The sequence below is a fragment of the Ruminiclostridium papyrosolvens C7 genome, from assembly GCF_000421965.1.
Taxonomy (GTDB): Bacteria; Bacillota; Clostridia; order Acetivibrionales; family DSM-1351; genus Ruminiclostridium; species Ruminiclostridium papyrosolvens_A.
This window is the reverse complement of the sequence record NZ_ATAY01000033.1, coordinates 1-57671: the sequence shown is the minus strand read 5'-3', so window position 1 is coordinate 57671 and position 57671 is coordinate 1. Positions and strand designations below refer to the sequence as shown.

Here is a 57671-nt window from a genome sequence, read left to right as displayed (position 1 = left end):
TATGAGCGACAGTGTACGATATGGAAATGCAGCTATATGCATTTCAGTTATCTCAGCCGTTATACTTCTGATAGTAAGGCAGGTAGATGACTCCAGAAGCTTTGGAAAAGCCACCATGGACATAAGCAGAACCCAACGAAAGAATAACCGGATATTTGGTGGAGTAATACTTTTGGTACTTATATTAATGGGTACTTTGGGACGTGTATCTGAAATTTATAAATTTGTATTGAGCTTAATCGGAAAAATATTTAAGTTTTTAGGTATGCTGCTAAGTCCCGGAGCAACTCACGCAGAAGAAAGCCAAATGCAACAATTCCCCGGAGTAAAACCAACCTCAAGCCTGTTTGAACAAATACTAAAGGTAGTCCTTGATGTATTAGCTATAATACTGATAGCAGCTTTTACGGTTTATCTTCTGTACACTATAACAAAATTGATAATCAAGCTTATACGTAATATCGCTAGATGGCTTGCAAACAGAGAAGCAGCAGCCATAATAGTAAACGAGAACGGACTCATTGATGAAAAGCAGAGTCTTTACGGTAAAAATATAAAGAAAATCACTGACAAATTCCTTAACAGGGCAAGGGGACTATTCAGCAGGGAAGTACCTTATAACAAATTACCTGATGGGAAAGCTAAACTAAGAAGACTGTTCAGAAACTTTGTTGATAAATCAATGCAAATTGGAATTACCATAAAAAAATCTTCAACCGCAGACGAGATATCAAGAGGTGCTTCCGCCGAAGTACCTTCTGAAAGGTCGCTTAATAGTTTAATGTCTGACAACTATAATGCTGTACGTTATGGTGATATAGAGCCGTCTCCAGAGGATTTAGAGATTCTGGAAGAAAAGTTTAATATATAGGTATCCGTTGACAAAAAACTAGAAATAATATATAGTGGTTTTATATAGAACCACTATTTTTTATGAAGAGAGATGTTGAAGGTGGATATTATAGACGCTTTAATGCAGGCGGGTTTCACCAGACATGAGTCTGTTTTGTATGTTACTCTCTGCAGGGAAGGTGAGCTCACAGGATATGAAGCATCCAAGCTCACAGGGATTCCACGGTCAAATGCGTATCTTGGCCTTGCCGGCTTGTGCGACAAGGGCGGTGCTTACAAAATAAGCAGTGAAACGGCTCAATATGGTGCGGTACCTGTTAATGAGCTTGTAGAAAATCTCAAAAGAAGGTTTTCACAGATTATAAAGGTAATAGAGGAGATTCCAAAGGTCAATATTCCTAGGGATACCTTTGTAACCATTAACGGAACCCAGCAGATAGTTAATAAGATGAAAAACCTGATAAATGAAGCTCAATACAGAATATATATATCTATAGCCAGAAACCAGCTGGAGCTTGTTCACAATGAACTTATCTGTGCAAAGGAGAGAGGACTCAAAGTAGTTCTGATAACCTCTGATTGTACCGGTATGGAAGGCTTTACGTGTTATATGTCCCCCAAGAAGCCCGGAAGTGTCAGGCTTATTACAGATTCCTCAAATGTACTGACAGGCCATTTAAGTGAATTTGATGCTACAGGATTATTTTCAATGAATCAAAATATGGTTGATGTTATTAAAGATTCTTTAACTAACGAAATCAAACTGATAAATATTGAAAATAATCAGAATTGAAATAGAACCTATATAACAAAAGAGGTTTATAAATATTACAAATTAAATTAAGAGAGGTGTACATTATGACAGAATACTATTCAACCAAAACAAATTTTTTCGGAAACTCAAATCCAGAAAAACTAATAAAGGAATATGGGAGTCCCTTGTATGTCTACAATGAAAAAATATTGAGACAAAAATGCAGAGATATGAAGAATCTTGTGGATTACAAAAACTTTATTCCAAACTACTCCATAAAAGCAAATTCAAACCTTACTATTCTGAAAATCGTCAAGGAAGAAGGACTCAGAGCTGACGCCATGTCTGCAGGAGAAATCCAGCTTTTGCTTCACGCAGGGTTTAAGCCTGAAAATCTGTTTTTTGTGCCTAACAACGTATCGGAATCAGAATTAAAGTATGCAGTTGACAATGGTGTGCTGGTAAGTGTGGATTCACTTTCACAGCTTGAAATGCTCGGTAAAATCAATCCGGGAGGAAAGGCTGCTGTAAGGTTTAATCCGGGAGTTGGAGCAGGACACCACGAAAAGGTTGTAACAGCCGGAAAGAAAACAAAGTTCGGAGTAAACATTGACTGTGTAGATAAGGTAAAGGCAATTGCCCAAAAGTACAATATGAAAATATGTGGTGTAAACCAGCACATAGGTTCATTATTTATGGAAGGCGATTCCTACATTGAAGGTGTAAAATCCTTACTTACTGTAGCAGAACAATTTGAAGACATAGATTTCGTTGATATGGGCGGAGGTTTCGGAATTCCGTATAAAAAGCAGGAAGGCCAGGAACCACTTGATTTGGCAAGCTTTAAGGAAAAACTTACACAGGTTCTTGAGCAATGGACTGACAAATATGGAAAGAAAATATTATTTAAAACTGAGCCTGGCCGTTATATTGTTGCTGAAAGCGGAGTGATTCTGGGTAATGTTTATGCCACAAAGGCCAATTATGGAAACAAGTATGTTGGTACTGACATTGGATTCAATGTACTGGCAAGACCTGTTATGTACGATTCACACCATGATATAGAAGTGTATAGAAACGGAAAACCTTTAAATGATAGTGAAGTGGAAAAGGTAACCGTAGTAGGTAATATCTGCGAGAGCGGTGACATTATTGCAAAAAATAGAGAACTTCCTGATATAAAAGAAGGAGATATACTTGGAATAATGGATGCGGGTGCCTATGGTTTTGCAATGAGTTCAAACTACAATATGAGGCTAAGACCTGCAGAAGTACTTATCAAGGAAGACGGTGAGCCTGTGCTGATAAGACGCAGGGATACTTTTGAAGACCTTATAGCAAACTTCAATATATAATAAAAATTACAAACCATAACGGAAAAGAGGATAATAATGAACAAGGTAAGAATAGGTATTGTAGGATATGGAAATATTGGAAAGGGCGTTGAGGCAGCAATCAGACAGAATAGTGATACTGAACTTGTTGCCGTATTCACCAGAAGAAATCCTGAAAGTGTAGTTTTAAAGACTCCCGGAGTCAAGGTAGTAGAGATAAAAGACGCTGAAAAGTATAAAAATGATATAGATGTAATGATTCTTTGCGGAGGTTCTGCAACAGACCTTCCTGAACAAGGGCCTGAATTTGCTGCTATGTTCAATATTGTTGACAGCTTTGATACACATGCAAAAATTCCTGAGTATTTTGAAAAAGTAAATAAAGCTGCTGCGGCTGCAAATAAAACCGCTGTTATATCCGTAGGATGGGATCCCGGGCTGTTCTCAATGATAAGAATGTTGTCAGGTGCAATTCTACCCGAAGGCAACGATTACACATTCTGGGGCAAAGGAGTAAGTCAGGGACATTCTGATGCTATCAGAAGGGTAACCGGAGTAAAGAATGCAATTCAGTATACTATTCCTATAGATGATGCGGTTGAAAGTGTAAGAAACGGAAAAAATCCTGAACTGTCCACAAGACAGAAGCATTTGAGAGAGTGTTTTGTTGTAGCAGTGGAAGGTGTGGATAAGGCAAAAATCGAAGCTGATATAAAGAATATGCCAAATTATTTCGCAGATTATGATACAATAGTTCATTTTGTAAGTGAAGAGGAACTGAAAAGTAACCATTCCAGAATGCCACACGGCGGATTTGTATTCAGAAGCGGTAAGACCGGTATAGATACCGTTAACAATCACATTATAGAATTTTCACTCAAACTGGACAGTAATCCTGAATTTACTGCAAATGTGTTGGTTGCATATGCGAGGGCTGCTGCACGCATGAACGGTGAAGGCAGCTACGGAGCAAAAACAGTATTCGACGTACCATTGTCATATTTGTCTGCAAAGAGCCATGCTGAGCTTATAAAGGGACTTTTATAAGCTGATTTAGAACCAAAACTCATTATCTGCCATAGTATATAGTATTATTTTTATGGCTGCAGCTATGCGGGTAGGAGGTAGTAATGAGTGGTTCAGCATTAGACAATGTTACTTGGAAGGGTAACAGCAGAAAAATGTATAAAGCAGTAATGTCTTCAGTTCCTTCAATTTTCAGATCCACCATAAGACGTGAGATTGAGAGTTGGGTTGTGGAGCACAAAGTCAAAGTTGTTACTGAAGATTTACTTTTGAAAATGTTTTATGAAAAAGCTCCAAAGGGTTATAAACAAAAGCTTGGCCCGAAACTGGAGGCAATGAAAACAACCCGCGGAGAAACACGCGGAGTATCAGAAGAAGAAAATACTGATTCTGAAGATGAAGAATAATTTTATTAATTAAATGGTAGGTACAGCGCACCGATGAGTGTAAGCTGTATCTGCCATTTTTTTTTCCCGTGCTTGTCCACAAGCAACCGGTTGTAAATAGTGTCACCAATTTGCCTTATTTTTTAGAAAGCAAATAAGGACATTGTTAAAATGGGAGGGAATTCTTAATGATAGAATTTTTCACTGATTACTGGTTTGTTGTATTAATTGCCATAGGGTTTACAGGGTACGTCATTTATCTGATTACAAAACACCGTTGGAAAAAGTTAAGAGAATTGGCATATAAAATGATTGTACAGGCTGAACAAGTTATTACGGGTACTAAAAAAGGACAGGAAAGGTTCAATGCCGTACTTAGCCAGCTTTATAATGTTATGCCTCTGTGGCTAAGGATTTTTATTCCAAAAAAACCTTCTTGAGAAAAAACTTCAGCAATGGTATGAGCTTATAAAGGATACGCTGGATGACGGAGAAATAAACCACTCCACAGAACATAAAGAAAGTACGGATATAGATAATTTATAGTTCTTATGCAGGCTTATTGATTAACTTGTAAAAGCTTGATATTATACCATTACATGGCAAAAAAGAAAAGGAGATGGTATGCTAATGAAAATCAAGGGCCTTTTTATTGTTTTTACACTGCTTTTAACAGTGGTGCTCAATTCAGGTATCGCTTCAGCTGACAGTACGGTGCCGGATACTTCCCTGATCTATGGTGACTACAACAATGACGGTAGCATTAATGCATTGGACTTGGTAGGGTTTAAACAATACCTGATGGATTCGGAACGAACATACAATAGTTGTATGGATCTCAATCTCGATAATAACGCAGATTCAGTGGATTATGCTATTTTGAAACAGTATTTGCTGGGCATAGTAACTACACTGCCTATAAATGCTCCGGCAAGTAACATTAAGACAGGTGTTAATTACAAGATAATCAACCGTAACAGCGGCAAGCTTCTGGACGTGTCCGGCGCATCTGTTGCTGATGGCGGAAATGTCATTCAGTGGGGGCTTACAGGTGGGGCAAACCAGCAATGGAGTTTTACTGATGCAGGGGGAGGATACTATAAGATAATTAACCGTAATAGTGGAAAGCTTCTGGGAATACTTAACTCGTCAGTTGACAATGGCGGTGATGCTATTCAGGAAACAGACAATGGAAGTAACTCACAAAAATGGAGAATGGTTGATATCGGCGGGGGATATTATAAAATAGTTAACATGGGAAGCGGAAAGCTTCTGGAGGTGTTAAGTACATCTACAGCCAATGGCGGTGATGTTGCCCAATGGACTGACAATGGAGGTAAAAATCAGCAGTGGTACCTCGTTGCTCAAACAACAGGTAATATTACATATACACTGGTTAGAGAACAAAATCCAACAGCCGACCAATCCGATGCGTATGCAAAAATAAAGGCCGCTATGGATTCGGCAGTTATGTATTATAATAATCTCACTAATATCAGCAAGCAGTTAACCGTATATTACAACACATCAGTTTCCACAGCGGATGGAAATATCAACGGAACTATAAGGTTCGGCTCATCAAGAAGTTATATGGACACCTGTACCGCAATGCATGAAATTGCTCATACTGTAGGTGTAGGACAGAGTTCAGGTTGGTTCTCTTTAGTTAAAAACGGCATTTATACAGGAACATCTGCCACAGATGAATTAAGAAATATCACAGGTGTTTCAGCAGATGTTTTGCATGGCGACAGCCAGCATTTTTGGCCCTATGGATTGAACTATTCCAGTGAGGTAAAGACTGACGCAGATTACATAAATCACTGTAGAATTGTAAACCAGTTTAAAAAAGACGGAGTATAAGTATAAGTTATGTATGGGAGGTATGGAATTGAGAATGAAAATTAATTTGGTCAAACGTATTTGTTTAATGATTCTCATTGTAGCAATTTTAAGCCTGTGCTTGCAGGTAAATCTATATGCTGAAGGTGATCCCGGAAATGATGGCACATTAAGTACTGCGTCAACAGTAAAAGGGGTTACAATAGCAGACTTGGGAATTCCATCAGGGTCACTGGAGGGTTCTGTTACACCCGGAAAAGTGCTGCTAAATGGGATTCAGGCAGCCGACACATCAAATGCTGGAGCGTTCATCACACTATTTGCTCAGAATGCTCCCGGGGCAAAGGTAAAGGCAGTCAAGTATAAAGATGGAACATGGACACACTACTTTGAAACGGATGCAGCATACGCAAATGAGCCTATATCAAACAATGACTTTTTTATAGTAAAGGTAACATCATCTTACAATACACAAATAAGATACTACAAAATAATAGTGACAGTTGACGCACAGGCACCCCAACTGGGGTATTATCCCAAGGAAGGCCAGATACAAGCCGCTGGAACAAAGAAAGTGGAAGTACTTGTGAAGGCTGACGATTCGGGGACGATATACTATATAGTTAGTAAATACGCTCCAAACCCTACCGTCGGACAGATAATGGCAGGAAAAGACGGATATGGTGACCCGGCTTATGCCTCGGGCAGTACAACTATAACAGCCAACCAAGAAAAGAGTATTATAATAGATAACCTCCCGGATTATTCTACCACATATGACATCTGGTTAGTGGCGGTCGATTCAATTGGAAATATAACTGTACCGTACAGGACGGATATCAGAACACCCGGAGAAACTGCCGGAAGCGAAGCAAAATTGGACTACATGTCTACAATAAAAGGTAACCCAATCGGTTATTATAATACTGGAACACCCGCTTCCACTATAGGAAAAATAGTGCCAGGATCTGCAGAATTAACTTTAGCTCAGGCAATTAATGAGACCAATATCTGGCCTTATATAACATCTCTGAGAGCAACCTATGCTCAAGCTGATGTTAAGGCAGTTAAGTATGCAAACGGAGCATCAACGGCAAATTTTGAAACGGACCCTGCCTACGCAAATGAACCTATAACTAACAACGATTTTTTTATAATTAAGGTGACATCAGAGGATGGTTCTACAGCAAGTTTTTATAAAATTATCGTAAAATCAACACTCTTGACATACAAACTGCCACAGGTGACAAATGTAACATTAGATGAGACAGGTACAGCCAAATGGGATGATCTTGCAAATGAATCAGGATATGTTGTACAACTATTTAGTGATTGCGGGGAAGTAGGCTCACCGATAAATTTGCCAGCAGGAACAACCTCTTACAACTTTTTAGCAGCTATGAGAGCAGCAGGGGAAGGCAACTATAACGTAACTGTAATGGGAAAAGGAGACGGTATATCGTATACAGACGGACCATGGTCAACTCACTCTGTAGCTCAGACGGTGATTCAACTCTCCACAGTATCTGAGGGCCTCAATTGGGACGGGGACGTGGCAAAGTGGACCCAAGTACCCTATGCCGTTAGCTATACCGTACAGGCATACAGAGACGGAAAGGCATGGATAGTTCCTGTAACTGTGACTGCTGAAAAAGCGGCGGCGGGATTTGATTTCGGGCCATCAATAAGTTCGGCTGGAGCAGGTAAATATACTTATAAAGTAACGGCAAAGGGAAACAACACACTTATTTTGGATGCGCCTGCCCCATCACCATTATCCAATGAAAACATAAAGTTATCACCAATCAGCAGTACAATATTAAGTTCAGCATCGACTATAAAAGGTGCGACAATCAGCGACATGGGAATTCCCAATGCGGATCAAACCCTTGTTGCGCCGGGGAGGGTAACGATAAGTGCAACCAGGGCTGCTGATACTTCTAATGCAGGATTATATATAACCTTATTTAAACCAAACGACCCAAAATCAAAGGTTAAGGCAGTTAAGTATGTAAACGGAGCCTCAACGGCAAACTTTGAAAAGGATTCAGCATATACAAACCAGACTATAAAAAATAATGACTTCTTTTTAATTAAAGTAACAGCAGAGGATAATGTAACAATAAGTTACTACAAAGTTGCTGTAACTGTTGAGGGAACAGTACCCAGCATGGGGTACTATCCTGAAGCCGGGCCTATACAGGCTGCAGGCACAAAGAAAGTTGAGCTGATTGTAAAAGCCAATCAATCAGGAAGGGTATACTATGTAGTTACAGGAGACGTTAATTATTACGACCCGACTCCAACAAAGGAACAGGTATTGGCCGGTAAAAACGGAAAAGGCGGGTCTGGATTAGCTTCAGGCAGTGTACCGATAACAGCCAATGTAGAGGAGAGAATAATAATAGATAATCTTCCGGGGTATTCGACAACCTACAACGTATGGGCAGTGGCCGTTAATGAAGAAGGAAATATGTCAGCACCATACAGAACAGAGGTAACAACCCCCGGACTGGCAGCAGGCAGTGAGGCTAAATTAGACTACATGTCAACAATAAAAGGAAATGCCATAGGTTATTATAATGTTGGTACACCGGCATCGACGATAAACGGTGTTACAGCCGGGACAACAGTGCTGACTGGTACCACTGCCGCAAATGAAACAAATGCCGGATCATATATTACATTATTCAGAGGAACTTATGCTGAAGCGGAAATAAAAGCAGTTAAGTATGCAGAAGGAGCTTCCACACAAAACTTTGAAACAGATGAGGCATACGCAAACACTGCTATAGCAAACAATGACTTTTTTATATTAAAAGTAACCTCGGAGGACAAAAAATCAGTAAGCTACTATAAAATAATAGTAAAAGTAAATCCTTGATGATTTTTAACAAAAACAACAAAAGCCGCACATTGTGCGGCTTTTGTTGTTTAAAGCTTTATTCCTGTATTGTTTTCTTTTTATTTTTGAGCAGCAGGGCTGCAACCAGACCTATAAGAGCAATAACACCTGCGGTTATAAACATATTTCTGTAGCCTGCGCTTATTGCAGTCTGAAATGTATTTTCAATAGTGGCTCTTGCGCCTTCAATCTTATTTAGATAATCCAGCTTCCAATCACTGAAAACTTTATCCAGATTGATTTGTGAAGCAGCTCCTTTTGGTGCGGCAGACATTGCTCCAAGTATCTTATCCTTGATTGTTGGTATTACTTTATCAAGCATATTTGAGGAAAAATCTTTCAGAACATCCACAACATTAGTAACATCGGCTGATTTTAGTTTTTCTATGGCATTGCTTGAAATACCGCCTCCGCTTGTCATCTTGGACATGTCAAAGTACCCGGATACATACTGGGAACCTGGAAAAGTAGGTGCGGATGGTTCAGGCATTACTGCCATTACTTTACCTTGAACACTCTTACCTGCTTCAGCTATAAAGTTAATCATTATATTCGGAGAAACGGCAATTCCGATTGACCTTACCAAAGACAAGGTAGATAACGCCGAAGCGGATTCACTTTCACTGACAAATGACAGCATAAGGTAATTAAGGGGAGTACCCATGGTGAAACCCATGCCAAAACCTACAAAAACAAGGCCTATCATTATTGAGACAAAGCTTGGGTAAGCTGTAGTAAAAAATGCCAGGAATAAAGTTCCAAAGGCGGTACAAATCATACCCAGAACCGTTACCAGTTTTGCAGAGTACTTATCAATAAATTTCCCTCCAAGAGGTGCACTGATTCCTGCGAAAACCGACATCAATGTAACCAGATATCCTCCGTTTCCGGTCTTAATCTTTAGAATGTTTTCAGCGAATTGAGGGATGAAAACAACCCCCATAAGGCCAACACCTGTTATAAAACCCAGAATAAGAGTTAAAAGTATCTGACGCTCCTTAAAATATCTAAGGTTTAAAATAGGATCTTCTGCTTTAGTTTCTATAAAAATAAACAACGGTAAAGAGATGATAAACAAAATCAGGAAAGGATAAACATCCCAATCCCTTATACTTTGACTAAAGTGGAAGTAATCCAGGTTTGTAAGGGCATACATAAGGCTTAAAATCATAATACTCAGTACCAGACTGCCTTTTAAATCCATCTTCTTCCCGGTATCGCCCAGGTTCTCCTTAAGATTATAGCTTAATGCCAGAATCAACAAGCTTATAGGAAGGTTTATAAAGAATATCCATCCCCAATGATTAACTCCAGCAATATCCAGAATGGATGAACCCATAGTTGGGCCCAGAATTGTGGCAATGCCATAAACTCCTCCTACAAAACCCAATGCAGTTCCTCTTTTTTCAGGAGGGAAACTGTTTCCTATAAATGCATTTGCTATAGGCATTATTCCTCCTCCGCCGATAGCCTGAATAACTCTTGCTATAAGGAAAAATGTGAAATTCCCGTAAAAATTGGATAAACCGCAAAGTAATGAACCAAGCGCAAAAATAATTATGCTGGTCAGATAGACCTTCTTACGTCCGTATCTGTCTGAGAGCTTACTAACAATTGGCATAGCTACTGCATATGCCAAAGTGTAGATAGTTACCATCCAAACACTCAGTGACTCGCTGATACCGAAGCTGTTTCTAATTACAGTTCTGGCCGGGGACACAATACCGCTGTCTATAGCCCCCATAAAAATACCCAACAAAAAAATCGCCAGTACAACAATTCTTTTCTTATTGTCGTTCTTAGTACTCATTGTATTCATTTTTTTCTCCTTTCTGAACATTGTTCACTTAATATTAAAAAAATTTTAAATATTCATATGACTATACAATTCGTCAAATGATATATACTTGGTTTTACTCAGATACATCAGGTTCGAAACAATAAAATGAGACAAATTGTGCGGTGTCAGCATAGATTTTATTGTTCCGTTTGCCTTTTCAATATTTAAAATTCCTTCAACCATGATATAAAGATCTTTCATATCATCGTCCCTTTCAGGACTGTAGCCTTTGAGCATTGAAATTTCGTAGAAAATGGAAAGATATTTATCTACAAACCCATCCAAATAAATGTATATCTTTCGGATCTTATCCTTTAGGGGTTCCTTTAAAGATTTTAGGTTTTCAGACAATGCTATTATCTTTCTCCAGTCGTCCATGAAAATTTCATGGACAAACTTTTCTTTGTTTTCAAAGTAGTTGTAAAATGTACCTATACCAATACCGCAATTTTTAGCAATATCCCGTATGTTCAGTTCCTTGTAGCTCTTTTCAATAAGAGTTTTTCTGCCTTCCAATATTAAGTTTTCCTTTATATTCTCAATTATCTTTGGCACATAATCACCTTTTATATGAACGATGTTCATATTATAACACCCTGTAAAAAAAAATAAAAGTTAAAATTGCACAAAAATAATGTTTATTAACCGGGTATAACTATTCTATTGCAGGAAATTCATTTTAATACATAGAATATGTGTAGAAGAAAGGGGATGAGAACATAAGTGGAGCAAATAAACGAAACGTACCCGGAAAAGCCTTGGGAGCTTAAACCATGTAAATTTGAAGAATTGGAAAACAAGACAAGGCAAATGATGGGTAATGAATACTGGGAGAAAAACAAAGAAGATTTAATAGAAAAGTGGAAAGAATCCGTAAACATAGAAAACAAAAGGATAAAACTGCTGCGTTTTCTCTCTGAAAAGGATAAGGCTACCTTAAATGAAATTTATGAGGCTATGGTAGAAAAAGATAAAAACGAAGTTCTTAAAATACTGGCAGTCATGAAATTTCAAAAACTTATAGAAGGTATTGATAATCGGTTAATAATGATTAGTAACCTTGGTAAAGAATATTTAAAGAATTCCTAAAGAAGAGCCGAATGGTTCTTCTTTATTTTTTATGGTTAACGATAAATTTAGAATATATAGTTGAATAACTTGATTTTAATTTAAAAATCATTTACAATATAAACATTAAATGGCAAATAATTCATTAGTTTGGCAAATATATTATTTATTATAAACTTTTCAAAAAAATGTAATTAGAAATATCGAATAAATACTTTTTTTGTTTTATTATAGTACACAGAAGCCAAATGTCTTTATTTTTAGACATACCTTATAAGCATAACTTGTACAAGCTCGGATAGACATAGAAGAGATGTATCATCAGATAAGATTATTTAAATGCCTTATGTTCATAGCTTTTAAAGTACAACTTTATATTAATTGCAATATGATGTATTAAAATTTATAAAGTTTCAAAAGAACACCAAGGATAGGAGGTTTGGAATAATCTATTTAGGTAAGAGTTTTGAGTACGGTATTTTTAAACTTAATTAGGGGGGCGTGTACTAAAAAATGAAAATAAAATCAAAAATATACATTATATTTTCAGCACTAATCATATCTTATTTGTTCGTAGCAATTGTGTTTCTTAGAATATCAAACGGTGTACTAGACAACAATTTCAATAATCTCACATCAACTTTAAGTAAAGACGCAAATCAAAAGGTAAAGAGTCAATTAGAGAACATTACAAATCAGATAGGCTTAAGTATACAATCAATAGAGAACAGGGTAGACGAATCTATGTTAAATGCCGCTTACGTACTTCAAGAAATGGATTCAGCTAAAACACTTTCCGACAGTGATCTTGATGAAATATGTAATAAACTCGGGATGAGTGACCTGTATCTGACGGATCAGAATGGAGTTTTTATTGCTTCAACTGAAAAAGCTGCAAAAGGGTTATCATTGTTTTCCATATGGGAGGGGTATAAAGACCTTATTAACGGAAAAGCTCAGGTATTACCGTCTACTTTGAAAATTAAAGAAGAAACAGGACAAATATTCAAATTTACTGCAATACCAAGAAAAGGGAACAAGGGTATCATTGAGACTGCATTGGATTCAGGAGTGGTCGAACAGGCATTGGACATTTATGTTGATAATAGCAACAGCAACGGAATAACCTCAATTCAGATCGTTGATAATTCAGGTACTGCATTAACGCAAAACCTTAAGAAGGGAATCAGTGCTGAATGGAAAAAGGGTAAAAAAATAGAAAATGCAGTTGTGAAACAAGTATTTAAGGACGGAAAAGCTGTAATGAGCATAAATGACAAAAAGGGGGATATATTCGCACCTGTCAAATATGGAAACGAAATCAGATATGTGATGCATGTAAAGTTAGATACTGCAATATACTATAGCGAAGTAACAGTAGCGAAAAACAGTCTGGATTCCTCTCTAAACAATCTTAGCTTAAATCTGGTACTGTATACTTTGCTTTCATTCGCTATACTTTTAGTATCGCTCTTGATACTGTTGCTGTATCTGAAATTTGTTCTAAAATCATTGAACAAATTTGCAAATGTCCTGAAATCAATGGGTAAAGGGAATAATTCACTTGAAACAGTGAATGTAAAAGAGGCAGAGTTGAACGAAATCCAGGATGGCATAAATTTTGTCACAAAGAACTATGAAGAAATCATAAAAACAATTAAGACCAGTATCGGTAATGTATCCGGCCTACAGCAAGAGTACAGTAAAAACATGAACCATGCATTTTATACCATAAAACAGATTTCTCAGGCTTCCGGAGAAATGGCAGCCAATAACGAGAAGGAAATGCAACATGTAGATGAAATAACAAAGGTTATGGGTGCCATGATTAGCACTTTGAATAATGTAAACAGTGCTACACATTCTCTTAAAGATATGTCCAACAAGACTCATGAGTATGTAAATACAAGCGATGAAGGTCTGAGTAAAATAACAAATGCCATGGAAAGAGTAGAAACAGAAGTTATAAACAGTCACGAAAGTATCAGACAGCTCATTAACAGTTCAAACGAAATAAGCGGAATTGTTGAGTTTATAAACAGCGTGACTTCACAAACCAACCTTTTGGCACTTAATGCTGCAATAGAAGCAGCAAGAGCAGGAGAAGCAGGAAGGGGTTTTGCGGTAGTTGCCGAGCAGATAAGAAAGCTGGCTAATGACAGCTCCGAAGCAACCAGCAGGATAGTCGAAATATTAGGTAATATTAAGAAGGACATACAATCAACTACCGAGGGTAATGAAAAGCAGATTATTGTTATAAATGACAGCAAGTCTGAAATTGACTCGGCAAAGATTGCATTAAAAGGACTTATTGATTTCACTATCAAGTCAAGGGAGCAAGTTGAAGAGGTTACAAACAATGTGGAACTTCTCAGACAAAATGAGAAAACAGTAGAAGAGGTTGTAGAAGTAGTTAATCAGGCTATTGAGTCTAATGCTGCAAGCAGTGAAGAACTACAGGCTACAATAGAAAATCTTCTTGCTTCTATGGAATACCTGTCAACATCTCAAAACAGTATAACAACTGAGTTGAAAACACTGGATAAACTATAAAATAATATAAAAGTATACTTTAAGGCTGTGAGTGAACCGAGGTTCATACACAGCCTTCTTTCCGGCCTTTTCACTGCCGGAATATGTTTCAAATAAATAGGGTTTGATGTAAAATAGATATAAAATGCAAAATAATGATTGAGGAGGATATTTAATTTGGATAAATCAATATTAGCAGATTATCTTGATTCATTGGAAACAAAAGGTATTCCCGGCTGCGATTGCGTTATTTTTCACAATCACAAGCCGATTTTCCGCCATACTACCGGTTTCGCAGACGCAAGAAAAACAAAGCCCTTGACCTCTGCAAATACATACTGGTTATTCTCAGCAACAAAGCTTATAACATGTACTGCGGTTATGCAGCTTGTAGAAAAAGGGAAAATTTCACTGGATGCTCCCGTAGCTGATTACCTGCCGGAATACAAACATTTGAATGTAAAATGTGGCTCTGAAGTGGCGCCTGCTAAAAATACACTTACAATAAGGCATCTTCTTTCCATGCAAAGCGGACTGAACTACAACCTGCAGGCTCCATCCATATTGAAGGTGCTTAAGGACACAAAAAATGAGGCCACTACGAGAGAGGTTATACGGGAATTGGCAAAAGAACCTTTAGAATTTGAACCCGGTACCCATTTTCTGTACAGCCTTAGCCATGATGTACTTGGGGCTGTTATAGAAGCAGCATCCGGACAAAAGTTCGGGGAATATCTGTATGAACATATACTAAAACCTCTTGGGATGAAAAATACCGGCTTTGAAATAACATCTGACAGAGAAGCAAATATGTCTGAGCAGTTTGAATTCGATATGGATACTATGACATCAAAACCCATGTCCTTAGTCAACAGCTATAAGCTTTCCAATAGATATGAAAGCGGAGGAGCCGGTCTGATATCGACGGCAGATGATTATATTCTGTTTTTAGATGCAATGTGTAACGACGGTGTGAGCGCAGACGGATACAGAGTGCTTACAAGAGAATCTATTGATTTGATGCGTAAGGATCAGATGAACGACATTTCTAAAAAGGATTTTGATGAATTCGGAAGAATAGGATACAGTTATGGACTTGGTGTACGTACTCTTATTGAAAAGGAAAAGTCCGGAGTTAAAAGCCCCCTTGGAGAATTCGGGTGGGATGGCGCTGCAGGAGCCTATGCAGTTATCGACGTAGAAAACCATCTTGCTATTTTTTATGTACAGCATGTACGCAACTGCGGTTATGCATACTCAGATATTCATCCAAAGATCAGAGACCTTTCATACCAAATGTTAGGGTTATAAAATAAATTAGATATTAAGATAAGCATATTAGCCATAAAAACTACACGGAAGTGTAAGTGGTTAATATGCTTTTTTATTAATTCGAGAATTAATAAATTATGTTAATTATTAAGTTTAATCCGGCTAATATTACTAAAAAACAGGTAAACATAACTATTATCACCTTTTACATTGTAGGTATGGTAATATAAGTATATTACATTATAAGTATTTTGCCGACGATTTAAAAACTGAATACAGGGGGGATATATGTATGAGATTACAACCAGTAGAAGAAATACTAACATCTTGGAGGAGATGTATTAATTCTGGTTTGATTAATTCAGCTGCTGCTGCGAGTACGTATATTGGTGAAGATGCTTTACAAACTGCATTAAACGAAGGCAAGCCGTTAATATCATTATTTGATGAAATATGGAGGGAGTTGGAAAACCTTACGGTAAACAAGAATTTAGTTTTTTTATTAACCAGTACTGAAGGAGTCCTTTTAAAAAAAAGTGTTGCAGAGAATTGAACAAGAAAATTGAAAAAATAGGGTTAAAAATTGGAATGTCTTTTGCCGAAAGGTCAATAGGTACCAACGCAATAGCCTTGTCCATAAAAATGAAAAAACCTGTTTATACCACACCGCTGCACCATTATTGTGACCTTCTCAGAGAATTTTATTTTTATTCAGTACCGCTGGAAATCAAAAAAAGCGATATAGGCTATTTGGCTATATGCAGTCTAAATGAGCCTATTAAGGTTGAACTTGGCGTTATCGCTAACCTTACAGCCTACAAAATTATCAATGAGTTGAAATCAAGTAAAATAAGTTCAAACCTGCCAGACAAGAAGGATTGTTTGTTAAACAAGAAGCAGTTGGCGATTCTTAAGCTAATCGCCATGGGTGTACCTGATAAAACTATAGCACTTGAAGAAGGCATAACCATAAATACTGTTAAGTACCACAAAAAAAGCATTTTTAAAAAGCTTGAAGTAGAATGTTCGGCACAAGCCGTAATTAAATGTTTAAAGCTTAATATTATGTCTATAGACCAGATTGATTGTTAAAAAAAGTGTGAGGGATTGACTACCTTTTAAGGTAGTTTGTCCCTTTTTTTATATTTTACTACACTAAGACACAATAGTAAATTCAGAAAATATTATATAAAATGACAATTAATACATCATATTGAATAATATTCTGATTTTAGTTTAATTGCTAGTACGGTTCTAATTTGTTTCTTTTTGCATTTTATAGTAAAAAACGAGAGAAGGATGCCAAAAATGCCATTTATTGAAGTAAACAATCTGGTAAAGGATTACAAGCTCAATGTAAGGAAAAAAGGGTTATTAGGTTCACTTCAAAGTCTGCTTGTTCCTGAGTACAAAATGAAGCGTGCTGTTAATGATATCAGTTTTTCCATTAACAAAGGAGAAATGGTAGGTTTCATAGGCCCCAACGGTGCAGGTAAATCTACCACGGTAAAAATGTTAACGGGAATACTGGTACCCACTTCAGGCTCCATAACAATTGACGGTCTATGTCCCTATAAGGAAAGAAAAAGAAATGCTATGCGCCTCGGAGTTGTGTTTGGTCAAAGGACCCAACTATGGTGGGATTTGCCTGTAATTGATACCTTTGAACTCTTGAAATATATTTACAAAATACCTGAACCCAGATACAAAAAAAATATGGAATTATTTAATGAATTATTAGAAATCAATTCATTCATAAGTCAACCGGTAAGACAGCTTAGTCTTGGGCAAAGGATGAGGGCGGATATTGCAGCTGCATTGCTGCATGACCCTGAAATCATATTTTTTGATGAACCCACCATAGGACTTGACGTTATTGCCAAAGAAAAGGTACGAGAGTTTATCAGGTACATAAACAAAGAAAAAGGTACAACGATGCTCTTTACTACTCATGACATGCAGGATATCGAAAAGACCTGCCAGAGAATGATAATCATTGACCAGGGTGTGACAATATATGATGGCACGGTAGAAGAAATAAAAGAAAAGTACGGCACAAACAGAACCCTACAGGTAGATTTTTCTGAGAATGTTGAAAAAATAGATATACCCGGAATACAGGTAATTGAAGAGAAGGGAAGCAAAAAGAGATTTAAATTCCGAAAGGATGAAATCCAAATATCCAGTCTTATAAATGAATTAACTCAAAAATACTCTATTGTGGACCTGACAGTTCAAGAACCTGAAATTGAAGGAATAATCAGAGAAATCTATCAGGGGGGGATCAAGTTCGATGAGAGCCTATGTGGAGTTCGCTAAAAAAGCATTCCAGAATAATATTGCATACAGGGCGGATTGTGTAGCTGGTATTATTAATGCCATAATCATGATATTTGTCAATATATGTGTCTGGAAGGCAATATATGAGGATGAACAGGCTGTAGACGGTGTGCAGTTCAAAATGCTGATAACCTATGTGGTTCTTGCCTTCCTCATGCAGTGTATTTATGCTATGGATGAGTACCGCATTGAAAACAAGGTACGTTCGGGTTCTATAGGGTTGGATTTACTCAAACCTATTAATTTCAGCGGCTATATTTTTTCATATAATGTAGGTATCTTGATTTTTAGGGTTGTCCTGCAGCTCACACCTGCACTAATCATATCCATAATTCTTTTCAAAATGCTTCCGCCTTTTTCATTAACAATGTTCGCACTTTTTCTGGTCAGTATGATATTGGGTTATCTTGTATTGTACTGCTTGAATTTCATAGTATGGATAAGCTCATTCTGGTTTTATTGGACATTCAGCCTTGTAACAATCAAGGACGCAGCTGTAATGATATTGTCAGGGGCGCTGCTTCCTCTGTGGTTTATGCCTCAGGCAATGGTAGATTTTATAAATCTTACTCCCTTTGCTTCAATATATTATGTACCCATAACTATTTATCTGGGGCAAATGCCAATGGAGGAAATTGCTTTTGCACTTTTAAAACAGCTCATATGGGTTCTTGGTCTGTTTATAGTTGGCAGGCTCTTATGGAGATCAGCATTAAAAAAATTGGTTGTTCAGGGGGGATAGTCAATGAAAAAGAAACCATTATACAGTCCGATTGAAATATTTGTTTTGTTAATGAAGTATGCAAAACTCAGTATAAAGTCAATTCTGGAATATAAATTTGATAGAGTCTTTATCACAATAGCGATTTTTTGCAGAGAAATGATATCCGTTGTAGTCATGTTTCTCATACTTACAAGATTTGTACGGATAAAGGGCTGGGAGTATAACCAGATGTTCTTCCTGTACAGCTTTCTGTTTTTATCCTATAGCGTATTTGTGTTATTTTTTGCCGGTATGAGAGATTTTGACAATATGATTTATTCAGGGGAATTTGACAGGTTCCTGACCAGGCCTCTTGGGCTTATGTATCAGATAGTTGCTTCAAGGATAGATTTGAGCGCAGCTCTCGGTCACGGAATAGTTGGAATAATCCTATTTGCAAACACTGCATTTTCAGTAGGAATAGTCTGGAATGCAAAAAATATTTTTTATTACATAGTGGTTTTATTGACAGGGGCAGTTATACAGGCCTCAATATTTTTGTTTTCTGCCTGCTTCAGCTTCTGGACATATAAGGTTGACAATCTGAGGAATATGATATTTTTTAATGCCAGAAGAATTTCCGGCTATCCTTTGAGCTTTTATCCGGGTATCATACAAAAGCTGCTCATGTTTGTTGTTCCTTTCGCTTTCGTAAATTTTTTTCCTGCACAATATTTCTTAAGAAAAAGTGATATGTCTTCATATTGGAACGGCTTTCTCTATATGACGCCGGTGGTTGCCGTAATAATGTTTTTGCTTGTATATGCATTTTGGAAAAAAGGTGTAAGCCGTTATTCCAGTACAGGTACAGCAATGTAATGACTAGACTAAAGGAGGATTATTGTTTTGAAAAGCTATAAAAATCTGATTGTTATAGGAGTACTTGTATTCGGAATAGCAGCATTTCTAACGGTCAAATATGTTAACTTTAATGATTTACTTAAAAGCGTAGGCTATTACGATGACAAAGTAAGCGTTGTAAGTACTGCCGACATACACGGGCATATTATCTTCGACGAGGAAGCAGGGGGATATTACTCTCTGGATGACGTAAGTGTAATGATGGGTATGCCGTTAATGAAACATATCATAGACGGTATAAAGGAAAAAAATAAGAATACATTGGTTCTTGATTCAGGAGATCTGTTTCATGGAACCAACGAAGCAAACATAAATAAGGGTGAAGGAGTTGTTGAAGTAGCTAATTTAATGGGCTTCGATGCAATGACACCCGGTAACCATGATTTTAACTTTGGTTATGACAGGCTGGTTCAAATTATAGACGAACTAAAATTTCCAATTCTTTCAGCTAATATTTATAAAGATGGAAAGCCGGCATTTCAAGAGTACAAAATTGTAGAAATAGGGGGCAAAAGAATTGGCTTGTTCGGTATGACAGAGCAGAATGCCCTTATAAATACAAATTCACGGGATACTGAAGGTGTAACCCTTGAAGACCCTGTAAAAATAGCAAAGAAAATGGTAACAACACTCAAGGATAAAGTGGATGCAATAGTACTTATATCACATCTTGGGGATGACATAGACAGAAAAGTAGTAAAGCAAGTAGACGGCATAGACTTAATTCTGTGCGGACACCACCACTTTTTATATGAAAAGGCTGAAAAGGTCAACAATACATATCTGGTTGAAGCCGGAGGATATAGTACCCACGTAGGGCTGGCAGATATGTACTTTAAAGACGGAAAGCTGGCAAAGGTAGTATGGAGCGTTAAAAGAACCAAAGACAAGGAAAAAGCTGACCCGGCTGTAAACAAGGTGGCAGAAAAATATCATGCAATAGCCCTAGAAGCTTCCAAGGAAGTTGTAGGAAAAACCAAGGAAAAGCTTGACGGTTTCAGAAATAACGTGAGAAGCAAAGAAACAACTTTAGCCAATTTGCTTTGCGATGCGATGCGTGAAACAGCGGGCGCGGAATTAACCCTTATGAACGGAGGAGGAATACGAGAAAGTATTCCAGCAGGGAATATCAACCTGTACTCAATTGGAAAATCTCTGCCATTTGTCAATTCACTTGTCACAATAGAGGTAAAGGGAGAAAACATATACACAGCAGTTGAAAGAGGTATAAGGCTGTATCCTGACGGAGGTTCCAATGGAGGCTTCCTGCAGGTTTCAGGTATAAAGTATACGTTTGACGCATCAAAACCTGCCGGTAAAAGGCTGGTAAGTATTACACTGAACGGTAAACCGCTGGACAGAGAAAAGTATTACAAAGTTGCTACGAATGACTATCTGTATAACGGCGGAGACGGATACGATGAATTGAAGGAAGGAAAGCTGCTAAACAAGGGCGAGCTTCTTAAAGATGTTCTTGCTAAATACATAAAAGAAAAGGGTGATGTTTCAGCGAAGGTTGAAGGCAGAATAAAGGTAGTAAATGAGAGGTACAAGTAAAATATTTTAAAGGAGTGTAAAACTTATGCAGAGACAGGAAATAGAAAGTAAGGTTTGTGAGGTTGTAAGCAGAGTTGCACAATTTAATAATGAGAATGTGGTGGCAGACAGTGATTTAAGAGACAACTATGGAGTTGACTCAATAGTTCTTGTGGAGCTGCTGGTTGAAATTGAGGATATTTTCGGAATAACCTTTGATAGCAGCTCACTAACCTATGAAACCTTTTCAACAGTGAATTCCATAACTGATTATGTTGACAATATATTGAATTCCTGAATACACAGTGATAGGACAGGTGACTATGATAAAACAAATGGGCAATGTACCCAGATACTTTGAGCCGTATGTAAATGATTGTTTCCATAATGCTTATTCTGCTGTACTTTTGCATATGGGAATGAATCCCAACATTATTCTTGCTGATTACCTTTCGTTTATGTATGACTGTGAAAACGGATATGTTGGAGTCAACTATTTTTACAGGCCAAATACAACGGTTGAGTTTACAGAAGATGAACTGAATACATCCCTTGAATTTGTATACCTGCCGCCAACAACTTTATACAGTCAGGCGGGAGTAAAAGAAGTTGATATAAGATACAGAGACAGGGTCCACATCAACATGTTTATAGAGGACAAGCCTGATGTGGCATACCAAAGATTGAAGGAGCTGCTGGGTAACGGAATACCCGTAGTTGCGGCTGTTGATTTGTTTTACATGAAGTATCACAGGGCATACGGAAAGGAACATGGTTTGCACTGTGTGGTATTTACTGGTTATAACGAAGAAGAAGGATTTTTTCACCTGTTTGATAAGTATAAGCTTTCAAGCAGCGACTTTGACGGGATACTGCCTATAGATGAGGTTAACTTGGGAAGAATGTCGGATAATCCCTTGCCGGGAGTAAATGCGACACAAAAAAGACCGGTTCGTAATCTATGGATGGAAATAAGCTCAGATAAGGATTTTAAAGTTACAGAAGAAAAATTGCTGAATGTTATAAGCGAAAGCTGCCAAAGAATGAAAGGCCAAAAAGAAGTTCTCGGACATAAGTGCGGCTTGGATGCAATTGATCTATTTTCAAAAAGTTTATTGGAAAAGAAAAATGAAAAGCTTGATGACGAAAAAGTGTACTGGTACAGGGTGTATCTGAATGGTACCCTGAAAAATATTTCAAGAAGCAGGAAACGTTTTAGCGTATTTATTAAAGAAATCAGTTCTCTGCTACCGCAACAAACTGTACCGGGGCTGTGTGTTTCATTGGAGGAAGCTTCAAAACACTGGGATATCTGTTCCAGTATTGCTTTGAAGCTTGGCATAAGGAAGTCGCTGGATATGATTGACGATTTGGTAAATCAACTTGATATTATCCGTGAATTGGAGAGCAGTATTGTGGAAAGGCTGGAAGGCTATCTGCAAGGCAGGAGCCTAATTAAATAGAAGGGAAGCGACTTAAGTGAAAGAAATTGAATACTCACCATGGAATCTTTTTAACGAGAGCTGTGAGAAGTACAAAGATAATATATTACTTATATATAATGACAATAAATTTACTTATGGCCAGATATACGAAAAGGTTCTGGATTTTTGCAATCTGATAGAAGGCTGGGATTTCAGAATCGGCGGAATCTACCTGCCGAATTGTACTGAATTCATTACAAGCATGTTGGGGTTAAACCGGCAGAAGAAGGTTTTTGTATCACTTTCGTATCAATTTAAGGGAGATACCCTTACAGACCTTATAAACTACACGGATGTTGAACTTCTGATAACAGATTCAAAGGGGTATACCTCTATTCTTGAAGGCATTGAAAAAATGAACATAAGGATAGTACTTGTTTTACAGGAAAACGGTACATTTGAAAAACATGAGTTCAAAAAAGATAAACGTGAGCTTACAGATGTAAAAGAAGATACTTTCGGTATATGCTTTACATCAGGCTCTACTTCAAGACCAAAGGGAATAGTACTCTCAAATCATGCAATTGTTGGAAATGCATTAGCGGTTGCAGAACATCTGGGTTTCACCAGTGATGAACGGACTATCCTACCAAGGTCCCTTGCTCAGGCAAGTCCAATATCAGGGGACGTGCTCATGGCAATAAGCCGTGGAGGAGGAATTATCCTTCTGAACAATGTGTTCCATCCTGCAATATTTTTGAAGGCAGTTCAGGAGTATAAGGCAACTAATTTTTACATAGTGAGAACAATGCTTTTACAAATTCTAGAGTATTCTCAATTGAAAAATTACGATATCAGCTCAGTTAAAAGAGTTCTCATCGGTGGAATGGTAAATCCAATGACAATATACCGCCGCGCAGCAGAAGCATTCCCGGGGGCAAGAGTTTTCAATGCCTATGGCACATCTGAGGCATCAGCAAGAGTAACCTTCGGTGAACACGAAGACGTAACAACTCTGCCGTGTGTAATCGGAAAGCCTATGAGAGGCTGTGGCGTAAAAATCTACAGGGAAGACGGAAGTGAAGCCCCAGTAGGTGAAATAGGGGAACTATACATAACCAGTGATTACATGATGGACGGCTACTATAATTCACCTGAGCTTACAAGAGAAGTTCTTGGGGAAAAAGGTTTCCGTGTAAGAGACCTGGGCTATAAGGACGAAAAAGGACGTTTCTTTGTACTCAGCAGGAACGATGACATGATTATGCAGGGCGGAAGCAGAGCATACCCAATAGATATAGAAGAAGTTATGCTTAAAAATCCGGTAGTCAAGGAAAGCGCTGTAATAGGTGTTGATGACGAGAAACTGGGACAGAAAATTGTTGCCATGGTAGTTTTGAAAGAAGGCTGTCAGGCAGAAGTAAAGGATATATACAAATGGTGCAACATACAGCTTGAAGATAGGAAGGTACCAAAGGAAATATACATAATATCGGAAATACCGAGAAATGCAATAGGGAAAATAAGCAAAAAGGATGTTAAAGAATTATACCAAAGCTTGAAAAAATGACAGGGGGAAATGTGAATGAAAAGAGAAGAAATATCAAAGGAAAGACAGCTTGTATTACTTACTGCGGTGGAAATGAATGATTCACAGGGTGATGAGCTGAAGAAAATGCTGGATGGCGGTGTTGACTGGTCCGAAGCAATATACCAGATGATTACACATAGAACCTTGCCTATGTTCCGGTACAACCTCAAGAAGTTTAATCTTTATGATTCAATGGAAAAAGAACTTCAAAGACTTATGGATACTCAGTGGGCAGTGTTTGGAGAAAGAAACAACTGCTATCTGGAAAAGCTTTCGGAAATACTTAAAGAATTTGAAAAGTATAATCTTGTAGTTCCTGTTCTAAAAGGAAACCTCCTTGCGAGTATAGTGTATCCTTCAATAGAATCAAGAATATTCAATGACTTGGATATGCTTATGAATCTGGATGACGTAGGCACTGTAGTAAAGGCTCTTGAAGATCTTGGCTATATACAGGGCAATTACGATGAGGAGAAGGATGTAATAGTAGAAGTACCAAGAAAACAAAAAGTTCTGCACCAGATGGCAACACATGAAATACACCAGTTCCTGAAACTCAGCGATAACAAGTTCGCAAAGCTTGTTGAAGTTGACGTAAACCACGACATTCTCTGGAAAGGCAACTGCCCTTACAAGGTAATGACAAAAGACCTTATACAAAGAGCAGTACCAGTTGAAATAAATAATACAAAGGGTTATATGTTGGACTACATAGATAATATTATCCAACTTAGCTGCCATCTGTACAAAGAAGCATGTCTTATGATATGGATAGCCAGCCTCAAAGACCTGAAGATTTACAAGTTTGCAGATTTATTTATGTACATACGCAAATTCTTTGACAAGATTGACTGGAATCTCCTTGTTGAAAGAGTTAAAGAGTACAAATTGGAGAAAATTGTTTACTATAACTTCTACTATATAGAGCTAATGTTTGGAGAAATAGTACCTCAGTTTGTAAAGGACAGCTTCAAACCAGAGGATCTTTCTTATCTGGATGAGTACGCCATTGAAAATAAAGAACCGTCAAAGTGGCCCTATGATTTCTTTACAAGGCTTTTTGACGTTAACAGAATTCTGAATATTGACCAGAGCAAAGCTACGGGTATGAACAGGTTCCTTGATGCAAAATTCGGCGAAGGCCAGTCATAAATAATTAAAGGCACTACAACTATATGCCAAGGAGTTGAATCCTATGGAAAAAAGAACAGTGACAATACTCTGCTCAGGTTTCGGACTTGGGCTGTATATCCCGGGACTTCTTATAGACCTCAGATTACGGGAAAAGGGAGTTTCTACTGAAATTGAAGTATTCGAGAACCTTATTTCAAAAGATAAGAGGGATGGCATACAAAAGAGTCGGAAGGCATATCACAGTAACTTTGCCGTCGCTTTAATGTCTGCTAGAATGCCTATGGATATTCGCCAGAGTATTGACAATGAACTCGCAGATGAGCTGCTGAAAAGCTGGGCGGAGGAAAAAAGAAGGGATTTCATAGTACTGTCGGGGCACTGGCTTCATGTAATCGACGAATACAGAGCAAGGATAGCTCCTGAAGCTGTTAATGCAGAAATACTGTATGTGGACTGCGACCTGCCACCATCATGGAAAAGCCTTCAGCAGTACAAGCCTGACTACGGTCTTAATTATAAAGAAGTTTGCCTGTACGATTTTGAAAACAGTCAAATCCAGTTCCAGATTCCAATTGCAAATGAAGAACCAATCCCATTCATTGAAAGGCCAGAGAGATTTATTATTCATGGAGGGGGCTGGGGAATGGGAACCTATCAGGGGAAAATCCCCGAGCTACAGGAGAAAGGTTTTCAGTTGGATATTGTACTGTATGAAATTCAGGAAGTTTCAAGAAAAAAGGAAGTAGACAGATGCTTTATGGTTGATCCTTCATGGAGAGCCTGGAATAAAAATGAAAAAGGCATTTATGAGTTTCCGCCCTTAGCCCAGATAATACCTGATGAAGAACCAGTATTTAAAAATAAAGAAGAATATCATGAGCTTTTTGATATTACAAAGAATACAAAGGCGATCATTGGAAAGCCGGGCGCCGGAACCCTTATGGATTCAATATCTTCTGCAACACCTATGATAATGCTGGAACCCTTTGGCGAACATGAAAAAAAGAACACCCGGCTGTGGGAACAACTTGGCTACGGAATTACTTACAATGCTTGGAAAGAGACGGATTTCTCTATGGCAATATTGCGAGAGCTCCACGAAAACCTTGTAAAAGGCAGAAAAGCTGCTCTTGACTACACAGAGAGCTATAAGTTTAAAAATAGCTTGTAGAATGGCAGAAATGCGTTACATGAGGTTCTTCACTTAAAGCAATATTATTAAGTTTACATAAATAAATTTATGGATGTGAAGGCTTATGCAACAAGAAAAAAATACATCAAGCGTGAACGGTATGTTGATAGTATTCGAGGGAATAAGCGGCTGTGGGAAGAGCGAGAGTGTAAGGGTTCTCAGAAAGTACCTGACCGATAATGGATATAAAACCAGTGTGTTGGAATGGAATTCAAATAAGGTAATAAGAAATATAATCAAAGCAATCGACTCTGGAAAATTACTGACACCCGGGATTTACAGCTTTTTTCAATGGGTTAGTTTTCTGATAGATTACCTTTTTAAAGTCGTTCCGCTTTTAAAGAAAAATTATGTTTTAATTGCAGACAGATACATATATACAGGTTTGACCCGAGATAGTGTAAACAGAGCGGGGGGGGCAATCGGAAGGTTCTTGCACAGGCTTGTTATAAAACCGGCCCTGGTATTCTTTTTGGATGTAAGACCTGAAGTGTGCGATAGAAGAATTAAAAAAAGAGGAAAAGACCTATTTCACACAAATAAGCTTATCAGGGGAAGCAAGCTTTTGAAAAACAAGGAACTTTATTACCTGACTAAGCTAAGGAGTGAATATTTGTTTTTGTTCAACAGCAAAACAATCCAAAATGAAACTAACATTATTACAGTCAATGAAGATACAGATACTGTGGTAAAATGCGTGAATGATTATATTTCAGGCAGAAGGGAGATATATGAATACTTTAAGCCGCTCAATTGACGGAGTACCGCGATACTTTGTCCCTTATGTAAATGACTGTTTTCAGAATGCCTACGGAGCACTTGTAGCATACTTTGGGTTGAAACCGGAGTTGATTTTGGCGGATTATATGTCTTTTATGTATGGGCAGGATACAGGGTATATAGGTTTGAATTATTTACATAAACCCTCACGCTCTTTCGAGTTTTCCGAGGAACAGCTGAACACTTCACTTGAATACGTCTACTTTCCGACAGTTACGCATTATAGCAGACGTGACAATAGTGATGTACAAGAATTGTCAGACAACAAAATAAAAATTTCATTATATGTTGAAGACAACCCCCATATAGCTCATGAGAGGCTTATTGAACTGATAGACATGGGAATCCCTGTGATAACAGTTGTAGACATGTACCATATGAGTTATCACAGTGCTTACCATAAAACTCATGGGGCACACGCCGTTGTTGTAACGGGATATAACAAGGAAGAGGGATATGTTGAAATTTTCGACAAGTACGGTCTTTCCAAAAGCGATTTTGACGGAAGGATTTCTATAGAAGATTTAATATGTGCAAGAAATTCCGATAACGATCAGGGTTCATATACCAAGCCCATAAGAAATATGTGGATGGAAGTGAGAAAAAAAGAATGTTTCAAACCGGGTTATGACAGCTGTAGAAATATTATAGCTGAGAGCTTGAGCCGGATGAAGGGCAAAAAGGATATTCTGGGATGTAAATGCGGATTGCCGGCACTGGAGATATTCACAAGGGATTTGATATTTAAAAGAGACACTATGCCCGATGATGAATTATTTTCTCTTTTAAGGTATTACAATACGGCCTTTAAGCTCATGTCAAGGGGCAGGACAAGGTTTACGGTATTTCTTAGGGAAATATCAGAAATGGTTTACGATACAGAGGAAATCTGCGACTGTCTTAAGGATTCTTCAACAAAATGGGAAATCGTATCCAATTTGTCTCTTCGTTTAGCCCTAACAAAAAACAAGGATATTATGACCAATATATGTAGGCAACTGGAACTCATAAGAGAAATCGAAAGCCGTGCAGTTGATAAGCTTCTTGAATTAAGCTTTAAACAGGAGGCATAAAATGGAAGAAATTAAACTGTTTTGTTTACCGTACGCAGGAGGTTCTGCAGATGTATATGCAAAATGGAGAACTTATTTAAACAGCTCCATAAAGCTTTGCCCCATTGAACTCCCGGGGAGGTCAAAAAGAGCTAAAGACCCATTTTATAAAAGTATGGGGGAGGCTGTGGAGGATATAGCAAGTCTTGTGGAAGATGAAACAAATGGCACAGACTATGCTGTTTTCGGTCACAGTATGGGCAGTATAATAACCTATGAATTGATATGCAGACTCTATGAAAAGGGTTTGAAATTACCAATACATGTATTCTTTTCGGGAAGATACCCTCCCTGCATTGAAAAGCAGGGAAAGAATATGCATTTATTAACCGATGATGAGTTGATACAGGAAGCAGTGAGTCTGGGAGGAATACCTGAAAAGCTTTTAAAGTATACACGATTGGTGGAAAATGCTGTTAGTACTCTTCGTGCAGACTACACAATTCTGGAGACATACGGCCATAATCCCCAAATACAGAAATTTGATATTGATATTTCTGTGCTTTCAGGTACAAATGACGAACTGGCAGCCGTTGAAGATATGAAATACTGGGAACAGTATACTGAAAAAAGCTGTACCTTTTACACCTTTCATGGGGGGCATTTTTACATTCACAATAATGCCAAAGCATTAGTGGAAATTATAAATAATACTTTGGTGGACACAGAATAGGAGGGACATATGAACGACAAAATACTCAATGATATCGCAACCGGATATGGAACACCTGTTTACGCTTATGATACTGAGAAAATCATATCCCAGTATAAACTGCTCAAGAACAGTCTGCCCAAAGAATTTGGGATATTTTATTCTATGAAGGCAAACCCTCTTATGGGGATATGTCAGTTGTTCAAGAAGCTTGGCAGCTGTATTGAAACGGCATCCTCCGGAGAATTGCACACTGCACTTTCATCAGGCTTTTCACCTGATAAAATCATATTTACCAGTCCCGGAAAAACATATGAAGAATTGAAATATGCTGTGGAGACAGGCATTTATAACATAAATATAGAAAGTCTGGAAGAAGCAGAAGTAATTAATGAAATAGCAGCTGAAAAAGGCAGGGTAGTAGACATCTCTGTAAGAATAAATCCTGACTTTGACATTGCAGGCTCCGGAATTAAAATGTCAGGGGTTGCATCTCAATTCGGGATAGATCAGATTCATATGGGAAGTGAATTTAAGGAATTAAAAACACTGACAAACCTTAAAATAACTGGGATACATATATATACAGGGACGCAGGCGCTAAATGCCCATAGTATTGTTCAGAGTATGGAGCAAATTATAAAGCTCGCATTAGATACCTCTGAAATGTACTGTTTTAATCTTAAGTTTCTGAACCTTGGCGGGGGCTTTGGTGTTCCTTATTTCAAGGATGACAGTACTCTGGATATGGACATATTCCGTAATGAATTTAGTGAAATATGGGATAAATACAAGGATAGCCTTTCTGATACACAGGTTTTTGTAGAAAGTGGAAGATTTCTTATGGCTGAATCGGGAACATATCTTACAAAAATTCTTTACAAAAAAGAATGTAAGGGGAGAAAATATCTGGTCTGTGACGGTGGTTCAAACCAGCATGCGTCCTCTGCCTTCCTTGGACGGCACATCAGAAACAATTTTCCGATGCATATCCTAAATAAGTCAGGCAATGAAGAACAGGTAAATGTAGTAGGGCCTCTATGCACTCCAACAGATGTTATAGGTCAGAATGTTATGCTGCCCGAAACTGTTGCAGGAGACATAGTAGCAATTGAGAAGTCAGGAGCTTATGGAATAACACAGAGCCCGGGGCTTTTCCTGAGTCATCCGCTGCCGGCTGAGGTTCAGTATTATGAAGGTAAAACATATATTCTCAGAGAAAGGTGGGAAAAAGAAGATTTTATGCTAAGACAAAAGCCTATGGATAAAAATCTTCTTTAAAAGGTATGGAAAACGGTTTTAATTTAATAAGCCTTCTTACCACAGATAGAAGCAAAGGAATCATAGTATGGCTATGCAATATAGGTGCGGAAAAATACTGGAGTAACTTGAGTACAGGGGTTGTTAACAGGCAGGAGGACATTGCCGTAAACCGTATGGAAGAAATGAATCTTCTCATATGCAGAGAACAGGATATTATTATTCTTCGTGAAATGCCTGATGATGATTATCTAGAAAATTTAAGAAAAATGGGTTTTTCTATCCCAACCATCCTATCGCCTGAAAATGCTGATTTATTAACTCCCATATCAGAGTTGGTACTAGAAGATGAAGACTTACTGAATAAATTAAAAGAGGCAGCGGAAAAAAACAATGATTTGTATTTCGTTCCGTATGGGGTCACTCACCTTGAAGAAGAAATTGCCGAAAAGACAGGCATGAAGATAATGGGTGCACCCTCTCATATTAATGCAAAAATCAATGACAAGATATTTAACAGAGAAATATCTGAAAAGCTTGGTTTAACCGTATGCCAAGGCAGGGTGTGCAGTTCTGCCGACGAAATCCGGGAAGAATATGAAAGACTGACAAATAATAAGCCGTTCTTTAGCAAAGTGATTATAAAAGAGCCAAAGGGTGCGTCGGGCAAGGGTTTATACATAGTAGACAGCAAGGATAAGTTAGAATCAAGCCTAAGGATGATAGCACGATTCTCCAGAGGCAGGGCAGACAGTAAATGGCTTGTGGAGGGCTGGTATAACAAGAAATGGGATATTAATTATCAGATATACGTTTCCCCTGACGGACAAGTAGATGTCTTTTCGATTAAAGAGCAGTTACTGAGAGACACAGTTTACATTGGCTCAAAAATGCCTCCTGAACTGGAGCAAAGAGTTCTGGACAGCTATGTGGAATATGGACAAAAAATAGGAAGATATTTGTATGAAACAGGTTTTACCGGAGTAGCCGGAATAGACTCAATTATAACAGAACAAGATGTATGTATTCCTATTATTGAAATTAACGGTCGATTTACATTATCAACTTATATTTCATTTGTAAATCAGATTCTGAAGTACAAAAAGATACTGTCAAGGTACTTCAGACTGACTCCTGACAAACCTGTGAACTATACCGATATATGCAGCAGGCTGGGTAAAGAGGGTTTGTTAATAAATCCCGATACTAAGGAAGGGATATTTGTATATACCTCCGGTACTCTTCCATACAAGCTTCATGATGGTACTGACGGCAGTGTGGGAAGAGCTTTTGCATTAATAATATCTGGTTCATGGGAGAAAGTCAGTATACTTAATTCTGAGCTGGAGAAGATTATGGAAACTTATTCAAAATAATATAATTTATTAAAGGAGATGTGTTTATGGAAATAAAAGAACAAATCATAGCTGTAATTGCTTCAGCTTTAAATATTGAAACTGAACAAGTAAACAGCATATCGGCAGATGAAAACCTTAACAGGGTAGGTGTCGATTCAGTTAATTTTATTGAAATTATTATTAATCTGGAAGATAAATTACATATTGTTTTTGATGATGAAGAACTCTTACTGGATAATCTGAATACATTAAACAAGTTGGAAAAAGTAGTAAGTCAGAAACTTGGAAATTAGAATTATACATACCAAAGAAGGTGGGAGTAAAATGGGGAAGGCCCTAGATATTGACCTGTATAAAAACGGGTTTGATTATAAGAATGTTGACTGCATACAATCTCCGATTGCCGCGGCGACAGGTTATTTTAACCATGACAACTATTTTTATTACTGCTTTTTACATAGTATTGCAGGAGCTTATGAAAATTACTCACAGTATGATCCATCAGACTATTCCAGCAAAATCCTATGTAAAATGGGTTTAAAGCTTAAAAAAATTGATTGCAGGGGATGTACCCCTGAGGATGTAATATCCATGGCAGCCGAGGAAATTTTGTTTGGCAGGCCTGTTATTATGGTTGTAAAGTATAATTCATTATTTTACAATGTGTATTACAAAAATATGGGTTTCAAGCTTAATCACGGATTACTTGTGAATGAGTTTAATGAGTCAAACAAAACATTTTGCATTAAAGATCAGCTTTACAAAGACATTCTGGATACCTATAAAAGCGCTTTCTTTCCGCTTCATATTACTTTTGACATGCTAAAAGAAATTTGGGAGCACTCAAACAACCAATTCCGAAGGGAATTAGTCTCGTGCGCGGACAGTATTTACAGCATATATCAGAATGAAGAGGTGAATCTTGATACAAACAAAGCCATTAGTATTGCATTGTCCATGATGGATGATAAAAACGAATTGATAAGTTTAATAGAAAATTATAATGGAACTAAGGATTTTGACAACAATATTGTATTTAACAGGCTGCGCTTTCACGGATGTCTGGAACCTATTTTCCATATACTTTACGAGCAGTGTATAAATAAAAGTCTTGATCTTGCCCGGTTGCAGGAAACGAAAAAAAAGGTTGAAAATATCCGAAGCAAAGTAATAAATGCTCTTGGCAAGGCCAGTCGCCGATGTGAGACAATAAGTAAAGAGAGAAAAGATGATTTGTGCAAAATGGTTGCCGAAGGAGATGAAATACTTCTGAACCTTATGAAGACTCTGGTTGTCTGCGAACCCGAAAAAAAGTTGAGTAATTATTATATAGATATAACAGAACACTATAATAATCAGGCTTTTGAAGATATCTTGAGGGATGATTCCAGAGCTGATATTACAGGAGAAGGAACACATTATATTTTTCAGAATTTAGTGGTAAACGAGGAATGGAAAAAGGGTGATTTCTGCTTTAATTACAGCTATTTACCTGCTCAGCCCGATAACATTAGTTGTAACGCTCAGGTTATTTGTATACCGGAAATAAATGCACAATACCTCAGTATACTTGGTTGTTCAGAGTTTGGAAGCTATAATGAGAAGATAGTAATAGAGTATTCTGACGGGTCAAAAAGGGTAATAACTGTTGATTTTTCGGATTTCTTTCAGCCTCCCATTTATGGGGAAAAGGCTTACTGGACCGGGGCAGCAGCAGAAAGAAGAAATGGCCGGACAAGGTATCACAGCTTTAACGCAAGGCTATTTGCAAAGAGATACCGTATAGAACCCGGATGTGTAGTAAAAATACATTTACCTAAAAGAAGAAATATTCATATATTTGCATTGACGCTTACCGACGAGGTAGTTTTATGAAATGCATATATTACATAAAGATGTAGTATAATCCAACAAAATATTTAGTGTAAATAACTTGAAACAATTCAAAAATATTCATATAATTAATTTAAGAATGTTAACCTTGTGACGTTGAATACCTTCTTCGGTGCCAAAGGGGAAAGGGAGGTATAATGAGAAAGACACTGGATATTGATTTTTACAAAAAGGGTTTTGATTATCAGCAAATTGACTGTATACACGGACCAATTGCTGCCGCTGCAGGGTACTTCAGTTATAATAATTATTTTTATTTTTGTTATTTATATGCTATTTTGAGTAATACTGAAAATTTTTTTGAATCAGGTTTTGAGAGTAATGTAAACAGGATAGTGAGTTGCATGGGTTTGGAGCTGCAACGGATAGATTGCTCCGGGAACACTCCGGAAGAAACCATGAACAGGATTGCCGAGGAGATTCTTGGAGGATGGCCTGTTATTCTGGTCGTAAAATACAACTCGCTGTTCTATAGCAAATACTATAAAGATAGCGCATATACTCTAGACCATGCCATTATTGTAAATGAGTATGGAGAAAATAATAAGACATTCAGTATTAAAGAAGCATCTTTAGTTAGAGATATCGTTAGTACTTATGAAAATTCAGATATATTTTTTTCACTACAAGTAACCTTTGATATGTTGAAAGATATATTTGACGGATCAAATAAGCAGTATATTAAGGAAAACCAAACATTTGCAAACAGTATATATTCTATGCATAAGATTGAGGACATCAGTATTGATACAAATGAAGTTATCAATACTTCATTGTCTTTGTTTCCGGACTATAAAAATGACTTTATAAATATCATTAATTCGTATAATGAACAAATTGAAAAATTTAAGTATGACATAGAACTTATAAGACGCCGGTTTTATGGTTGTATAAAGCCTATATTCCACCTTTTGTATGACCATTGCAAACAAAGAAATTTAGATACGGCTTTGACAAAAAATACTGAAAAAATTATTGAAGAAACTCGACAAGACGCACTTAATTTTTTATATAGGGCCAGTATTACAGGCGCGAAAATCACCAGAGAGAAACAAGATGATTTATGCAGTAAGGTTCTAGACAGTGATGAAAAGCTTATTAATTTGATTAAGATTCTATTTGTAAATGAAGGAAAGAAAAATCAGATAAACTATTATGTGGATTTGACAGAACACTATAACAATCAGGCATTTGAAGATACCTTGAGGGATGATTCCAGAGCTGATATTACGGGAGAAGGCACACATTATATATTCCGGGATTTAGTGGTAAACGAGGAATGGAAAAAGGGTGATTTCTGCTTTAATTACAGCTATTTACCTGCTCAGACTGATAACATAAGTTGTAACGCTCAGGTGATTTGTATACCAGAAATAAATGCACAATACATCAGTATACTTGCCTGTTCTGAGTATGGAAGCTATAATGAGAAGATAGCGATAGAGTATTCAGACGGGTCAAAAAGGGTAATAACTGCTGACTTTTCAGATTTCTTCCAGCCTCCCATTTATGGGGAAAAGGCTTACTGGACCGGGGCAGCAGCAGAAAGAAGAAATGGCAGGACAAGGTATCACAACTTTAATGCAAGACTATTTGCAAAGAGATACCGTATAGAACCGGGATGTGTAGTGAAAATACATTTACCTAATAGAAGAAATGTTCATATATTTGCATTGACACTTACCGACGAGGTGTTTTTATGAAAAAGGGAAAAAATATTGAAGTTGAAAAGAAATACGTAATTGATGCACAGGATAGTCTTCTTTTCCATAAAGTCCGGACTGAGTTTTCAGACTTTATGAAAAATTTCAAGGCAGGGGACATAAAAGTAAAAGACAGTGCGGATGATTATTTTGATACTGACAGTGGAGACTTGTACAGGCAGAATATAATACTTAGAATTAGAAAGGATAAAAAAAGAAACCGCATAACAATAAAAAAGGATATTCCTGATGAAACCGGCGGTAGTGCCGGGCAACTGGCAAGATTTGAATATGAAAAAGAGATTGATTCAGAAAAGATAGAAGATAATTGGGAACTATTAATAATATATTGCACTGAACTTACTGAAAGGTTTCAACCAAAGGATTTTCATACAGTTATCAGGGTTGAAAAAAAACGTGAGAAAATACTGTTTTCGCAAGATGAATTCTCCGTTGAAGCCGCTTTCGACAGTGTTACTTATGTAAACCTAAAAAACAATGTATCAAAAAAAGAATACCAGATAGAACTAGAGCTGAAATCAGATTACGCTCATAGAGACAGACTAAAGACAGTAACGGATGAAATGGAAAAGAGATATGAGTTCCTTAAGCCCAACTATGAATCAAAGTATAAAAGGGCAGTGAATTTGACCTGCATTTAAAAAAGATCTATAGTAAATGGGATTTGTTCGCCGAACAATTCGTTGAAGGTTTTTATGGCTTTTTTGTCCACACTAAGCATAAGGGCTTCATTTGTTGACATTATTATTTCGGCATAACCGATAAAAATGTCATCTTTTGTTAATGCAATTATGCTCCCTTCAGCCATATTTACATTTGGGGGGATTTTAAGTATCATGATTTTCACCGCTCCGGTACTATTTTATATAATATATTTTGATTATTCTCAAATTATGTAAAAAATATACTATTTAGTTACCAAAGATAAAACCATTATATGCAAAAAGGAACCCGGAGTCCCCTTACTCCAAGTTCCTTTTTGTTTGTGTGTGATATAATATTTATCCTTAGAAGTAATGTTAACATATATGTAATTATTTGTAAACGATTATTTTTTATTAATTATGATAATTTATTTTAAAATAAGACCAATTCCTCATAATTAAACCCCTAAATTAAGACGATATAGTATAGTGGAAAAAATTTGTTTACAAAAACATAATATAAGTTTTGGAAAGGCTTTTATATGTACGAGGATAATGCTAAGTTTAATGTGGCTTCTTCAATAGAGCAAAGTATTGAACTCCTAATGAAATTAAACCAAGAATACGCAAACCTTACTTCAAAGGTGAAAAATCTTGAAAACAGACTTGCAGCGGTATCCGTACTAATAGATATTAATGAGTATATGGGCAACATCCTTCATTATCAGGATCTTGTAAGCTATCTGAAAGACGTTATTGCAGGGGTTCTTGGTCTGGATTGCAAGATATTCACTCCCGATGATATTACAAAGATGAATATAGATAGTTCATATCTTCCCAGTACCGATTTATATATACAGGATTTGAAGGCTCAGGAGAAGGAACTGTTTGGATATAATTCCGGTTCCCTTGGTGTACTGAGTATTTCAAAACGTGATTTATATGGGTATCTTGTTATTCACCATGAATTGGCTGACATGATTGACGAAGAAAAAAAGGTTTTACTTCAGCTGATTAAAAGCCAGATATGTATATATTTTGAAAATGCAATTCTGTTTTCAAAGCTTAGGGATTCAGCGGAACATGATGGATTGACGGGCCTCTATAACAGATTGTATCTATCTCAGCTGTTGGATAACTGGGAAGACAAGATGGTTGACATAAATGGTGCGATAATACTTGACTTGGATAATTTTAAGAATATCAATGACAGTTACGGACATCTGGCAGGGGATAATGTTATTAGGATGTTGGTGGGTGTCATTAAAAATGTTATTAGGAATCTTCCTGTTTATGCTATACGTTATGGTGGAGAAGAATTTCTTTTACTTATCAGGGGAATTGATTCCAAGAATATTGTGGAAATAGCTGAAACAATCCGCAGAGAGTTTAATGTCTTGAAATATGAGCAAAGCAGTCTCAGCGTGAGTCTGGGGGTCTCAATTTTAGGTGAATCCTGTGGGGTCGTAGACTATATGGAGCTTATAAGAAGTGCTGATGATGCATTATATACAGCCAAGAGAATCGGCAAAAATGTGGTGGTTACCTCCGATGAAGACCTTCAGCTATTTGAGTCAGTATCATTCAACATTGCAAAGAATCTATCAAGATATAACAGATTCAATGTTATTGGAGAAATTTACAGGGTTAATTTTAAATCACCACATTTATTATCCATAGATGAATACAACATACTAAAATATTGTATTACATCATGTTTCAGAGAATACGACGGAATTTATGGTTCTGTTTCATTATCATTTGTAGTTTTAACAGATAACCAGATACCTCAGGAGCTTATAGAGAATAAAATTAATATGGCTTTGGCAAGCAATGGACTAGATTATATTAGCTTTGAAGTATACTCAAATACGGATGCTTACAGGGAAGTTATGCTCCACAGTGAGAGAGTTGCTGCCATTAGTGTTGCCCTTGCAGAGGCTTACGGCCTTCCGGCAGACGAATGTGAAAAGGTAAGGCTTGCAGCTGCGAACCATGATATTGGAAAACTGTATGTAAATCCCAAGATTCTCAATAAACCCGGCAAGCTTACGCACGAGGAATACGAAAAAATCAAAATGCACGCCTTTTACAGCTATCAGTATGCTAAAAGTCGTGAAAACCTTAAATTTGTTGCGGATTACATATTCTATCATCATGAATATGTAGACGGTTCAGGATATTTTAAGAAGATAGATATTCCACTCCATTCTCAGATTATAGTACTGGCGGATATTTTTGATGCATTAAATGAAAACAGATGCTATCGCGCAGCATTTAGCAGGGATGAAGCAATCAGGATAATGGAGAGTGAAAAGCACAAATTTAACCCGGAGCTGTTTGAATTAATGAAACAGATTGCAAATTATATTTAACTTCTCAAATTAATTTTTCCTGATGTACATTCTTCATAAAGTTAACATATTATATATTGTCACAAGTCAAACCCAATCAAAAGTTGGGTTTGATTATATGTGGCGAATATTTTGGGACAACTGCCTGAAATACGGCAGATGGGGGAAATGTTATGACTGAAATGGAGTATGTTACACATTCTATTGAAACAAATCTTTTCTTTTTAAGAATCATTAAGGAACACCTGATATTTACAATCGCTGCACTTATGCCAAGGGACCAAGGGATGGTTCCGGAGTTGGAAAAAACCATTAATAATCTTGAAGAATTGTTAAAAGAAACGGTAATGATGGCAAATGGAGTAGTTCCTACACAGAACCTTATGTTTGGAGATATAGTTACACCATATACTCTAAGGGCAGAGACGGCTACCCAATTCTATACAGGAATAAAAATCAATACAAATATTACGCAAATGGAAATTTCTTTATTAAACGGTATCAGACCCGTGTCAAAAACAATACCTCCTAAAGCTGTAAGTATGATGAACCAGCGTATTATGGCATTATTAAACAAAATTATCCAAACAAATAAAATGGTACTTACCAACGTTTTGTCCTGTAAAATGTTTACTACAATATACCCGTTAATGCTGGAGCATGTGACCCGCGAGGCCGAACACTACTTACAGCATCTTCAGAGATTGGAAAGTTCCCATAATCTTATGGAAACCCCAAGAGATGTAGCAGGTATGGAAGCATTCTGGGATAATATTATGAGTGAGCACGGTAAATTCATCAGGGGCTTGCTTGATCCTTCCGAAGAAACCTTAATACAACAGGCAAATAATTTTGCAGAGATATTTACAGAACTTACAAATCAAGCGAAGGTGGCTATCAATCAGCTGGAACTACTTCCCCAGGTTACACGAAGAAGTTTTGAAGCAACTGTAAACATTAAAAATTTCAAAGAGCAGGGTACGGAAGGTTTACTTGATTGTAAAATCAGAGCTATTATATTGCCTCTGCTAAGCGATCATGTACTTAGAGAAGCAAATCATTTCTTGAAGGAATTAAAAATGGTAGAGGGGATGGGATTACATTAATGGGCGCGCGCGCTTTTGAAAGCTATTAATATACTTTAAGTCAAAAAAGAGTAAAAAAGTAAATACTGTAAAATGAGTGTAGGAAATGATATAATTGATACATTAACTACAGTCGTCAAACAAGGAGGATAAGTGTATGCAGTACCGCGAATTGGGTAATACCGGGATAAAGATATCAGCTTTGGGATTTGGTGCAATGAGATTACCACAAACAAATGTTGGGGGTCAAACGGTTTTTGATACCGAAGAGAGTATTAGGATGATACATAGGTCTTTCGAGTTGGGTGTGAATTATATTGACACAGCACCTTACTATTGTGAAAAGCAAAGTGAGGAGATTGTCGGAAAAGCCATAAAGGGCTGGAGAGACAAAGTTTATCTTTCAACCAAAAACCCTATTGAAGATGATTCCGGTGTACATTATAGAGAAAGACTTGAAAATTCGTTAAAGAAACTTGATACTGACTACATAGATTTTTATCATATGTGGGGAATAAACCTTGAGGCCTTTGAACAGAAAATAAACGTAAAGGACGGCCCACTTTCAGCTGCATTAAAAGCAAAAGAGGAGGGCTTGATAAAACACCTATCCTTTTCATTTCATGACAAGGCTGAAAATATGATAAAGTTAATTGATACCGGGTACTTTGAGACAGTGTTATGCCAGTACAATATGCTGGACAGAAGCAATGAGGCCGGCATAGCTCATGCGCGTGAAAAAGGACTTGGAGTCATAATTATGGGTCCAATTGGCGGAGGAAGACTTGGAGCACCTTCTGAAGTAATCAGTAAATTAATTCCCGGTGGAGCAAAAAGCAGTGCCGAACTTGCTTTGAGATTCGTAATTTCTAATCCGAACGTTACATGTGCATTGTCAGGAATGAGTAACATGGCTATGGTTGAGGAAAATGTACAGGTTGCATCAAATGAGGAGCAGCTTTCATACGAAGAAATCATTGCAATAAATGAGGCAATGGAGCAAAATAAAAAGCTGTCTGACTTGTACTGTACCGGGTGTAACTACTGTATGCCGTGCCCAAAGGAGGTTAACATTCCTAAAATATTTGAATTTATGAATTATCATCGTGTTTATAAATTGACGGATTACGCAAAAGCTGAATATAAGAGTATCGGAACCAATGAATGGCTTAAAGGAAACCGAGCTGACGCATGTGTAGATTGCGGTATATGTGAGCAGAAATGTCCTCAGAAAATACAAATACGCAGACAATTGAAGGAATCAGAAAAAGAATTGGCTTAATAACCATATCTGAGTTTTATTCAGGGTCAGTGGAAAAACTTCCGCTGACCCTGTTTTACAATTAGTCCGATTGAATTATATGACAATATTATAAGAATAGGGTATAATCCGAACAGGTATCTTGATTTTACTTCCCAGAAAAAGTAAAACCCCAGATAAAATAATATGGTATAAACCAGAAGTTCAGTTTTAAAATCCCTATACTTTACACAGCTCCAAAGATAATAGGCTACCAGGGCGAGGGTTATCCAGTTGTACGTGTGCAAAAACCAGTCCAGAGCTCCTCTTAGGATTTTGTCACCTGGTTCTGCATATTTTATGAGGGGAGTATTGTAGAGTTTGAAATTCTCAGGTTTAAGTGTTTGGCTTAAACCGTAAAAATTAACATTGTAGGTTCCTTCTGTCCATGTCCAGAAGGTTTTTTTAATATATCCTTTTAAAGTATTTTTTCTTCCTATGTTCTCATATTTATCAATAATATCGTGGATAAAAAATCTGGAAGCCATTTTGGGGTCGCACTTGTAGCGTGAAACAAATATAGATGTATTACGCCCTCCGTCCCAATAGCCCAGCTTACTGTCAGATGGGAATCCTATGTTAATCCATCTCCATATGGGATTTGCATGAATACCAACCGGTTCATCTATAATACCGCTTTTAAATCCTATAAAACTGAATAATCTCAGGGGTAGTGAGAACGCAAATATTGCTATGATAATTCCTGCAATGACTTTTTTTGAATTTAGTGTGCGACTGAAAACTTTGCTGTTTAGTGTCCAGTAAACCAGAACTGCAAGCAAAAACAACAGTGCAACGCTTCTTGTAAAATTCCCCAGCATAAGGAGCAATGCCGTGTATATTGCATATTTTACAAGGGAAGTCCTTACAAATCTTACAGAGTTAAGGAGTCCTGCAGTGCAAAGGGAAGTACTTATAGTATCGCCATATGTAAGGTTGTCCAGAATAATTGCAGGCAGAAAACAGACAGTCATTAGCAGTACGCCACAGGAATAATTTACTTCATTAGGAAAAAGTTCCTTGTAAAGCCTATACGTCAGCCAGGCAGTCAAAGTTGAAAATATTACATTGCAAAACCTGAGAGTAAGAAGATTATCAGGAAGAAATAAATAAAGGAAAGAAAAAAGCAATGTAATACCTATGTTATTTGGGTAATATCCAAGATAATTACCTACTCCCAGAGAAGAAAACTTGCCATGGAGAAATTCCCGTGCAAAGCCTTCTACAATAGCAGCATCTTCATAGGCATTTACCGGAAACATTAAAATATATACGACCTGTACGGTGAAGTAAATTGAAAGGATGGTTAATATAGTTTTTTTTTCATTAAGTCGGTTCAAAATACGACCTACACCATAAATACTCAAAAGCAGCAAAAATATAGGTATTGAAAGGCCAATTAGTATTAATGGCTTTTGAGGCATTATTCTCGGAAGAGGGTTGGATTTCGCTCTGAGCAGCAGAGTCAGCAGCCACATGGATAGAAAAAAACAATGACAGAAATGTAAAGGCCAGAAATTTCATTTTGTCAGCAATATCTCTCAAGAACTATCCCTCCAAGTGAAAAATAAGTAAATGCTTTTTCCTGCTATCATAATGTAACCTATAGAGTTTTTATAATACGTGTTAAATTTTTGTTTTCTTGTAATCATTGACTTTGCTTACAGCATACTGCTACAATTACAATAAATTCATAAGACAGTTCGTAACCATCCTGTCTGTAAACAAAACTACGGGCCTGCTATCGGAAGGATAGCTTATTTTGTTTACAAAGGGCATATGCCCTTTTTTCTTTACGTTTGGAGGATTTTTTATGAGAAAAATCGGAATTACAACTACAGTTCCTGTAGAAATACTGCTTGCAGCAAAATGCAATGTAATTGACCTGAATAATGTATTTATATCCGGCGATAGCTATTCAGAGGATATAGAAAGGGCGGAAAGAGACGGCTTTCCCAAAAGTTCCTGTGCATGGATAAAAGGAATTTATGGAGCATGTCTGCGATATGGTATAAGTGAAATTGTGGGGGTTCAGGAGGGGGACTGTTCCAATACCGGAGCATTGCTTGAGGTTCTGAAGACAAGAGGAATAAAAGTGTATCACTTTTCTTATCCGTTATGTCATAACATTGCAGATGTCACTTTAGAATTAAATAAATTTATGAAAGCTTTTAATGTCAGTCCAGAACAGGCGGAAACTGTAAGAAAGACTTTGAATGCCATAAGAGACCGCGCCAAAGCTATTGATGAACTTACTTACATAGACAATAAGGCTACGGGCTTTGAAAATCATATATCACAGGTAACCTTAAGCGACTTTGACGGGAACCCGCAAAAATGTGCCGAATTCCTTGAAGCAAAAATAAGTGAAATTACAAAAAGACAGCCGAGAAAACAGGTGTTGAGACTGGGTTATATAGGTGTACCGCCAATGATTTGTGATGTTTTTGAATATGTCGAAAGGTTTAATGCTTGTTTTGTATATAATGAAGTGCAAAGAGAATTTTCCTTTCCAAGGGCAGAACAAGCTAAAAATATATACGAACAGTATTATGATTACACTTATCCGTATGATTTGGAATTCAGGCTTATGGAAATAAAAAAACAAATTGGGATTAGAAAGCTTGACGGCATTGTCCATTATACTCAGTCCTTTTGTCACAGAGCCATACAGGACATTGTAATAAAACAGGAACTTGACATTCCTGTATTTACCATAGAGGGAGACAAGTCCAATTGTCTTGATTCACGGACAAAGCTGAGGCTTGAAGCCTTTTTGGATATGCTGGGAGATTTAAGGGGGCTTAAGTAATGAAAAGACTTGGAATTGATATGGGTAGCAGGGAAGTAAAAATAGTTCTTATGGATAAAGATTCAATCATACATAAACAAAAAATCAGTACAATGGCTTTTTATAAAAACTACTGTTCATATAATAATGGAAAACTGAAGGTTGATGTAAGCAGGCTGGGAATTAGTGAAGAGGTTGTTGCAGTATCAACGGGATATGGCAGGAATAACACAGATATCAGTATGTTCAGGCAAATAACAGAAATAAAGGCTCATGTATACGGAGCAATTCATCAAACCAATTTGAAAGAATTCATCTTGCTGGATGTAGGAGGCCAGGATGTAAAGGTAGTAAAGGTGGAAAAAGGCCTTATAACTGACTTGGAGATGAATGATAAGTGTGCTGCCTCTTGTGGAAGATATCTGGAAAATATGGCAGGAGTTCTGGAAATTTCACTTGAAAAATTAACAGAATACTACGAAGCACCTGTAGAGCTGAACTCCACCTGTTCTGTTTTTTCAGAATCGGAACTCATAGGTAAAATAGCGGAAGGGGTTTCAATGGAGAGATTATGTGCCGGAGTAAATTATTCGCTTTATAGGAAACTTAGACCCTTGCTTTTTAAATTTAAAGGAAAAAGGCTGGTTATGTCGGGAGGAGTAGCAAAAAGCAAATCACTTGCCTATTACCTTGCAAATGATTTTGATGAAATAATAAAGCTTCAAGAACCGCAATTTAACGGTGCAATCGGGTGTTGCAGCTATGGTTCGTTTTTTTGATTTTTTTACCTTTTTACAAAAATATTTTTTGGACACAATATAAAAAGAATAAATCTATTTTAATTAGTTCTCTTACCACGGCACAGCAAGCAGGGAGGGATTTATTATTAAAATAATAGGTAGATTTTTGGAACCGGGTCAGGTAGGCGGTGTAGTTGATTCACTTAGAAACAGCGGAATCAACAGGCAGGATATGATAATCAGCAGTTTCGATGAAGCAAAGTTTCGAAGCATGAATGCTGATGCCATAGATAATCATATAAGTGCCACCGTGAAAACTGAACAGGATGACCCCGGCAGGTTAAAGTCTTTTCTTGAAAGTTTAAACGAATTGAATCATAACAGCGGAATAGTAGTGTTTGTTAAAGCTGCAAGACACAAAGCTCAGGAAGTAAAGTCGGTTATGGAACAATCCGGAGCCGTCGAGATTAAGATTGATGATGACAAAGACTAAAAAATATTGTAAATCAGAGGAGGATATTTATATGCATAAGTCTAAACCGGATGACAGAAGTGATAATGTAGAAAGAATACAAGCCAATATCAATCATACAATCAGAAATATGGAAGCAGCAGATGAACTGATTGAAAAAACTGATGACAGTAAAATGGCAAAAACCTTGGAAGAAAAAAATGACAGAAGACGTGATGCACTTGAAGGCTTCAGAGCAGAAATAAGAGATGAAGCCTTGGACCAGAAGCGCAGAGAAGATTAAAAAAACAAGGGGCTGCACGCAGCCCCTTGTTTTTTATCTATTTTTAGTTTCATTCTTAACTGCAATCGTGATTGTTACAGCAAGTCCACCCCAGAGGAAAATCGCGCCAAATAGAAAGAAAGCTATGGATGTAGCAGTCATCTACTTCACCTCCTCAGAATTATAAGAGGTAATACTTCTGTCCTTCCAAGGTCTTTGACATAATATCAAAGATAAACCAATTCCTATTATTACCACACTCCAACCGAATGCAAGCAGTGCTTTTTGTGAATATCCTCCGTATGGTTTCATAATTTCATTTATAACGTTAGAAATAATCATGAAGGTCAGGACAGATGGAGTTACGAATTTTACCATCACATTCCACCACTTTCCTACTGAAAAATAGGAAATGGGATTGGTATGTTCTCTTATCTTAGAAGCTCCGAACAACCATCCTATGGTTACCGCTTCGAGTAAGCCTACAGTTACAATTCCATATGAATTTACAAAGTTGTCTATAATATCAAGGAAATATAACCCTGCTCCGGTAGAATAAACTATACTTATGGCATACCCAACAAGGCAAACCAAAGAAACAACTTTTTTTCTTCCGGCTCCTGTTTTATCAATCAATGCAGAGGACGAAGCTTCAACCAGAGATATGGAAGAAGTTATTCCGGCAAAAACAAGACATATAAAGAATAACACGCCAAAGAACTTGCCTATTCCTCCCATAACCGTAAACACTTTAGGGAAAGCTACAAATGCAAGCCCGATACCCTGTGAAGCAACTTTATCTACCCCTACCCCCTGTGTTGAAGCCATGTATCCTAATATTCCGAAAACTCCTATTGCAGACAGGAACTCAAATCCACAGTTGGCAAAGGCTGTCATAAATGCACTATTGTTTATATCTGTCTTTTTTGGAAGATAACTAGAATAAGTAATCATAATACCCATAGCGAGGCTCAATGAAAAGAAAACCTGACCATATGCAGCTATCCAGACTTTTGGCTCCAGTACTTTTGACCAATCCGGTGTAAATAGCTTGTTCAATCCAAGACTTGCTCCCGGAAGAGTTACGCCCCTGATAACAATGATTATCATTGCAACTACAAGGGTGGGAAGCAGAATCTTATTTAACTTTTCGATTCCGCCGGAAACTCCTTTATAACATACAAACCAATTTAGAAGCCAGATAATAGTAATCCCAACAAATACCGGCCATACAAATCCACCTAGCTTAAAAGGACTATCAGACATTTTTAAAAAGTCCTTAAAGAAAAATGAATTGGTATCAGAGCCCCAGGCCTGCGTAAAGCTCAAAAACAGGTAATTGACGGCCCAACTAAGTATTAGAGTGTAGTATGTCAATATAATAAATGAATTAATACTCGGCCACCAACCCAGCCACTCCCACTTTTTATTTGCTCTGGCAAATGCCAAGGGTGGAGAACCTTTAAATTTGTGTCCCAACCCATACTCCATAATCATTAACGGTATTCCGGCAGTCAATATGGCGAAGAAATATGGGATAAGAAAAGCACCTCCGCCGTTGGAATAGAGTACATACGGATATCTCCATATATTACCCAGCCCCACAGCTGAGCCAATGGCAGCAAGGATAAATCCGGCTTTTGACCCCCACTGATCCCTCTTTTGCGTCATTTTAATACACTCCTTATTAATATATTTTTTCCCTAATTAAAATAAAAAAGATTATTATAGCCACTTTTGTCTTCTAACAGTTTACTACCCTAAATATAGTGACTAGATAATAATAGCAAGGATGAAAAAATAATTCAATTAGAATATATTAATTTGTTAGCAAGAAATAATTAACATAATACATTAATAGGAGTATTGTTGTAAAAAAAATGTATAAAAATAACTGCTTGAAATATTCATTCAAGCAATTATTTTTTACTGTTTTGACTTAACCCTATAGCTTATCGGCGAATCGGACCAATTCCATATTAAACTTATCTTTTTCCTCGAAAAACAGACTGTGTCCGCTGTATTCAAAAGGTACGAGCCTTGAGTTTCTAATGGCCTTTCTCATGACTTCTGCCAAAGGAAACAGGCAAACACGGTCGTGTACGCCGTGAAGTATCAGGGTGGGAACCTGAATTTTGGGAAGGTCGTTAAAAAGGCTTTCGTCCCGGAAGGTTTTGGCACATTCTGCCGTTGCCCAGCTGGCTGCCTCAAAGCCAAGTTGGAAAAACCAGTCAGATAAGGCCTTGGTTATCGGTTTGTAAAAAAACATTGGTGCAGTATCCAGAAGCATTTGTGGGCGGTTGACATATACACTCTGGATTATTTTTGTTATATCTTCTTTGGGAAGACCGTAAGGAAAGTCGGGGCGCATAGTCAGACTTGGTGCAGCAGCAGCAAACAGTGCCAGCTTTGAAACACCATATCCATTGAATAGCGACATATAGCGTATAACAGTAGCACCTCCCATTGAATGGCCTGTCAGAACGAAGTTTTTAAGCTTCAATGCATCAACTACACAACGGACATCTTCAGCCAACCTGTTGTAGTCATAACCCCAAAAAGGCTTACTTGAATTTCCGAAGCCTCTTGTATCCATACCAATACATCTGTATCCCATTTTAGGAAGTACATTAAATTGATATTCAAATGCCCTATGGCTTAATGGCCAGCCGTGTACAAAAAGAATCGTTTTTTTACCATAAGGATTAATATCATTTACATAAATATTTACATCCTGCTCTGTCTTTATGGTATACTCCATAATTATTCCTCCAAATAATACAAGAAATTCTATAATATAATATTCAAGTTTCATTAATTGAGTGTGTTAAATAAAAATTAGCACTTGAGAACAAAATACTAAAGAACAAATAAATATAAACTTTAACGGAGGAAAACATGAGTCTGTTTCTTGGTAAAATACATTACTGGCTTTACAACAAAATTATCTGGTATGAAAAAATTGAGATGGATATTATTAAATGGGCTCAGGAAAAGGAATTACCGGTAGGCACCTGGGTTCAGGATATAAACGAAAAACACGGCCCTCCTTTGGGTTCTGAGCCCTTGGAACAATTGATTGATACCTCAAATATACACGGGTGGCTTCAGGAAAGAATAGAAAGTGCAGAATTAAGACAGGCGGCTATTGTAACTCAGGTATTAAACAGGAGCATAGATTATAAGAATGATTTGACTGAGATTTATAAAAATCAGGGAAGAGGTGCCGCCGGAGATTATAAAGGAGAAACATCTGTACCGGAGGATGTATTTAACGCATTGAATGACTATATCCTTGAGGGAATGCCCTGTGACCGTGTGAACGAAATAGTATCAAGCAGCGATAACGAGTTTGTCTGGAAGTCTGCAATATGCCTTCATACACCATATTGGAAAAAGGTTGAGGGAAATGTGAATAATTTTTATGAACTTAGGGAGGCTTGGGTAAAAGCATTCGTAGAAGAGCTGAACCCAGATTTTATTTATAAAAGGTCTGCAGATAATACACACAGTATATCCCGTAAGTAGAAAGGAAGACAATATGAATTGCATTGATTTGATGGTAGATGAACATAAAAATATAAAGCGTATGCTGAAAGTCATCCGTGCATACTGTTACAAGATTTTAAAGGGTGAACAGGCAGAGTATGAGGATTTTTTTATAATAATTGATTTTGTAAGAAATTATGCAGATGCCCACCATCATGGCAAAGAAGAAAAACTTCTTTTTGACAGGATGGAAAAGGAGATGGGGCCAGCAGCACAAAAGCTAGTAAGACATGGCATGTTGGTTGAACATGATCTCGGACGGCTTCATATGCAGGAACTTGAAGCTGCTGTAAAAAGGGTCATGGAAGGTGAGGATGAATCTAAACTTGATATAATTGCCAACGCAGTTTCATATACGCACCTGCTTTACAGGCATATTGAAAAAGAAGATGGAGTAGTATACACATTCGCAAGGAATAATTTGGTTAAAGAAACAATGGACAAACTGAACTATGAATGTGAAAAGGCAGAAAACAAGGCACAGGAACGGCATTTACAGGAGAAATACCTTAAAATGATAGAAGTGTTTGAACAAAAGATATTATAGAAAAACCGGCTAATCGCCGGTTTTTCTTATTTGAACACTTTAAATCTTGATTCAATTGGCTGAAATTGCTTTTCATCAGGTGATGCAGTTGGTTTTCCGAATGGCATCTGGGCAACAAGCCTCCAGTTCAAGGGGATTTTCCATTCAGTTCTGACGGCATCATCTATCAATGGGTTATAGTGCTGAAGAGAAGCTCCTATACCTTCAATTTCCAAAGCAGTCCAAATTACATATTGTAACATTCCGTTTGACTGTTCTGCCCAAACCGGGAAATTATCCTTATACAGTGCAAATTGCTGCTGTAGGGACTCGATAACAGAGTTGTCCTCAAAAAACAAAACAGTACCATAACCACTTCTGAAAGAGTTGATTTTTTGTTCCGTTGCTGAAAAGTTTTCAGGCGGTACAACCTTACTAAGGGCATCCTTAGTTATACTCCACAATTTGTCATGGTTAGCTCCCAATAATAATACAACTCTTGCACTTTGACTGTTAAAGGCTGAAGGTGTGTGGAGAACCGCATCTTTTATAATCTCCTGAATCCTTTCATCAGAAACAGGAATCTGCTTATTAATTTCATAGTATGTGCGTCTGTCTTTTACTGCTGTGTAAAAATTCTTGGACAAAACAACTTCCTCCCTTATTATTAAATTAGTTATAAATATATTAATATTTAATATACCAACATTAACATACCAATAAACATATCTTTTACAATAATAAGGTAAATATCCGTAAAAACTACTTTTATTGTCTTTCGGGATATATTCCCTGTGTAGCTATACAAAAGACAGTATTTGGATCTGGTTCCGCACCTCTTAAATCAGGTAGCCCAAACGTAGTACTGCCATTGCCGCCGAACTGAACTCCCAGCAGTGAAAATAAGGCGGTATTTGTTTGAACGTTTAAAATCGAACCATTACAAATCGTCCAACCAGATGGGACATAGGAAAACGGAAAGAGCTTTATCATACCTAAAATAGGTAAATCCATTATAATAACCTCCCTAAAATAAAACTGTTTAATTGGGTGTAGGATACATGCCTGTCATTGCAATATAATAAGCCATAGGGCGTTTTGCCTGGTATGCACTTGCTTTTAGCAGATTTGGAACTGCGAAGGTCTGATTAGGAGTACCTCCAAACTTATTTCCAATTAATGAATATAATGCCTGATTCTGTGCAACCGACAATTGTGTTCCATCACACAATTGCCAATCGGTTGGAGCGAATCCTAAGGCAAAAAGCTGAATCTGACCTATGAAAGGATAATCCATAATAATAGCCTCCCTGAGCCGCAGAACGGCTAAAATAAATTTTAAAAGTTGAAATTATATAAAAAATCAACCTAATTCCTTGTAGGATAAAGACCTTCTATTGCTATGTAATACTTTGTATTCGGTACAGGCTCTGTGCCTAATAGATTAGGTAGGGCAAAGGTTGTTTTACCGTCACCGCCATAAGAAATTCCCAGTAACGAATACAGTGCTTGATTTTGTGCGATGTTTAATAACTGGCCATTACACAAAAGCCATCCTCGCGGTACAAAGGTAAATGGGAAAAGCTCAATTTCACCTAACATCGTCTCCATATAAACACCTCTCGCTGATTTAATATATTGTAATTATATATTATCGTGTAAAAATATGTCAATAGGATGTCATAAATAATGACAATTAGAAAAATTTTGATTGTAATTTTGATTAAGTTACAATATAATAATATTATCATTTAATGTAAAAAAATACAAATTTTAAATATGCAGGGAGGAAGTACATATGGGTAATACCGCATTAACCGGTCAAGTTTCAGCATCCAGTTACATAGCTCCTTTTGAGGCGGCAAGAGCAGTTGACGGAATATTAAAGCCTGTCAACAGATGGGTTGGAGAAGTACCTTGTACTCTTAATTTTACACCAAACCAATTGTATTGTGTAAATCGGTGGGTTGTAAATGGCATGCCTACAGTGGGGTGGGATCCTCAGCAATACTATTTGCTGACTTATTCTTTACAGGGTAGTAATAACAATACTTCATGGGTGACCCTCGATACAGTTGATAACACAAATACCAGCACAATAACGTATAGTTCGGACAGAACATTTGTTCCTACTGCCGCATATACTTATTATAGGGTTAATGTAACAAAAGGGCTAAAATGTAATCCCAACATCGCTTCGATTTCCAATTTCCAATTGTTTTCTGTTGACCCAACAAGCCCATATCTATCAAGTTTGACGATAAACAGCGGTACACTTACACCTGCTTTTACTAAAACTACGTTTGCGTATACGGCTTCAGTTGACTATAGTACGACCAGTATTGTAGTAACTCCTACCGCAGAAACTCCGACTGCCTATGGCCAAAACGCGGTTATTAGGGTAAATGGAGCTGTAACCGCAAGTGGAGCAGGAGCAGCTGTGAACCTTGCAGTCGGTGTCAATACCATAACTATTGATGTTACTTCGGCGGTTGGGTACATAACTCAGAGATATACCCTGACTGTCACAAGGCTTAACAGTAACAAACTCACGAGTCTTTCAGTTCTTAACGGAACCACAGTACTTCCGATGACACCGAATTTTGATAAAAATACTTTCGGGTACACGGTAGAAGTTGATAGTACAGTTCAAAGCGTAATGATAAATGCTACATGTGAAAACCCTGCATCCACTATGACAATAAACGGAGGAGCTGCTGTAAGTGGTACACCATACGGGCCGATTCCACTACAGACAACTGGGGATACAACTGTAAATGTCATAGTATCTACAGCATCAATGTCATCGCAGACGTATACGGTAACAATTAAGAGGAAAGAGGATTTGACTTTATACAGTTTATCTGTTAAAAATGGAAAAACATCGCTTGTCTTGCAGCCAGCTTTCAGCTCAACACAATATCAATATTCCACAAGTGTCAGTGGAACTACAAGCTTATCTGTAACACCAACTGCTAGTAATGCTAATGGTGTTAATATTACTGTTAACGGTAATACGGTAGCAAGTGGTTCGCCATATACCGCCGCAAATTTGCAAATAGGAGTTAATACGATTAATATCGATGTTACATCGAAGAATACAGGAAATAAAAATACTTATATATGTAATATAACAATATCTTAATTAATATTTGGCCACACTCTGGTTTTATGCCATGAGTGTGGCTATGCTTATAGGAGGGGCAGATGTCAAAAACATTTAAAAGGATATCTATGGTAATTTGTATTTTACTTTTCAACGTTATACTGGCATATAATACGGGTTATGTCTATGCAGAAGCACCACAGGATCAAGATTTTGATCCACTTTCGGCTGTTAGTGTAAATGGACCATACCAAATAGGAGATCTGAATTTTAACACTGATGGTATTATTGACGTTAGGGGTTGGGATGCATTAAGTTATGAATTTGGTTACGGTCGTACAATAAATGGTTTTAGCGGTATGGCAATTAGTAATGATCCGGATTTAAATAAAAGCCCTACATACTTCGCATTTGAATCAGCAATAGAAAGGACATTTAAGTTGGAGTCGTTGTACGCATTGATAACCGATGTGGTCTCTTCGACTCAGGTGGATATCAAGGGATACAATGGTTCGTTAGAATGTGTGAATGTAAAGGGTATTGATTTTACTAAACCGGGTACTACCACATATGGTGATGTTACTTATACAAATAATGTATGCAACTCCACAGATGGTGAGTACGGCGGACTTCTTTCTTTCGGAGACAGTTGGTATGATATTAACAGAGTAGTAATTACTCATACGAATACTAATCAGCCCTTGTATATTTCTCTAGACAGCCTTGATTTCTCAAACCTGACAGACCTTTCAATAGACAATGCACCTGATACAACTGAAGGGCAGAGTGCAATCTTTAAGGTAAATCTTACAAGGCCTTACACAAATGCTATAACTGTTAATTACTCAATCAATACCGATTCTGCAACAGCAGATGATTTGGGTACATCTGTATTGAATGGTACAATTACTATTCCAGCCGGGCAACCCTATGGGACAATAACGATACCTATAAAAACTGATACAGACTTTGAACAAGACGAAGTATTTAAAGTTACTATTTCAAACCCAAGTGTAGGCGGTATTATAAAAGGAGAGGCTACCTGTACCATAAAAGCCAATGGTACTCCTCCAAAAGTAGTAGAATTGAGCATTGATAAAAGCAGTATAAGTGAAAATGGTGGTTCTGCAAAAATAACGGCTACTCTTTCAAATAAAACCTATGAAAATGTAAAAGTTAATCTTGATTTTTCAGGTGCGGTAGCAGGAACTGACTTTAACTCTCCGACTTCTATTTCCATACCCGCAAACAGTTTATCAGGTTCAGTTGACATAACTACGCTGGACGACGATATCTTTTCAGGCGGTAAGAGTGTAACCGTTGAAATAAGCACTGTTGAATATGGAGAAAAAGGTACAATTACTTCGCGTGCGCTGACAATTACTGATGACGAAACCGAGCCAAAAGTCAATTTAAGCATAACTCCGGCTTCAATATCAGAAAACGGAATTGATACGGCAACCGTAAAAGCTACTCTTACAAATAAATCAAGCAAGGATGTAACAGTAAAATTGTCATTCTCAGGTGCTATGAAAGATAAGGATTTTACAGTTTCAAACGAAACTATTACAATTCCCGGCAAACAGACAGAAGGTTCAGTAGTAATTAAAGGAATACCAAATAATAAATTCAATAATGCAAGGATGCTTGCAGTAAGTACCTCCGATGCCGATGTTACAAACGGAAGTACGGGAACCGTTAAATCAGTTGATTTAACGATTACAAACGTAGACCCAAAACCCAAGGTAACAGTAGATCCTGTTGAATTCGATGAAAAGGATACTAGTGCCTCAAAGGCGATATTTACGGTTACACTCTCCGCGGTCAGCGATGAAGATATCACTGTAGATTATGCAACATCAGACGGATCTGCAAAGAGTCCTAAAGATTATACAAGTTCATCAGGAACATTAACCATACCAAAAGGCGAAACAAGTGGCACAATACAAGTAGGTGTAATAAATGACACATTGGATGAAGATGACGAAGATTTTTCACTTGCCATAAATAATCCTGTGGGCGCAGATCTGGGTGCTTCTTCTACTGCAAAATGTACTATAAAGGACGATGATGCTGCACCCGACATAGTTGTATCAAATGCAGAGGTAGATGAAGATGATTCGGATAATAATACCAAACTGATATTTAATGTTCAGCTTTCAGCAGAAAGCGGAAAAAACGTAACGGTAAATTACTCAACTGCTGATGGAACCGCTACTCAAGGATTGGATTATACAGCTATTACTAATGGAACTCTGACGTTTAATCCGGGTGACACAAGCACACAACAAATTGAAGTGACTGTTTTAGGGGACGATTTACTTGAGCCAAATGAGACAGTTACACTGGATTTGACAGCTGCTAATGCCAACAAGCTGAATTATACAGCTACGGGTACAATTAAGGATAACGATAAGTCAACAATCTCTATAAAAGATGCATCTATAACAGAAGGGGCTAACCCCAAGATTGAATTTAAGATATCATTAAGCAAACCTTGTTCCCAAAGCGTAACTGTCAAATACAGGACAAAAGACGGTAGTGCGGTAAAGGTTAGCGATTATGTTCAAAGTGAAGGTCTTGTTACTTTTGCAAAAGGTGAATTCGGGGATAAGACTATTACCATTGACATAAATGACGATGAAATATATGAAGGAGTAGAATCCTTCGATGTAGAACTGTTTGATTTATCAGAGCCATCCGTAGAAATGGGGAAGGCTACAGGAACAGGAACTATAAATGACAATGAATCCATACCGTTAATATCCATTGAAAACATTGGTGAAGTAGAGGGTAATTCGGGGAAGACTACGGCTTCTTTTACAGTAACCCTTTCAACAGCGAGTGCAAAGGATATATATGTAGATTATGCTACATCAGATGGAACTGCAAAAGCTGGAAAAGACTATACAGCGGTGGCAGGCAAACTGAAAATACCTGCCGGATTGAAAAGTGGAACAATCCATGTAGAAATTGTAGGAGATTCCTTATATGAGGATAATGAAACATTTTCATTAAGTCTTTCAAATCCTTCAGCTGAAGCGGAAATAAATCCTCTAAAAGGAACAGCGGTGTGTACAATAAAAGACGATGACCTGGCACCAGCCTTTACCTTAGACGAGAGTAAGGTAAAAGTTGCAGAAGGAGATTCCGGAAGTACACAGATAGTGTTTGATGTAACGCTTTCTGCGGTGTGCGAAAAAATAGTTTCCGTCGATTATGCAACAGAAGACGGAACAGCGACAATTGCTGATAACGACTACACTCCGTTGTCTGGCAAGTTGGAATTTGCTCCCGGTGAAATATCCAAGTCAATAACAGTAAATGTAAACGGAGACAAAAACGGCGAGCCTGACGAAAATTTCTTTGTGATTTTGAAACCTGAAAACGGAGATATTAAAGCAGAAGGAATCATAGAAGACGATGATAGAGCTTTTATTAAAATTTTAAAAAAGAAAGATGGTACGGAAATTGCAAACGGTAATACCGTTAAATTTGAAGATACAAAAACAGGCAAGGAAAGCGAATTGGAGTTTACAATATCAAATACCGGTAATAGTGACCTAACAGAGGATGGTATAAATAAATTAATATCAATAACAGGTTCGGATTTCACTATAAAAAATGGACCTGTAAGTCCTATTTCAGGAAAAGGCTCAGTTTCCTTCGCCATAGTATTTAAGCCGTCTTCTGCTGGAACAAAAACGGCCGAAATAACCATAACAGGCAAAGACGCAGTAAATAGTCCGATTAAGTTTAAAGTGTCAGGAACCGGCACATCAGACAGTCCGACAGGAGGCGGTACAAATCCTGAAACACCGTTGCCAAAAGAAACAATAGACATAAATGTAGGAGATCATACTCTGAAAAATATCTCTGTTGACGTTCAGAATGAGAATAACACTAAAACCACCACAGTAAATCTGGATGAAACGGAAGTACAAAAAACCCTTAATGAAATGGAAAAGACGAATCCTGATAAGGAAAAGAAGGTAGTAATTCCTGTTAGCAACAATTCCGATAAAGTTGTAGGAGAGTTAAAGGCCAGTACATTAAAGGCTATGGCAGATATGGATGCAACCATTGAAATCAAAACGGAAAATGCATCGTATACCTTACCTGCCAACAATGTCAATATAGACGAGATAGTGAAAAAACTGGGCGGTAACCCTGAACTTAAAGATATTTCAGTTAAAGTCACAGTAACCAAAGCTTCTGAAGATAAATCAGAAAAGATAAAAGATGAAGCTACTCAAAAAGGCTTTGAGGTAAAGGGTAAACCTGTTGAATTTGAAATATCATTTGTAAATGCAGGCAGGGAAGTTACAGTTTCTTCTTTTAACCATTACGTTGCAAGAACTGTAGCAATACCGGAGGGAATGGATCCTAAAAAAATAACTACAGGTGTTGTGTGCAATCCTGACGGATCATTTACACATGTACCAACGGCAGTTAATATTATCGACAACAGGTACTATGCGAAGATAAACAGCCTGACAAACAGCACATATGCACTTATATACAATCCATTAACATTTAAGGATGTGGAAAAACACTGGTCAAAGGATTACGTAAATGATGCAGGTTCAAGGCTCATAGTCAGTGGAACGGGAAATGGGAATTTCACTCCCGACAGAGCTGTTACAAGGGCAGAATTTGCAGTAATGATAGTAAAGGCTTTGGGCTTGAAAGGTTCTCAGTTTGCTGATAATTTTTCTGATGTGGGCAAGGATAATCCATATTATTCATATATCTGTACTGCATACCAATACGGAATTATTACGGGCTATACTAACGGAAAATTCGGGCCAAATGATTTGATTACAAGAGAACAGTCAATGACAATGATTTCAAAGGCTATGAAAATAGCAGGAATGGACACAACACTGACAAATACCGATAATCTGAACAAAAACTTCTCCGATTCCCGCGATATTTCAAAATGGGCAAAGAACGGAGCGGCTATCTGCGTCAACAGCGGATTGTTTGTCGGTAACAAAGGAAAGCTCAATCCTAAAAATAATGTTACAAGAGCTGAAAGTGCTACAGTAATAATAAAGCTTCTAAAAAATGCACATTTAATTTAAGGCATTTACAAAAAAATAGCTTCTGCAAAATTTGATGTTTTGCAGAAGCTATTTTAATTTTTGATATATGTATGTTTAAAAATTAGGAAATTACGGTAATTGGTTCACTCAAGTAAGATATTTTGTTTCCTGATTCATCTATCTGTGCAACATAAAAATCATAGCTTCCGATTAACGTATCGACTGTTAAAGTTGTATCTGTAGTTTCCATACATTTTTCAGGTAAGTCGGTTGATCCGGTTGCCGCTTTGTATATTGCATACCTTGTACCAGATGTACCATCCCATGCGAAGCTTAACTGCAAACCTGACCTGTTTGTCAAAT

General features: G+C 37.3%; 55 protein-coding genes (1 of these 55 running past the window's edge). 42 read left to right on the top strand and 13 right to left on the bottom strand.

Annotation, left to right across the window (positions count from 1 at the left end):
• The 8 genes from L323_RS31670 to L323_RS31635 all read left to right on the top strand — a co-directional run.
• Positions 1 to 871, top strand: partial view of a hypothetical protein gene (locus tag L323_RS31670; protein ID WP_020815678.1) — the 3' portion only. 386 nt of this gene lie to the left of the window's left edge; the window shows 871 of its 1257 coding nt (coding positions 387-1257); its start codon lies off the left edge, out of view; the stop codon is at positions 869 to 871.
• Positions 872 to 943: 72 nt separating this feature from the next.
• Positions 944 to 1645, top strand: coding sequence for a TrmB family transcriptional regulator (locus L323_RS31665; RefSeq protein ID WP_431602529.1), 702 nt, complete (start codon positions 944 to 946; stop codon positions 1643 to 1645).
• A gap of 65 nt (positions 1646 to 1710) precedes the next feature.
• Entirely contained in the window at positions 1711 to 2961 is a 1251-nt protein-coding gene (gene lysA / locus L323_RS31660; protein WP_020815676.1) for a diaminopimelate decarboxylase, read from the top strand.
• Positions 2962 to 2997: 36 nt separating this feature from the next.
• Entirely contained in the window at positions 2998 to 3987 is a 990-nt protein-coding gene (locus L323_RS31655; RefSeq protein ID WP_020815675.1) for a diaminopimelate dehydrogenase, read from the top strand.
• Between the two features lie 83 nt (positions 3988 to 4070).
• Positions 4071 to 4373 (top strand): hypothetical protein, encoded by a 303-nt coding sequence (locus L323_RS31650; protein WP_020815674.1) that lies wholly within the window; start codon positions 4071 to 4073, stop codon positions 4371 to 4373.
• Between the two features lie 167 nt (positions 4374 to 4540).
• Positions 4541 to 4792, top strand: a complete 252-nt coding sequence (locus L323_RS31645; RefSeq protein ID WP_242835277.1) for a hypothetical protein — start codon at positions 4541 to 4543, stop codon at positions 4790 to 4792.
• A gap of 190 nt (positions 4793 to 4982) precedes the next feature.
• Positions 4983 to 6215 carry an RICIN domain-containing protein gene (locus tag L323_RS31640; RefSeq protein WP_242835276.1) on the top strand — a complete coding sequence of 411 codons (1233 nt, stop codon included), beginning with the start codon at positions 4983 to 4985 and terminating at the stop codon, positions 6213 to 6215.
• Positions 6216 to 6249: 34 nt separating this feature from the next.
• The gene (locus tag L323_RS31635) at positions 6250 to 9078 is read left to right on the top strand and encodes a hypothetical protein (protein WP_242835275.1); all 2829 of its coding nucleotides are present in this window, start codon (positions 6250 to 6252) and stop codon (positions 9076 to 9078) included.
• 58 nt (positions 9079 to 9136) lie between these two features.
• On the opposite strand, the gene L323_RS31630 is transcribed toward L323_RS31635, so the two are convergent.
• Both L323_RS31630 and L323_RS31625 read right to left on the bottom strand, forming a co-directional pair.
• Entirely contained in the window at positions 9137 to 10909 is a 1773-nt protein-coding gene (locus L323_RS31630; protein ID WP_031342056.1) for an MFS transporter, read from the bottom strand.
• Between the two features lie 54 nt (positions 10910 to 10963).
• A complete protein-coding gene (locus tag L323_RS31625; RefSeq protein WP_020815670.1) occupies positions 10964 to 11524 on the bottom strand; it encodes a TetR/AcrR family transcriptional regulator in 561 nt (186 codons plus the stop codon).
• Positions 11525 to 11662: 138 nt separating this feature from the next.
• On the opposite strand from L323_RS31625, the gene L323_RS31620 reads away from it, so the two are divergent.
• The 23 genes from L323_RS31620 to L323_RS31510 all read left to right on the top strand — a co-directional run bounded on the left by L323_RS31620 (position 11663) and on the right by L323_RS31510 (position 36072).
• Positions 11663 to 12028 carry a hypothetical protein gene (locus tag L323_RS31620; RefSeq protein WP_020815669.1) on the top strand — a complete coding sequence of 122 codons (366 nt, stop codon included), beginning with the start codon at positions 11663 to 11665 and terminating at the stop codon, positions 12026 to 12028.
• Between the two features lie 492 nt (positions 12029 to 12520).
• Positions 12521 to 14560, top strand: coding sequence for a methyl-accepting chemotaxis protein (locus tag L323_RS31615; protein ID WP_020815668.1), 2040 nt, complete (start codon positions 12521 to 12523; stop codon positions 14558 to 14560).
• Between the two features lie 156 nt (positions 14561 to 14716).
• Positions 14717 to 15850 carry a serine hydrolase domain-containing protein gene (locus tag L323_RS31610; protein ID WP_020815667.1) on the top strand — a complete coding sequence of 378 codons (1134 nt, stop codon included), beginning with the start codon at positions 14717 to 14719 and terminating at the stop codon, positions 15848 to 15850.
• Between the two features lie 253 nt (positions 15851 to 16103).
• Positions 16104 to 16364 (top strand): hypothetical protein, encoded by a 261-nt coding sequence (locus tag L323_RS31605; protein WP_020815666.1) that lies wholly within the window; start codon positions 16104 to 16106, stop codon positions 16362 to 16364.
• Positions 16361 to 16903 (top strand): helix-turn-helix transcriptional regulator, encoded by a 543-nt coding sequence (locus L323_RS31600; protein WP_020815665.1) that lies wholly within the window; start codon positions 16361 to 16363, stop codon positions 16901 to 16903. The genes L323_RS31605 and L323_RS31600 overlap by 4 nt, the downstream gene beginning before the upstream one ends.
• Positions 16904 to 17119: 216 nt before the next feature.
• Positions 17120 to 18130, top strand: coding sequence for an ABC transporter ATP-binding protein (locus tag L323_RS31595; RefSeq protein ID WP_020815664.1), 1011 nt, complete (start codon positions 17120 to 17122; stop codon positions 18128 to 18130).
• Positions 18105 to 18893 carry an ABC transporter permease gene (locus L323_RS31590; protein WP_020815663.1) on the top strand — a complete coding sequence of 263 codons (789 nt, stop codon included), beginning with the start codon at positions 18105 to 18107 and terminating at the stop codon, positions 18891 to 18893. The genes L323_RS31595 and L323_RS31590 overlap by 26 nt, the downstream gene beginning before the upstream one ends.
• Before the next feature lie 3 nt (positions 18894 to 18896).
• Complete coding sequence (locus L323_RS31585; RefSeq protein ID WP_020815662.1) at positions 18897 to 19733, top strand: ABC transporter permease; 837 nt, start codon at positions 18897 to 18899, stop codon at positions 19731 to 19733.
• Between the two features lie 27 nt (positions 19734 to 19760).
• The gene (locus L323_RS31580; protein WP_020815661.1) at positions 19761 to 21332 is read left to right on the top strand and encodes a bifunctional metallophosphatase/5'-nucleotidase; all 1572 of its coding nucleotides are present in this window, start codon (positions 19761 to 19763) and stop codon (positions 21330 to 21332) included.
• Between the two features lie 25 nt (positions 21333 to 21357).
• Positions 21358 to 21609 carry an acyl carrier protein gene (locus L323_RS31575; protein ID WP_014312346.1) on the top strand — a complete coding sequence of 84 codons (252 nt, stop codon included), beginning with the start codon at positions 21358 to 21360 and terminating at the stop codon, positions 21607 to 21609.
• 25 nt (positions 21610 to 21634) lie between these two features.
• Positions 21635 to 22774, top strand: a complete 1140-nt coding sequence (locus tag L323_RS31570; RefSeq protein ID WP_020815660.1) for a BtrH N-terminal domain-containing protein — start codon at positions 21635 to 21637, stop codon at positions 22772 to 22774.
• A gap of 16 nt (positions 22775 to 22790) precedes the next feature.
• Complete coding sequence (locus L323_RS31565) at positions 22791 to 24305, top strand: class I adenylate-forming enzyme family protein (RefSeq protein ID WP_020815659.1); 1515 nt, start codon at positions 22791 to 22793, stop codon at positions 24303 to 24305.
• 15 nt (positions 24306 to 24320) lie between these two features.
• Positions 24321 to 25478: a nucleotidyltransferase domain-containing protein gene (locus tag L323_RS31560; RefSeq protein ID WP_020815658.1), complete on the top strand. Its 1158-nt coding sequence runs from the start codon at positions 24321 to 24323 to the stop codon at positions 25476 to 25478.
• 43 nt (positions 25479 to 25521) lie between these two features.
• Complete coding sequence (locus L323_RS31555) at positions 25522 to 26631, top strand: hypothetical protein (RefSeq protein WP_020815657.1); 1110 nt, start codon at positions 25522 to 25524, stop codon at positions 26629 to 26631.
• Positions 26632 to 26716: 85 nt separating this feature from the next.
• The gene (locus L323_RS31550) at positions 26717 to 27409 is read left to right on the top strand and encodes a dTMP kinase (protein WP_020815656.1); all 693 of its coding nucleotides are present in this window, start codon (positions 26717 to 26719) and stop codon (positions 27407 to 27409) included.
• A complete protein-coding gene (locus L323_RS31545; RefSeq protein WP_020815655.1) occupies positions 27384 to 28505 on the top strand; it encodes a BtrH N-terminal domain-containing protein in 1122 nt (373 codons plus the stop codon). Before L323_RS31550 ends, L323_RS31545 begins: the two co-directional genes overlap by 26 nt.
• 1 nt (position 28506) lies before the next feature.
• Entirely contained in the window at positions 28507 to 29217 is a 711-nt protein-coding gene (locus L323_RS31540; protein WP_020815654.1) for a thioesterase II family protein, read from the top strand.
• Positions 29218 to 29226: 9 nt separating this feature from the next.
• A complete protein-coding gene (locus L323_RS31535; protein ID WP_020815653.1) occupies positions 29227 to 30477 on the top strand; it encodes a type III PLP-dependent enzyme in 1251 nt (416 codons plus the stop codon).
• Between the two features lie 5 nt (positions 30478 to 30482).
• Positions 30483 to 31832 (top strand): ATP-grasp domain-containing protein, encoded by a 1350-nt coding sequence (locus tag L323_RS31530; RefSeq protein WP_020815652.1) that lies wholly within the window; start codon positions 30483 to 30485, stop codon positions 31830 to 31832.
• A 26-nt stretch (positions 31833 to 31858) separates the two neighbouring features.
• Positions 31859 to 32107: an acyl carrier protein gene (locus tag L323_RS31525; protein ID WP_020815651.1), complete on the top strand. Its 249-nt coding sequence runs from the start codon at positions 31859 to 31861 to the stop codon at positions 32105 to 32107.
• 31 nt (positions 32108 to 32138) lie between these two features.
• On the top strand, positions 32139 to 33689 hold the full coding sequence (locus tag L323_RS31520) for a hypothetical protein (protein ID WP_020815650.1): 1551 nt from the start codon (positions 32139 to 32141) through the stop codon (positions 33687 to 33689).
• 155 nt (positions 33690 to 33844) lie between these two features.
• On the top strand, positions 33845 to 35410 hold the full coding sequence (locus L323_RS31515) for a hypothetical protein (RefSeq protein ID WP_020815649.1): 1566 nt from the start codon (positions 33845 to 33847) through the stop codon (positions 35408 to 35410).
• Positions 35407 to 36072: a CYTH domain-containing protein gene (locus tag L323_RS31510; protein ID WP_020815648.1), complete on the top strand. Its 666-nt coding sequence runs from the start codon at positions 35407 to 35409 to the stop codon at positions 36070 to 36072. Before L323_RS31515 ends, L323_RS31510 begins: the two co-directional genes overlap by 4 nt.
• Here the strand turns inward: L323_RS31510 and L323_RS31505 are convergent.
• A complete protein-coding gene (locus L323_RS31505; RefSeq protein ID WP_020815647.1) occupies positions 36069 to 36269 on the bottom strand; it encodes a hypothetical protein in 201 nt (66 codons plus the stop codon). The genes L323_RS31510 and L323_RS31505 overlap by 4 nt on opposite strands.
• 348 nt (positions 36270 to 36617) lie before the next feature.
• Here L323_RS31505 and L323_RS31500 point away from each other — a divergent pair, with 348 nt between their 5' ends.
• The 3 genes from L323_RS31500 (at position 36618) to L323_RS31490 (ending at position 40796) form a co-directional block, all read left to right on the top strand.
• Positions 36618 to 38450, top strand: coding sequence for a bifunctional diguanylate cyclase/phosphohydrolase (locus tag L323_RS31500; protein ID WP_020815646.1), 1833 nt, complete (start codon positions 36618 to 36620; stop codon positions 38448 to 38450).
• A 152-nt stretch (positions 38451 to 38602) separates the two neighbouring features.
• Positions 38603 to 39535 carry a DUF2935 domain-containing protein gene (locus L323_RS31495; RefSeq protein WP_020815645.1) on the top strand — a complete coding sequence of 311 codons (933 nt, stop codon included), beginning with the start codon at positions 38603 to 38605 and terminating at the stop codon, positions 39533 to 39535.
• 136 nt (positions 39536 to 39671) lie between these two features.
• A complete protein-coding gene (locus tag L323_RS31490) occupies positions 39672 to 40796 on the top strand; it encodes an aldo/keto reductase (RefSeq protein ID WP_020815644.1) in 1125 nt (374 codons plus the stop codon).
• 26 nt (positions 40797 to 40822) lie between these two features.
• On the opposite strand, the gene L323_RS31485 is transcribed toward L323_RS31490, so the two are convergent.
• Together L323_RS31485 and L323_RS41640 are read right to left on the bottom strand one after the other, a co-directional pair.
• Positions 40823 to 42076, bottom strand: coding sequence for a glycosyltransferase family 39 protein (locus L323_RS31485; RefSeq protein ID WP_242835274.1), 1254 nt, complete (start codon positions 42074 to 42076; stop codon positions 40823 to 40825).
• A gap of 64 nt (positions 42077 to 42140) precedes the next feature.
• Positions 42141 to 42359, bottom strand: coding sequence for a hypothetical protein (locus tag L323_RS41640; protein ID WP_242835273.1), 219 nt, complete (start codon positions 42357 to 42359; stop codon positions 42141 to 42143).
• Between the two features lie 268 nt (positions 42360 to 42627).
• Between L323_RS41640 and L323_RS31480 the strand changes: the two genes are divergently transcribed.
• The 4 genes from L323_RS31480 (at position 42628) to tlp (ending at position 45100) form a co-directional block, all read left to right on the top strand.
• Positions 42628 to 43626: a 2-hydroxyacyl-CoA dehydratase family protein gene (locus L323_RS31480; RefSeq protein ID WP_020815643.1), complete on the top strand. Its 999-nt coding sequence runs from the start codon at positions 42628 to 42630 to the stop codon at positions 43624 to 43626.
• Positions 43626 to 44384, top strand: coding sequence for an acyl-CoA dehydratase activase (locus L323_RS31475; RefSeq protein ID WP_020815642.1), 759 nt, complete (start codon positions 43626 to 43628; stop codon positions 44382 to 44384). Before L323_RS31480 ends, L323_RS31475 begins: the two co-directional genes overlap by 1 nt.
• Positions 44385 to 44511: 127 nt before the next feature.
• Positions 44512 to 44838, top strand: a complete 327-nt coding sequence (locus tag L323_RS31470; protein ID WP_020815641.1) for a hypothetical protein — start codon at positions 44512 to 44514, stop codon at positions 44836 to 44838.
• Between the two features lie 31 nt (positions 44839 to 44869).
• A complete protein-coding gene (tlp, locus tag L323_RS31465; protein WP_020815640.1) occupies positions 44870 to 45100 on the top strand; it encodes a small acid-soluble spore protein Tlp in 231 nt (76 codons plus the stop codon).
• 33 nt (positions 45101 to 45133) lie between these two features.
• Here the strand turns inward: tlp and L323_RS41075 are convergent, their stop codons facing one another.
• From L323_RS41075 to L323_RS31455, 3 genes are all read right to left on the bottom strand, one after another.
• On the bottom strand, positions 45134 to 45241 hold the full coding sequence (locus L323_RS41075) for a MetS family NSS transporter small subunit (protein ID WP_020815639.1): 108 nt from the start codon (positions 45239 to 45241) through the stop codon (positions 45134 to 45136).
• Positions 45242 to 46750 (bottom strand): sodium-dependent transporter, encoded by a 1509-nt coding sequence (locus L323_RS31460; RefSeq protein ID WP_020815638.1) that lies wholly within the window; start codon positions 46748 to 46750, stop codon positions 45242 to 45244.
• 274 nt (positions 46751 to 47024) lie between these two features.
• The gene (locus L323_RS31455; protein ID WP_020815637.1) at positions 47025 to 47840 is read right to left on the bottom strand and encodes an alpha/beta fold hydrolase; all 816 of its coding nucleotides are present in this window, start codon (positions 47838 to 47840) and stop codon (positions 47025 to 47027) included.
• A gap of 137 nt (positions 47841 to 47977) precedes the next feature.
• On the opposite strand from L323_RS31455, the gene L323_RS31450 reads away from it, so the two are divergent.
• Together L323_RS31450 and L323_RS31445 are read left to right on the top strand one after the other, a co-directional pair.
• Complete coding sequence (locus tag L323_RS31450; protein WP_020815636.1) at positions 47978 to 48607, top strand: hypothetical protein; 630 nt, start codon at positions 47978 to 47980, stop codon at positions 48605 to 48607.
• Between the two features lie 13 nt (positions 48608 to 48620).
• Complete coding sequence (locus L323_RS31445) at positions 48621 to 49175, top strand: hemerythrin domain-containing protein (protein ID WP_020815635.1); 555 nt, start codon at positions 48621 to 48623, stop codon at positions 49173 to 49175.
• A gap of 26 nt (positions 49176 to 49201) precedes the next feature.
• On the opposite strand, the gene L323_RS31440 is transcribed toward L323_RS31445, so the two are convergent.
• The 4 genes from L323_RS31440 to L323_RS31425 form a co-directional block, all read right to left on the bottom strand.
• On the bottom strand, positions 49202 to 49801 hold the full coding sequence (locus L323_RS31440; RefSeq protein ID WP_020815634.1) for a nitroreductase family protein: 600 nt from the start codon (positions 49799 to 49801) through the stop codon (positions 49202 to 49204).
• Between the two features lie 121 nt (positions 49802 to 49922).
• Positions 49923 to 50168 (bottom strand): phage tail protein, encoded by a 246-nt coding sequence (locus tag L323_RS31435; RefSeq protein WP_020815633.1) that lies wholly within the window; start codon positions 50166 to 50168, stop codon positions 49923 to 49925.
• A 28-nt stretch (positions 50169 to 50196) separates the two neighbouring features.
• Positions 50197 to 50451 carry a phage tail protein gene (locus L323_RS31430; protein ID WP_020815632.1) on the bottom strand — a complete coding sequence of 85 codons (255 nt, stop codon included), beginning with the start codon at positions 50449 to 50451 and terminating at the stop codon, positions 50197 to 50199.
• A gap of 71 nt (positions 50452 to 50522) precedes the next feature.
• Positions 50523 to 50765 carry a phage tail protein gene (locus tag L323_RS31425; RefSeq protein WP_020815631.1) on the bottom strand — a complete coding sequence of 81 codons (243 nt, stop codon included), beginning with the start codon at positions 50763 to 50765 and terminating at the stop codon, positions 50523 to 50525.
• A gap of 187 nt (positions 50766 to 50952) precedes the next feature.
• Between L323_RS31425 and L323_RS31420 the strand changes: the two genes are divergently transcribed.
• Together L323_RS31420 and L323_RS31415 are read left to right on the top strand one after the other, a co-directional pair.
• The gene (locus L323_RS31420; protein ID WP_020815630.1) at positions 50953 to 52299 is read left to right on the top strand and encodes a cadherin-like beta sandwich domain-containing protein; all 1347 of its coding nucleotides are present in this window, start codon (positions 50953 to 50955) and stop codon (positions 52297 to 52299) included.
• A 62-nt stretch (positions 52300 to 52361) separates the two neighbouring features.
• Positions 52362 to 57347 carry a Calx-beta domain-containing protein gene (locus L323_RS31415; RefSeq protein WP_020815629.1) on the top strand — a complete coding sequence of 1662 codons (4986 nt, stop codon included), beginning with the start codon at positions 52362 to 52364 and terminating at the stop codon, positions 57345 to 57347.
• An 82-nt stretch (positions 57348 to 57429) separates the two neighbouring features.
• Here the strand turns inward: L323_RS31415 and L323_RS31410 are convergent.
• Positions 57430 to 57671 (bottom strand): hypothetical protein (locus tag L323_RS31410; protein ID WP_038275684.1); only part of this gene is annotated, 242 nt, incomplete at its 5' end.

Bases quoted from the DNA above. Each gene is read 5' to 3' on its own strand.
- L323_RS31650 (WP_020815674.1), top strand. From the start codon at position 4,071: ATGAGTGGTTCAGCATTAGACAATGTTACTTGGAAGGGTAACAGCAGA.
- L323_RS31575 (WP_014312346.1), top strand. From the start codon at position 21,358: ATGCAGAGACAGGAAATAGAAAGTAAGGTTTGTGAGGTTGTAAGCAGA.
- L323_RS31490 (WP_020815644.1), top strand. From the start codon at position 39,672: ATGCAGTACCGCGAATTGGGTAATACCGGGATAAAGATATCAGCTTTG.
- L323_RS31665 (WP_431602529.1), top strand. From the start codon at position 944: ATGTTGAAGGTGGATATTATAGACGCTTTAATGCAGGCGGGTTTCACC.
- L323_RS31460 (WP_020815638.1), bottom strand. From the start codon at position 46,750: ATGACGCAAAAGAGGGATCAGTGGGGGTCAAAAGCCGGATTTATCCTT.
- L323_RS31655 (WP_020815675.1), top strand. From the start codon at position 2,998: ATGAACAAGGTAAGAATAGGTATTGTAGGATATGGAAATATTGGAAAG.
- L323_RS31560 (WP_020815658.1), top strand. From the start codon at position 24,321: ATGAAAAGAGAAGAAATATCAAAGGAAAGACAGCTTGTATTACTTACT.
- L323_RS31510 (WP_020815648.1), top strand. From the start codon at position 35,407: ATGAAAAAGGGAAAAAATATTGAAGTTGAAAAGAAATACGTAATTGAT.
- L323_RS31570 (WP_020815660.1), top strand. From the start codon at position 21,635: ATGATAAAACAAATGGGCAATGTACCCAGATACTTTGAGCCGTATGTA.
- L323_RS31630 (WP_031342056.1), bottom strand. From the start codon at position 10,909: ATGAGTACTAAGAACGACAATAAGAAAAGAATTGTTGTACTGGCGATT.
- L323_RS31590 (WP_020815663.1), top strand. From the start codon at position 18,105: ATGAGAGCCTATGTGGAGTTCGCTAAAAAAGCATTCCAGAATAATATT.
- L323_RS31525 (WP_020815651.1), top strand. From the start codon at position 31,859: ATGGAAATAAAAGAACAAATCATAGCTGTAATTGCTTCAGCTTTAAAT.
- L323_RS31505 (WP_020815647.1), bottom strand. From the start codon at position 36,269: ATGATACTTAAAATCCCCCCAAATGTAAATATGGCTGAAGGGAGCATA.
- L323_RS31540 (WP_020815654.1), top strand. From the start codon at position 28,507: ATGGAAGAAATTAAACTGTTTTGTTTACCGTACGCAGGAGGTTCTGCA.
- L323_RS31640 (WP_242835276.1), top strand. From the start codon at position 4,983: ATGAAAATCAAGGGCCTTTTTATTGTTTTTACACTGCTTTTAACAGTG.
- L323_RS31530 (WP_020815652.1), top strand. From the start codon at position 30,483: ATGGAAAACGGTTTTAATTTAATAAGCCTTCTTACCACAGATAGAAGC.
- L323_RS31500 (WP_020815646.1), top strand. From the start codon at position 36,618: ATGTACGAGGATAATGCTAAGTTTAATGTGGCTTCTTCAATAGAGCAA.
- L323_RS31495 (WP_020815645.1), top strand. From the start codon at position 38,603: ATGACTGAAATGGAGTATGTTACACATTCTATTGAAACAAATCTTTTC.
- L323_RS31595 (WP_020815664.1), top strand. From the start codon at position 17,120: ATGCCATTTATTGAAGTAAACAATCTGGTAAAGGATTACAAGCTCAAT.
- tlp (WP_020815640.1), top strand. From the start codon at position 44,870: ATGCATAAGTCTAAACCGGATGACAGAAGTGATAATGTAGAAAGAATA.
- L323_RS31555 (WP_020815657.1), top strand. From the start codon at position 25,522: ATGGAAAAAAGAACAGTGACAATACTCTGCTCAGGTTTCGGACTTGGG.
- L323_RS31420 (WP_020815630.1), top strand. From the start codon at position 50,953: ATGGGTAATACCGCATTAACCGGTCAAGTTTCAGCATCCAGTTACATA.
- L323_RS31475 (WP_020815642.1), top strand. From the start codon at position 43,626: ATGAAAAGACTTGGAATTGATATGGGTAGCAGGGAAGTAAAAATAGTT.
- L323_RS31625 (WP_020815670.1), bottom strand. From the start codon at position 11,524: ATGAACATCGTTCATATAAAAGGTGATTATGTGCCAAAGATAATTGAG.
- L323_RS31615 (WP_020815668.1), top strand. From the start codon at position 12,521: ATGAAAATAAAATCAAAAATATACATTATATTTTCAGCACTAATCATA.
- lysA (WP_020815676.1), top strand. From the start codon at position 1,711: ATGACAGAATACTATTCAACCAAAACAAATTTTTTCGGAAACTCAAAT.
- L323_RS31435 (WP_020815633.1), bottom strand. From the start codon at position 50,168: ATGGATTTACCTATTTTAGGTATGATAAAGCTCTTTCCGTTTTCCTAT.
- L323_RS31585 (WP_020815662.1), top strand. From the start codon at position 18,897: ATGAAAAAGAAACCATTATACAGTCCGATTGAAATATTTGTTTTGTTA.
- L323_RS31635 (WP_242835275.1), top strand. From the start codon at position 6,250: ATGAAAATTAATTTGGTCAAACGTATTTGTTTAATGATTCTCATTGTA.
- L323_RS31480 (WP_020815643.1), top strand. From the start codon at position 42,628: ATGAGAAAAATCGGAATTACAACTACAGTTCCTGTAGAAATACTGCTT.
- L323_RS31415 (WP_020815629.1), top strand. From the start codon at position 52,362: ATGTCAAAAACATTTAAAAGGATATCTATGGTAATTTGTATTTTACTT.
- L323_RS31450 (WP_020815636.1), top strand. From the start codon at position 47,978: ATGAGTCTGTTTCTTGGTAAAATACATTACTGGCTTTACAACAAAATT.
- L323_RS31545 (WP_020815655.1), top strand. From the start codon at position 27,384: ATGAATACTTTAAGCCGCTCAATTGACGGAGTACCGCGATACTTTGTC.
- L323_RS31425 (WP_020815631.1), bottom strand. From the start codon at position 50,765: ATGGAGACGATGTTAGGTGAAATTGAGCTTTTCCCATTTACCTTTGTA.
- L323_RS31445 (WP_020815635.1), top strand. From the start codon at position 48,621: ATGAATTGCATTGATTTGATGGTAGATGAACATAAAAATATAAAGCGT.
- L323_RS31645 (WP_242835277.1), top strand. From the start codon at position 4,541: ATGATAGAATTTTTCACTGATTACTGGTTTGTTGTATTAATTGCCATA.
- L323_RS31520 (WP_020815650.1), top strand. From the start codon at position 32,139: ATGGGGAAGGCCCTAGATATTGACCTGTATAAAAACGGGTTTGATTAT.
- L323_RS31515 (WP_020815649.1), top strand. From the start codon at position 33,845: ATGAGAAAGACACTGGATATTGATTTTTACAAAAAGGGTTTTGATTAT.
- L323_RS41075 (WP_020815639.1), bottom strand. From the start codon at position 45,241: ATGACTGCTACATCCATAGCTTTCTTTCTATTTGGCGCGATTTTCCTC.
- L323_RS31550 (WP_020815656.1), top strand. From the start codon at position 26,717: ATGCAACAAGAAAAAAATACATCAAGCGTGAACGGTATGTTGATAGTA.
- L323_RS31430 (WP_020815632.1), bottom strand. From the start codon at position 50,451: ATGGATTATCCTTTCATAGGTCAGATTCAGCTTTTTGCCTTAGGATTC.
- L323_RS31605 (WP_020815666.1), top strand. From the start codon at position 16,104: ATGAGATTACAACCAGTAGAAGAAATACTAACATCTTGGAGGAGATGT.
- L323_RS31455 (WP_020815637.1), bottom strand. From the start codon at position 47,840: ATGGAGTATACCATAAAGACAGAGCAGGATGTAAATATTTATGTAAAT.
- L323_RS31485 (WP_242835274.1), bottom strand. From the start codon at position 42,076: ATGTTTCCGGTAAATGCCTATGAAGATGCTGCTATTGTAGAAGGCTTT.
- L323_RS31535 (WP_020815653.1), top strand. From the start codon at position 29,227: ATGAACGACAAAATACTCAATGATATCGCAACCGGATATGGAACACCT.